We start from the raw sequence: 57,671 nt of genomic DNA, 5'->3' as shown, positions 1-57,671 counted from the left end.
TTTAGCTTCTCTAATGTCATCCAGTTGTTCTTTTTCTCGTTGATAACGTTCATTTAATTGTTCAAAGTCAGTTATCGATTCCAAATTAACGCTACCGATAGACTTTAATTCCTTAATCAATTTATTGATTTCGCGTTCTGTTGCTTCTTCATTGATTTCTATTGTCATAATTGAAAGTAAGGAATTCTCATCTAATTGATAAGCTTCTTGAGAACGCTTGAGAATTTGGGAAATGGAATTAAGCAAATTGTTTCGTTTTAGTTCTAGCTTATGAATTTCTTCGTTTAATGATTTTACTTTATGTCTTTCATTTATAACAGAGCTTTCTATTTGGTCCATTTCGAGTTGAATATTATTTTTTAATGACTGTTTATCAGATAATTGATCTTCGATAGATGAGAATTCTTTTTTCAAAACATCGAGGATAGCAATAATAGAATTATTCTCTTTTTTCAGTGATTCAACTTTTACCTCGTTCGAAAACTTTTTAGTTTGAAGGAATTCTAATCTTTTTTCATTAGAATCCTTACCGTTTTCTTGTTCAGAAATAAAATCTGTAAGGTTTCGCTTTTCCTCTTCCATTTTTTCGATGTCAATAACACATTGTGTTTCTTCTTCTTTTTTTGTTTCTAAACTTGATTCAATGACCTTTATTTTTTCCAATGTTTCACTCAAATCATTATTCTTTTTATTGTGCAGCTGTTCTTTTTCCTGGTGTCTAGAGTAGAGAGAAGAGGACATCCGCTTTGATTCATCATAACGATATTTCAAATCTTTTTCTGTTATTTCCTGTTCTTTTATGCCGTTTTTTAATGAAGAAAAATTTCTTTGAAAACTTTCCAAATCCAATTTTAAGTCGTTGTTAATTTCTTTCTCTTCTTCTAGAGAGGGGGATATAACAGATAATTCGTAATTCAGGGTAGAAATATCTTTTTCTAAACTGTTTTTGTGGTTATATAATTCCTGTAGATTAGAAGCAACAGCATTAACATTTACCTTGAGAGTATCCATCTCTTTCTTTTTGCTTATTAGGCCTTTTTTGTTCCTAGCTCCACCACTGATTACCCCAGGTTGAAGAATATCTCCATCTAATGTAACTATTTTGGTTTTAATTTTTGTTTTTCCATAGAGCTTGACTGCTGCGTCCATATCTTTTGCTATTAAATATCTACCTAATAAGTGTTTGAATAGGGGAGATAAGGCTGATTGGTAACTAATAACCGATAGGGCAGGTGTAATATCAGTAAAAGTATTGAGCACGGTCAGTTCTTCTTTAGACAAGCTTTTTTCTGTAACATCATCAAGAGGGATGAAAGTAGCCCTTCCTAATTTATTATTCTTTAGAAAGTTAACGGCTTCTTTAGCGTTTTCAATGGTATCCACTACGATGTTTTGAGAAATAGAATTCAATAGACTATCCAATGCAATTTCGTAACCATCGTTTGGTTCGAATAAATTACTTACAACGTCTAAAACACCGCTTAAACGGTGTTTATTTTTAAGCGTGTTTTTTACACCTTCGAAGTATCCTTCGAAGTTTTCTAAAGAGGTTTCTAAACTCTCGAGTGTTGCTTTGTCTTTGGCTAATTGTGTTTCGAGATTTATTATTTCTGAAGAAAGGCCATTTAAATCATTTTTCTTCAGTTCTAAACTTGTTTGTTTGTTTTGCAATTTTACAGTTAATGATGAAAGTTTAGCTTGATGATCCTTCAAAACACTTTCTTTTTCTGTAAGTTTATTTTGCGCATTGGTGATTTCTTTTAAGGAGTTTTCCTTTAAATTATTTATTTTATCTAGTTCCTTTAATATGGATTCTTCTTCTTTGTGGTGCTGCTCGAATTTTATTTTGGCTTCTTGGAAATCATTATACAAAGAGCTAATCTCTTGTCGTAATCTATCAGATTTATCTTTTAAAGAATTCAATTCCGTTTGATGATTAAACAACTCAATACCAAGCTTATCTTTTTGTTCCTTTTTGCTTTCTATTAAACGATCAAGGCTTTTATAACGTTCTTTTTTTGTATTGAATTCATCAATAGATACAGAAAATTTCTCTTCAATTTCTCTGATTTCGTTTTGAGACTCATCTATATCTAAATTTGATTGGTTTAGTTTTTCTTTGTTGATCTCAAGCTGGCTATGGTTAGAATCTATTTGTTCTTTCAATGTTGATTTTTCTTCTTGTACGAGGAATATATCTTCATTTGTAGTTTTAAGTTGTTCCTTTAATGATTTTAATTTTTCGTCCATTTTCGTAACAAGAGAGGAAGCAGAAGTAAGTTCATCCTTATTAGTTTTCAGTTCATTTGTGAGATATTCTTCATCTTTTTTTAGTCTTTTGAATTTATATGCAAGAAAGTCTGTCTCGGTTTCGTCTAGAACTTTCTTTATTGAAAGATATTGTTTAGCTTTTTCGCTTTGTTTTTGTAAAGGCTTTACTTGTCGTTCGAGTTCTTTCGAAATATCATTTAATCTAACAAAGTCTTGAGCAACTTGATCTAGTCTTTTTTCTGTATTTTCTTTCTGACTTTTCATTTTGACGATGCCAGCAGCTTCTTCAAATATTGCTCTACGTTCTTCTGTATTCTCTGATAAGAGTTTTTTTGTTTGTTCTTGACCTATCATCGAGTAGCTGCTACTACCAAGTCCGGTATCCAAGAAAATCTCTTGTATGTCTCTAAGGCGAGCTATTTGATGATTGATATAATATTCAGACTTACCGTTAATATTGACTTTACGAGTTATTATCACCGTATCATCATCAATTTTAGGTAGAATGCGTGTTGTATTGTCGAATTCTAAAGTGACTTCAGCTGAAGTGGAGGGTTTTCTTGTTAAACATCCAGAAAATATGACATCTTTCATCGAACCGCCGCGCAATGATTTGGCACTTGTTTCACCTAGAACCCAACGAATGCCATCGCCAATATTTGATTTACCAGAACCATTTGGACCCACAACAACTGTAATTCCTTTTGAGAATTCTATTTCAACTGGATCTGCAAATGCTTTAAAACCGTGTAGATAAGCTCTTCTAAGTATTAGGATAGGTCATCATCCTGATTATTGGCTAAAAACTGTTTATATGCATCGTAGGGGTAATTTTTGATCTTTACTGGGCGATTAATGATTTTCTTGATTGTTTGTTCTTCCTCTTCGACATTTTGTTTATCTTTCCATTCGTTTTCTTTTGCTATATCTGATATATCTAAAACCATTTCAAATGGATTAAGGTCTTTATTATTGGTCAACTTACATACTCCCTTTCTAACTTAAAGGCGAAATAAATTTAAAAATTTTCCAACTCTAATATTACTATTCTCTGATTGATATCCCTTTGACTGCGTAGGATTTGAATTCTTTTTTAAGTAATACTCTTTCACAGAATGAATATATTTTTGGCTATCTTCGGTTAGCTCTGTATAACCGCAAATTTTGCATCTTTTGTGTCTGACATTCTTGACTACAATCTGACGATATCCTGGTATCCTTGTTCTAATAATGTAATCCTCTATAATTAATTTTTTGTTTCCGCCACAAGCACATATATTCATTAATAATTGGGCTATTTAAAGCCCGACACCTCCCGCGTTTTCTTTGTTTTCGTCTTTAATATCATTGTTTTTGGTATTTTTGCTGCTAAAAATAAATGAGTGAAGTAAAAAAAATAATGTAGCAAACTGGTTTGCAAATAATTCGTTTTGTAAATATATTTGTCCGTTATCATCTATGGCTAAGGAAAAATATTCATTGCGAAGTGTAGAGTGGAACTTATCTTGAGGAACTTTTTTAACAGTGAAATGATCTTTTAATTTTTTTTCTGAAGAGTAAGATATTCTATCAGAAATTATCAATTTATCTTTTGTTTTAAGATAAGGGAAAACCCTTTTGGCAATTTCCTCTATTTCAACGTTTGAGACATTATTAGTACTTAACCTTTGGATATCTATTTTTGTTAAATCGGGTGAAGTAGTTATTCCATAATTAGTTGAAAAGTGATCCATCATCATTCTTGTAACATCCAATTGCTCTTGCATATCAATTTCAATTTTAATCTCATTTGCTAAAGAAGATTCAAAAGAATTAATGGAATAGGCATCGATGCTTTTTTTGTTAAACACATCAGTAAATAATTCTTCTAAGATAGGGGAGGAGGGACTAAACATAGCATTCCATACCAAAGAGTCAATTGGTATTGAATGAGATGGGATATCAAAGTTCGTTTCTATATAATGTTTCAAATTTAGATATGGATCAAACCACTCTAGTTGTGTTTTTTTTGTTACAGAGTTATCCTGAGAATCATTTAAGTTCCGGTCACTCAAGAATGTTCCCTCTGACGTGCTGGCTTTTAAACCAATGTAGGGGAATGGATAATCATCATTTACGAAAGAAAGTGATCCGCAACCAAACCTTTCTTTAGATATGACTTGGACCATCGAGGTTGATATAGGTCTATTTGATATAAAAACAGGTATTCCATATGTGCAAAAATAGTTTGCTGCTTCTAGTGCCATATATTTCGAAGTTTGGTTGTGATCAAAGCTTATAAAAAGTTTCTGACCGGGTGATGTTTCCTTTCTGAAAAAAGAAACCAATGAAGAGAAGAGTTTTTCTCTAACTTTTCTGCTCCAAGTTTCATCCATTTTTCCGATCCAACCATTAAAAAATGAAGAATACATTGACTGCCACCTCCTAATTAATCTTCTTGAAATTTTTCAATTAAAGTTGATGATTTTACGGGAGACAAAATAAGATAGCCGTTGTCCAGCAAAATAACACTCCTAGTTTTTCTTCCTCTTGTTGCATCCACTACTTTTTTTTCGTCTCTTTTATCAGATATTAATACTTTTATCGGGTTAGAATCCGTATAAAAAATTCCGATTATTCTTGAGCGGGGGATAAAGTTGTCACGACTAATTGAAATCACTTTGTTGTCCACTAATAAATTCCTCCATAAATTATAAAAACTCTTATATATATTAATGAAATCAACAAAATTCCCTTTTAAATGGACAAAAGACCTTACCTGGAATAGGTAAGGTCTATAGGCGTGAATAAGACTTTTTGTAATTTCTAATTTTAGTGTATTGAGAGAATGCTTTTAATAAACCGCCGGTCTTTTTTGTACAAGAAAGGTTTTTACATAGACCGCAATTTGCTGTTGTGGGGAGAGAAGGGGATAAACAAGAGTTTTCATAAGCAATATCATTTATATTTTTATTTATATCTAGTATTTGTTTGAGTGTCTCATTTTTATTTAATTCTTGCCTTAGATAGCTTTCCCCTTTTGAAGTAAGAGTGTACTCTTTGTTTATATAACCGAAAAAGTAAAGTGAATTTAAAATGCGATCTTTTTCTGGATCTACAATTTGAAATTCATAAGCAACAAATGATTTATCAATTCTCCAAGTAGTTTTAAACCTAAATGTTCTGTATATATGGACAAGGGTATCTAAAAAACTTGGATTATTAGGATTTAATTTTTGAAGTACAAATAAATAAACTAGATGATTTAATTTCAATTGATTTTTGATATCCATTTTATCACACCATTTTTTTCATTTACTCTATTATAAACACATAACCAGTGGGAAAAACAAACAAATAACCTCAAAAAAATCCAAGCAGGAGTGCTGCTTAGATTTTTTGTTTGTGTGCTTCTAATTTTTTTAATTCTTTTACCAAAACCGAAACATTTTCCATATCATTTTTTTCTAAAGAAGAATCAATTTTAATCTTTAATGTATTGATCAAAGATAAAATGTTCTTTTTCTCAAGTTCTTTGAGTAAAGAAAATGAATTCTCAAAAAGCGCAATTTCTTCACCGTATTCTGCCGTATACCAATCTGGATACTGATACATTCTCGTCATAATTTCAAATGGCTCTTTATCAGGATAATCCTTCATATGATGGAATACTTTCCACATATCATCGTTTGTTAGTTTAGTTTCTTTTACTGCTGCCTGTATAAATAAAGTTTTATTGGTGTTAGCAAAGAAATGAATCATCTTTCGTATTATTTCATCAACGTCAGTTATGGCGTTTTCATAAATAGATGAAATGTTCTTATGTTTATCTTCTTCGGTAAGAGTAGGTTGGCAATTCAAACTTAAGAAAAAGGGGAAATCATATATTTCTAATCCAATTTCCTCGAAATAAAAGATATCTTTTAAACCATAAAAACTCTTTACGAAACGAACACGATCTAAATTTTTTTCTAATATAGGAAAAATGCTTTTATAAAGTGCATTAGGAATATCTCGATTTTTTAATTCTTCTAATATAGTCTTTTCTGTGCTCAAAAAAATAAACCCCCAATATTAACCAAGAATTTTCTTGACATATTTCTGTGTTTCCTGAAAAGGTGGAATACCCTTGTATTTTGTCACGTTTCCAGGTCCAGCATTATAGGCTGCAACAGATAACTTCAAATTGTTATTGAATTTATCTAATAGATAACTTAAATATTTAGTGCCTCCTTCAATATTCTGTTTGGCATTATAAGCATTATCAACACCTAGCCATTTAGCTGTTGACGGCATAAGTTGCATCAAACCCATAGCTCCTGTTTTAGATGTTGAAGTGGGATCAAAGGATGATTCGGCATTAATTACTGACTTAATAAGGTCGAATGGAACGTCATACTTATTTGACATTTCTTTAATTATTGAATCGTATTTTGTATTCCTAACATTGTTCAAAGAAGGGTAATCGCTTGAGGCCAGTGAAGAAGCTGTTTTTTTTGAAGAACTTGTGTCAATGGATTTTGAGTCTGCATTTTTATTATCTTTTGGAGATTCGTTTTTAGCGACATCGCTTGTTTCGTTTTTCACTGAAGTATTGTTTGATGCATCAGGTTTTTCTACTTCTTGTATCGGATCCGTTGATGAGGAGGCTGATTCTATTTGTTCGTTTTGGATTTTTTCTAAAACATTTTCAATAGCAATTTTATTGAAATTGTGTTCTGGAAATATTCTATTATGTGAAGTATAATTTTTTTCTATTTCTTTTGATTCCTCCGAAATCTCTTTTAAAATTTGTTCAAATTTTTTCTGGTCTATGTTGCTAGAGGTTAAAATGCCTTCTAAATAAGAAATGTCACTGGATGAAAACGTTGACGATATACTACTAATATCGATCATAATTAAATACCTCCTTATAATGAATTTATTATAGTATTTAATTCAAATGAAAAAACGCCCTTTTTTTGAAAGGGCGTTTTTTATTAACCTTGTAATAATTGTACGATTTGTTGAGGTTGTTGGTTGGCTTTTTGTAGCATAGCCATACTAGATTGAGAAAGAATTTGAGATTTTGTAAGGGCGCTGGATTCAGATGCCATATCAGCATCTTTGATGCGGCTATTAGCTTGTTCTGTATTTTGAATAGATGTTGCTAAGTTGTCTGTAATGAAATCTAGACGGTTTTGAGAAGCCCCTAGGCTACCGCGAGCAGAAGAAAGTTGATCTAATGCACCATCGATTACATCAATAGCTCCCTGAGCATCAGTAGTAACATCAATTGTATTTACGAATGAAGTACCGTTACCAAGGTAAGTAGCACCTACTGGGCCTAAGTCAATACCTAAAGTATCGTTGTATTTATCAGAAATATGAAGTGTAACGGTTTGAGTTGAATTTAACAGATTAATTCCGTTGAAGGTGCTCGTCTCAGCAATATGGTTGATTTCAGAGACCAATTGATCCATTTCATCTTTAATTGAGGATTTGTCATTAGTAGAGTATGTTCCGTTATCTGCTTGTACAGCTAATTCTCTCATTCTTTGTAGAATGTCTGAAATTGTTCCCATAGCTCCTTCAGCTGTTTGAATTAAGCTGACGCCATCTTGCGCATTTCTTGTTGCTTGAGTCATACCTCTAGACTGTGAAGTCATTCTTTCTGAAATAGCTAATCCCGCAGCATCGTCAGCAGCAGAGTTGATTCTCAGACCTGAAGATAATCTTTCCATAGATTTAGATAATGATTTGTCGTTAATACGCATAGCGTTTTGAGCAATAGTAGAACTTGTATTAGTGTTAATGTACATAAGACATATCGCCTCCTGATTGGAAATCTTTTATAAATAACGGAGCGTTTTTCAATAACTTAAGAAAAAAATATCTTTTTTTAAGAATTGAAAAAAGACCCTCCGAAATAGAAGGGTCTTTAGTTGTTATTAACCCTGAAGAAGGCTAAGAACGGATTGAGGTTGTTGGTTTGCTTTTGCAAGCATACTGATTGTAGCTTGTTGAAGAACTTGATTTTTTGTTAATTCGCTCATCTCAGCACTCATATCAGTATCAGCAATACGAGATTTGGATGCTTCTGTGTTAGTTTTAGCAGAAGTAAGGTTATCAGAGATGAACCCTAAACGGTTTTGAGTAGCACCTAGATCACCGCGAGCAGAAGATAACTTATCTAATGCAGTGTCAATTGCTGAGATAGCACCTTGTGCATCTGTTGAAACATTTAGAGTAGCGCCTAATAATGAAGCGGAATCTACTTTTGTTAAAGAAACAGAAATTGTATCTGTCGCCTTATCGGAGATATGCAATTTAACTTCTGTTTTGCTGCCGTCTAACAGAGAAATTCCGTTAAAAGTGCTAGTTTGAGAAATGTGATCAATCTCTTTTACCAACTGGTCGATTTCTCCTTGAATAGAAGTTAAGTCAGTAGATGAGTTTGTTCCATTATCAGCTTGAACTGCTAATTCACGAGCACGTTGTAGAACATCAGAAATAGTGCCCATAGCTCCTTCAGCTGTTTGAATTAAACTAACGCCATCTTGAGCATTGCGGTAAGCCTGATCCATACCAGTTACTTGCGCTTGCATTCTAGTAGATATACTAAGTCCTGCCGCGTCATCTGAAGCGGAATTGATTCTCAAACCAGAAGACAATCTTTCCATAGATTTTGATAAACTACTACTTACGTTTGTCAAGTTATTACGAGCAATAGTAGAAGAAATATTTGTATTTACGTACATTTATATACACCTCCAAAAAAAGAGTTAACAGTTAAACTTAACTGTGTGAAAGGCAATCTAAGTCCATTTCAAAAGTGTTTATAAATCTTAGAGAGAAAAAGTCAAGAAAAAGATAGGACTTTAAAAGAAAAATAATCCACCAAATAGGTGGATTGAAATAATTAACCTTGAAGAAGACTAAGAACGGATTGAGGTTGTTGGTTTGCTTTTGCAAGCATACTAATTGTGGCTTGTTGAAGAACTTGATTCTTAGTAAGCTCGCTCATTTCTGCGCTCATATCTGTATCTTGAATACGAGATTGTGCCGCTTCTGTGTTTGTTTTTGCAGTTGTTAAGTTATCTGAAATAAATCCTAAACGGTTTTGAGTAGCGCCAAGTTCCCCGCGGTATCCGGAAATTTGATTTAGAGCTGCATCAACTATTTTAATTGCAGTTTGGGCCCCGCCAGTAGATTCAACATCAATTGCACTTACATAACCATCTGTAGCGTTACCGAGTGAAGCTGACTGAATGTCATAAAGTGATACGGAAATAGTGTCAGTTGCTTTGTCTGAAATATGAAGGGTTACTGTTTGCGTAGAAGCTAATAAACTTTTTCCATTGAAAGTAGAGTTTTTGGCAATGTGATCAATCTCTTTAACTAATTGGTCGATTTCTCCTTGAATAGAAGTTAAGTCAGTAGATGAGTTTGTTCCGTTATCAGCTTGAACTGATAATTCACGAACGCGTTGAAGAATGTCGGATACTGTTCCCATACTTCCTTCAGCAGTTTGAATTAAGCTAACTCCATCTTGGGCATTGCGGTAAGCTTGGTTCATACCGGTTACTTGGCTTTCCATTCTTGTTGCTATGCTTAATCCGGCAGCATCATCAGCAGCAGAGTTGATTCTTAAGCCAGAAGATAATCTTTCCATTGATTTATTTAGAGCATCACTAACATTTGATAAATTGTTACGAGCGATTGTAGACGAAATGTTTGTATTAACGTACATATATAACACCTCCTGAGAAAAGGGCGAGTTTTGTACAACTCGAATGTTTACAGAAGTGTTTATAAGTTTTTGACACTCGAAGTCAAGCAAACTTGATTTATTAAAAATGGCAAGAAACCGTCGTTTTAAAAGGATTACTATGTGTTCAATGTTTTTTTTAGATAAAAATTTGATTTTTTTTTAATAATGAACTAGCATCTTTCAAAATGAAAGGTGGTGGGAAAATGATTGTCACCGATTTCAAAGCAAATGAAGAAAAAGTGTATAAAATTGTCCGAGATTATTATACTTATTTTCATAAAAGAGAGGGTGTATTGTTCGTATTATCTAACGAAGACGTTCAACAAACGTTCTCTAAATTTTTGCCACGAAACCAAATGAACAGTAATTATGAGTGGAAGAAGGTAGCATCAGGTGATGTGCATTATGTGACGGCTGGTATTGAGAGTGGGGAAGAATCTAAATTAGTTATAGAGACAGGATTCATTAGAATTAAAAGTAGGTTCTCACAAAAGATAAAAACATATACATATAGAAGATTTCGGTTCATATTAAAAAAGTAACCCTTCGGTACTCAAGGGTTACTTTTTTATTAAGACAAGACTAGAGAAGATTTATGTTCAATGTATTTGTATTTTCTCAATCTTTTGGAAGACGAGTCGATAGGAATATTTAATTCGTTAAAAAACTCAACGTCTGAGTTACTTTCTAAACGAAAAATATAAGTATTATCAATTAATCTTTTCAAGGATTTAGGGAAGTTTTCTGTTTTATTGAAAGAAAAGATCATATTATTTTTTTCAAAATCAAATATTTGAGAGAACAAAAACAAATGGCCATCTCTCCAAAGGTAGTTTATATTGTCTGAAACAACAGTAATAGAAGGAAACTTTTGTTGGAGGCGATTTAAGAGGAGGAAGGATAAAACCCTAGTAGAAACACTATGTAATCCTTCTGTTTTAACCACTACAATATCATTGTGTTCAATTTTTTCAATTTCCTTTTCGAGGGTCTGAGTTTGCTTAGACTTTTTAAAACTCAAATATCTTCTAGATTCTTTTGCCTTCATATTTTCGTTTTGATCCCATCCATTAGTGGCTCTTTTAATAGATTCGTCAATTAAATTATGCATTTTGTAATTCGACCAATTATCGGAGCTAGAATAATCCTTCAATACTTCTTCGCTTCGAACTTTTAAAAATTGGCTATATTGAATTAAACCGGCATTTATTGCTATCGAATCTTTATAATCCATCAATGAAAGAAATGGATCTATAAGCCCTAGGTTAATAGATTTGGTTTTAATATCATCATAATCATTTTTAAAATCTAAGAGTATCACGGGTTCATTTTTGTTCTGAACTATTTCTTTTATAAATGTTGTTTTACCCATTTTAGTTTTGCCAACCAATAAATCTATCAATTCAGTACACCTCTTTTTAAATAACCTTCTTTTTTCTTCAGAATTATATTGTTATTTCAAATAAATAAACAATAGAAGAAAATATTTTTTTAGAGGTATCTAATATTTTTATCAAAAATATGTATAGATTAAAATTCCGATAAGTTCTGGTTCACAAATTTTAAAATGCGTGGTGATTGTTTTGATAACAGAAAGCAAGTTTCCTTAATTTTTTTATACCTGGAGGAATTGAATAAATGAGTATACGAAATACAATTAACAATGTATTTAAAGCATTGCTAATTTCGTTTATTGTCGCTTTTTTAGTGGCATTACTTACGGGATTAATTGTGAACCAAAGATTCGCTTCAATTAAATTAGATGAAGAAAAACTAAAAATTGAACCAAAACCAACAAGGATTTATGATGCATCTGGGAATAAGATGGCTGAGTTTGAAAGAGATAGAAAGGAAATGACACCATATAGTGAAATACCTACGGAAGTTGTTGAAGCAATTGTTTCAACTGAAGACAGAGAATTCTTTAATCATTCAGGAATGAATATTAGAGCTGTTTTTAGGGCTCTGCTAATTGATATACGTTCTGGTTCTTTTGAACAAGGCGGAAGTACAATTACGCAGCAATTAGTAAAAAGAATCTACTTGAATCCGGGGAAAACTCTAGATCGTAAATTACAAGAAGCTGTTTATTCAGCTGCTATTGAGAAGGAATATTCTAAGCAAGAAATTTTAGCTTATTATTTAAATCATATTTATTATGGTGAAAGAGCGTACGGAATTAAGAATGCCATTGAAACATACTTTGGGCAATCATTGGATGAATTTAAGAGCCAAGATAGAATTGATTTAATAGCCAAATCTGCTCTAATTGCTGGAATTCCTAACGCACCGAGTCTAATGGATCCTTATTTAAATAAAGATCAGGCTCTACAAAGAAGGAATACAGTTTTAACTAATATGTATGTGGAAGGTTATATCACAAGAGAAGAATATGAGGCGGCTAAGAAAAAAGACTTTTTAACACTTGGGAAACCAAAAGTAGCTGAATCCGAAAAAATAAATTATCCGGAATATGTAACATATGTTCTTTCAGAAGCAAGTGAAAAGTTAAATTTACCAGTTGAAGATGTAATGTATTCGGGTTTAACGCTATATACTAGTTTTGAGCCAGATATTTATAAATCAATGAGAAAACATATGTCAAACAGCAAACTTTATCCAAGCAATCCTGCTGGGGATAGAGCTAAAGTAGAAGGGGCTTCTGTTTTTCTAAACCCTCAAAACGGAGAAATTTATGCACTTTCTGGTTCTAGAGAAGAAGTGAAGACATTCCTAACATTCAATAGAGCATATCAAGCAAAACGCGGACCAGGTTCTGCTTTTAAACCTTTGATAGATTATGGACCGGCCTTAGAAACAGGAAAATACTCACCGTACTCAACTGTTCATTGTACAGGGAATTTTGGTTGGGTTGTAAAAGATCACGGCTGTGGAGGAAGTAAAACAATGGCTGAGGCGCTTCGCGTTTCGAATAACGGACCAGCTGTATGGATGCTACAAAAAGTAGGAATTCAGTATGCGAGAGATTATGTAGCTAAGCTTGGAATTGAATTGGATGATAGTGATGTTTATTTACCAATTGCTTTAGGTGGTTTAAAATACGGCGTCACACCTCTTGAATTGGCTGATGCTTATCAAGCTTTTGCAAATGGTGGTAAAAGGGCAGAGGCTCATACCATTAGACGGATTGTTAACCATATTGACGAAATCATTTATGAACCGGATAAGCCGGTCCAAGTAATATCGGAAAAGGCTGCTGGACAAATGAAAAGTATGTTAAGAAGTGTTGTGACTAACGGTACAGGTTCAAATGCAAATGTTCCTGGTTATTATATTGCTGGTAAAACGGGTACTAACGAGAATGCAAGCGGAAGAGGAAATAAAGATATTTGGTTTGTTGGATTCACATCCAACTTAGTGGGAGTTGTCTGGCAAGGTTTCGACAATACAGATTCTGGACATTATATTCCTAGTGGGCAAACATCTTATATTGCCGCAAAAATGTTTGGCAAGATAGCAAAGGATGCTTTGGGCATTTTACCAAAAGTTAGCCAAAGTGAAGAAAAGGTTAAAACTGAAACTAAGAAAATTTCTCTTGTGCTTTACAGAAATACAGAAGGAAATCAAGTAACAATTAAATGGGATGACAAATCGGGATTGAAATATGAAGTTTATCGAAACAACAAAATCATCGGAGATAGTTTAGACGGAGCTTATACTGATAATGATGTAGAACCAGAACAAACCTACACTTATAAAGTTATTGGATATGATGAAAAAACAGGAGAAAAAGTGGTTGAAAGCTCAGAATCATCTATTAAACTTCCAAAGGTTGTAAAAAAAGACGAAGAGAAAACAAATGATCCAAATGATACTGGAGAACCAAATGATTCCGGTGATAACACGGGAGATAACAAAGAAAAAACAACAGAGGATAATACAAACAAAGAAAAAAATAATAATGGAGAAAATAAGCAAAATCAAGATGATTCGCCACCAAACAGCGAAAAAGAAGAAACAAAAAACGATAACAAGAATACAGATAAAAACTCTTCGAGTACCAATAACGAACAAGATTCTGATGATGAAAAAAACAATCAATAAACATCATAGAATATCAATTTAAAAGGCCCAAGGCACAACCTTGGGTCTTTTTTTTGTGAGTTTGGAAGATAAATGAAAGGAATAACCAAGAAAAAATAAAGAAGGGTTCTTTTTTACGAAGTTTAAATAAAAAAATATGAGGAGGATAATATGAAAAAAAGTATTGATTTATTAAAACAATGGCACATTGAAGATGAAAAAACCGATTCCTTTCAATCAATTACCCCACTAAATGATGTAAATGGTCTTTTTAGTATTAAAAAAGTGAGCGTTGATTTAGAAAGAGATCAATCGGAGTTCATCGTAAATTTACAAAAAGAGTGTATAAATAATTTCCCTATAGATGAGAAGGGCTCTGGAAGGTATTTTTTTAAAGCGGGGAAAGCAATTTTAGAGTTGTTTATATACATAGAAAATAACAGAATGTCAATAGAGCCATACCTCTTATATAACGATGATGAAATCGGAAATGATTTGCAGAGAATATTACACAAGGAATATATCATTTTCTGTTTGTTAAAAAAATGGAGACTTCAATGAAATTTTCAACTAGAGGGTAGGTGTTTATATGAAAAGAACTGTTGCTGTCATTATATTAATCTATGCCATTATATACTCGGTTTATCCTAATCAAAGTAAGATTCAAATAAATGAACAATCAAAAGCAAAAGAATCTGTCGCAAACATAAAATTATCATATCAGAATGGAAAAGTTATATTGGATAACTTTAAAGAAGATGATGATGAAAGATTTTGGGGTACGTTAAATAACTTGAGATATATGGTTTACAAAAACATAAATGATTATATTTATGTTAATGGTGAATTTTATCCTGTAAATGGAGAATGGAACAACGGGAAATTTTATTTGCCAGAAAAGAGTGTTACCGAATTATTTAGTTTAGAAGGAAAAAGGGGACAATACCACTCAACAAACAAGATAGTGGTAAATGGCATTTGCCAGAATATAAATCAGAATGCAAATAAAAAAACTGTATTAAATGTCCTAAACAATCCGAGTATCCCAATTGAACACGCTAAAATAACAAAACAAGAAGGGCAATTACCTGGTGCAAGCAGAGAATATAGAAACGGAAAACACGAAGGTTTTGATTGGTATGCAGGAGCTATTGGAATTGAAATAACAAGAAAAACACTTGTTCACCCAATCTTTGATGGAAGAATAGTTAGAATAGATAAGGATTTTACTGAATTAAAACCTACATACAGACAAAAATTACTGAATCAAGCTTCCAAAGAAAAAAACACTTCACAAGAAACGCTAGATAAATTGAGAGGGAGACAAGTTTGGATTCAAAGTGATAATGGCATACTTGTACATTATGCTCATTTAAGTAGTGTTAATGAAGATTTAAATGTAGGCGATAAAGTGACTGAAACAGATTGGATTGCTCACGTAGGGAATTCGGGGACTAGTAATGGAGCATTAGGTACTGATGATGATCTTCATTTACATTCTGATATTCTTGTTTGTGGGAAGAATTTTTGGGAATACGGTGAACTTAATGATATGAATAACTCTGTAATTGCTATTTTTGATAAGGTGTCAAAAAATAAAACTTTGTCACAAGAAAGAATGAAAAATAACACAGAGTAAGTTTGATTGAACTACTCGGCACTAAAGTACCGAGATTCCTGAGAACACCAGACTTAGCCAATCGGTTTTCCTTTGGCCATAGGTTTTAGTTATTTTATCAGGCTACACCGTTGATTCCACCGGCAATAAGTCTTAAACCTTCGTTTTTTATATTCATTGCAGCGTTGATATCACGGTCGTGAGCACAGCCACAATTATTACAAGTCCAGGTCCTGATGTTAAGTGGTTTCGGTCCATCTTGATGGCCACAGTTGTTACAAATCTGGCTAGAAGGAAACCATCTGTCAATTTTGATGATTGTTTTCCCGTACCAGTCAGCTTTATAGGTAATCATTGAGACAAACTCACTCCAAGAGACATCAGAAATAGCTTTAGACAACTTTCGGTTCTTTAACATACCTTCGGTATGTAAATCTTCGATCACAATCACGTCGTGGTTTTTGACGAGATCAGTAGATAATTTATGTAAGAAGTCTTGGCGTTGGTTTTTTACTTTCTCGTGAAGACGAGCTACTTTTATTTTTTGCTTCTGATAATTCTTAGCATCGATTAACTTGATGTTCTTTTTCTTAGCTAATAGTGCTCGATTCTGCTTTTTAAAGAAGCGAGTAAAACTATCACTTAAAAAACGAACAGAGCTCTGAAGCGCGGTAGAATCAATTTCCTTTAACCAAATGTATGTATTTTTCAACTGAGGCAATTGATTCGCACAAGCATTATAAGAAAGTCCTTTCCCGGTTTTCTCATACGTTTGATTCCACTCGTGCAGAAAATGGTTAAAGAGAAAACGGCAAGAACCGAAGGTTTTATGTATTAAGATCTGTTGTTCTTTTGTGGGGTAGATTCGAAATTTGTAAGCAAGGTGTCTGAGCAAGTTCTTCACCTCCATTCATTTGTTTTTTAGAAACATACGTTCTGATTATAGCAAACGTTATTTCCTTTTCAAAGCAAAAGACCGTTCGGCATTCATCCCACGACTGAAGTCACGGGTGATCTGCCGAACTATCATAAATTATATGAATATAAATTTCATTTTATAAAAGATAAAAGCTGCGACTCTTTAATTAAAGTTGCGGCTTTTCTATATTAACTTTGTGGACGTCGTTGGTGATAATAATTCGAGTATATTCTGAAGTGTTAAGTTTTTAAGCCTTCTAATGAACTAACACAACTTGCATAGTTATAAGGGTCTAACAGAACAAAGGGTTAACCTAAAAAATTTATAAAATTATTATTAGACACTTGAGAGGGGCTGTATTTTTGGAGAATTATGTTCTAGATACTAACGTAATATTAAACGATGCAAGTTCGATTTATAAATTTGGTGAAGCAAATGTAATAATCCCTGCTGTCGTATTAGAAGAAGTAAATAACAAAAAGGGAAGACCGGATATAGTTGGGAAAAATGCTAGAGACTTTTCTCGTTTTTATATGAAGCTTAGAGAACAGTTTACAGAAAAAGGGCTATCTAATAGTGTAACTCTTCAAAATGGCGGAACTTTCAGAGTTGAACTTAATCATAATTTTAACAATGATATACAAAAAATTTTCGGTGAAATGAATAACGATAATAAAATTTTATCTGTTGCTATTAATTTGGCTTTAGAAGATCCAAACAATAATTATAAGTTGGTATCAAATGATTCATTAATGATTGCTAAAGCAGATTCCTTAAGATTAAAACTCAATGATGGGTTAAAGAACTTTGATGCCGATGTATATGATAATGATAGATTGGTTGAAAATATTGAATCAATTCACAAAGGTTATCACGAACTGTTTATTAATGATGTGTTGTTTAATGAACTTTATAGAAATAAAAACATTAGAATTGAAGATTTTGTTGAAGGTGTATATAAAGAAAATGATGAGAACATTTTAGATAAAATAGGTAAGGAAATTTTCATTGGTGATTTCATCGTGTGCAAACATCCTCTATCTAATCAAACTTTTATCGGACGTTTAGTCATTCAAGAAGGAAAACAAATAATAAGACAGATTAATATTGACGGGCCTACCTCAGTAAAAGGAATTGAACCAAAAAACTTAGGACAAAAAATGTTTTTGGACCTATTATTAGACAAAGAAACCAGTTTAATTTGTTGTATTGGAAAAGCAGGTACGGGTAAGACTCTTGAAGCTTTAGCTGCTGGTTTGCACCAAGTAGAAGAGCTATCTCGATACGATAATTTATTAGTGGCAAGACCAATCGTTGAAATGGGTAATGGGCTAGGGTTTCTTCCAGGAGAATTAGAAGATAAATTAAGACCTTGGATGCAACCGATTTATGACAATCTGGAATACATCTATACAAAAAACTCGAAAAATAAAGCGTCAGATAAAAAAGATAGAAAGAATACAATAGAAGATCGTAAAAATATTGATGCAATCGTTGCTGAATTACCGCACCTTCAAATTGAGGCTCTTACATATATCCGAGGTAGAAGTATTCCCAATCAATTTATTATTATTGATGAAGCGCAGAACTTAACAAGTCACGAGGTTAAAACAATTATTACTCGTGCAGCTGAGGGTACAAAAATTGTATTAGTAGGTGATCCAGAACAAATTGATAACAAATTTATTGATTCGGTGAGTAATGGATTGACATTTGTTACAGAAAGAATGAAAGCAGAACCTTATGTAGGTGTAATTAAATTAGAAAAATCCGAAAGATCCGCTCTAGCCGAAAGAGCCACTGAGTTGCTTAAATAAGGTTTGTATGGACAAGGCGATATCACAAATCGAAGTTTTAGTTGGCAATGTACTATCGGACTATTCTTTTGTGGACAAGAACAGAATTAGTTTTTGGATCAAAAAAGGGGATTATCTAAATAGTGAAGTGGAAATTATGTTCGAGGAAGCGGAAATTAATTATGATTTGAAATATTTCTTAGAAAAAGAAGATAATGAACTTTTAAAATTACACGAAATTTTTGTTTTTCTGCACGAAATCAGCCATATTATTATTTTGGAAAAGATTAGAACAAAAAAGGGATCTAAAGCTGTACAAAATTATATTGATGATTATAACAATAGTAATGAAAATTTAAATAAGATGATCAAGGAATCAAATTGGAATGACGAAAAGTCTCAAGAGGAATATGAAAAGATTAAGTTTGAAAAACAAACAAATGAGCTTGCTTTGAAATTATATAATCGTTATGTGCGTATCGCTTCTTCTTAAGAAGCGGTTCTTTTTTGTACTCTGGGAGTGAGATAAATATGCCAACAATTAAAAAGACTCTTGATGAACCTAAAAATATATTTGAAGAGCTGTTAAGAAGAATGATTGAATTGGGGGCTAGTGATTTACACTTAGTTCATAACAATCCAGTAACATACAGAATAGATAAAGAAATAGTAAAAACAAAAGAGTTTATTAAAGGTAATGATATTTTTAAAATGCTTAATGAAGCTAAAGCGATTGATGATTACCACATTAATAACTTCCACGAATTAAAATCGGCTAACTTTGCTGTATCATACTCAGGTATACGATTTAGAGGTAACTTGTCACAAGCAAGAGGGGAATATACCTGTGTTTTAAGAAGATTAAGTGATAAAGCTATACCATTAGGGGAAATTGGATTGCCTGAGCAAGTAATTAGAAGTATTCAGAAAGACACAGGATTAATACTTGTAACAGGGCCGACCGGTAGTGGTAAAACAACAACTCTTACATCGCTAATCGATTTTATCAATGAAACAAATCCTATTCATATAGCCACTGCTGAAGATCCAGTTGAGTTTGTGCACAAACCAAAAAAAGCTATAATTACACAAAGGGAAGTGGGATATGATACGCCAAGTTTTGCAGCGGCACTTAAAGATGTTTTGCGAAGAGACCCGGATGTAATTTTAATTGGTGAGATGCGAGATATAGAAACAATTGAAAATGCATTGATAGCTTCTGGAACAGGTCATTTAGTTTTTGGTACTTTACACACAAACACTTGCGCTGATTCTATTGATCGTTTTGTAAATGTTTTCCCTGTAATGCAACAACAAAATATAAGATCGCAATTAGCCTCGAATATACGGATGATTATCAATCAACGTCTTATTCCGAAAAAAGGTGGAGGAATAGTCCCCGCATATGAAGTTTTATTTCCTAATAAGGAAATTAAACAAGCTATTAAACAAAATCGAATAGATGAAATTGAAGACCTTATGAGGAAATATAAAGACGAAGGCAACATATTGTTGATTGATGCAGTGAATGAATTGAAGGAAAAAGATTTACTTGACGAAAGTATATATTATTAATGTAAGTTTACAAAACAACAAAATATTAGCACAGAATACTTTATAAAACCTCCGAAATCCATATAAGAGATACAGGAGGTGGTTGTATTGAGTTCAGAGTACATAAAAGAATTAGCTGAGATATACGAACAATTCGAGGAAAAAAGAACACAAATTAAGGCACTTCAAGATGAGGTAAAAGATCTAAAAAAACTGATGATGGATATAATGAAGGATAAAGGGGTAGACTCAGCAATTGTTTCCGGTTTGGATGATGACGCCGTTGAATTGCTTATAGCTGTTGTTGAAAGAGAAGTTATTGACAAAAAACTTATAGCTGAAAAACTGGGTATCAAACCGAGTGAACTTAGTAAAATTGAGAAGTGGGTAGAATATACTCGTGATGGAAAGATAACTCCTGAAATGCTGGAAGAAGCTAAGTTCATTGAAGAAAGGGAACAGTTTTCTGCCAAACCGGTAAGAGAAGAAGAGTAGAAATACTCTTCTTTTTGTGATGTTAATTTTCCTAACATCACAAAAAGGATTTCTCCAAAAAATGAAAAAATTATTAATAGAAAATTTCAAACAAATAACATAAGGGAGACTTCCAAATATGAAAAACATTCAAGAGCAACTCAAAAAAATAGACTTTATTCGATTAGTTTTTACTGATATTAACGGAAATATGAAAAATGTTGAATTATCAAGTTCTCAGGCAAGCAGGGTTTTAGAGGGAGAAGCAATGTTTGATGGTTCATCAATTAAAGGTTTCTCTAGAATTGAAGAAAGTGATATGTACTTAATGCCAGATCTAGAAACATTCAAGGTGATGCCTTGGAAATTAGAGAATGACAAAAAAGTGGGTGTTATTTTCTGCAATAGTTACACAACTGAAAGAAAGCCTTTTGCTGGAGATCCAAGAAATGTTCTGAAAAGAACTCTCGAAAAAGCGAAAAAAATGGGTTATGAAGTAAATGTGGGTCCAGAACCAGAATTTTTCTTGTTGAATGAAGATGGTTCTCCAAATGATAATGGTGGTTATTTTGATTTAGCTCCTGTTGATACAGGGAACAACACTAGAAGAGACATTGTTTTAACTTTAGAAGAGTTGGGTTTCACAGTTGAGGCAGCTCATCACGAAGTTGCTCAAGGTCAACACGAAGTTGACTTTAAATATGATGAAGCTTTAAAAACAGCTGATAATATTCAATTATTTAAATATGTTGTTCAAAATGTGGCAAAACAACACGGCTTAAAAGCAACGTTTATGCCGAAACCATTCCAAGGAATTAATGGTTCAGGGATGCATTGTAATATTTCCTTATTTAAGGACGGAAAAAATGTATTTGCTGGGGAAAATAGAGAACTATCTGAAGTTGCTAAACATTTTATTGCAGGAGTTTTAAAGAACGCTCGATCTATTGCAGCAATTACAAATCCAACGGTAAACTCATATAAAAGAATTGTTCCAGGATATGAAGCTCCAGTTTACGTAGCGTGGTCAGGGAGTAATCGAAGCTGTATGATTAGAATTCCAGCGGCTAGAGGAAATTCAACTAGAGTAGAAGTTCGAAATCCGGATCCGGCTGCAAATCCATACCTTGCTTTGGCAGTACTTATCGAAGCAGGACTTAGAGGCATTGAAGAAAAAGGCCAAGCTCCAGAAGAAGAAAAACATAATTTATTTGCTCTTGGATACGAGGAAGTAGAAAAACTAGGTATTCATTCACTTCCAGCAAACTTACACGAAGCAATTGAAGAAGTAAAGAAAAGTAATTTGGTAAGAGATGTTTTTGGTGAAGAACTATTCAACAACTTCGTTAATGAGAAAGAGAAAGAATGGGACGAATATAGACTTAGTATTTCTAATTGGGAAATTAAACGTTATCAATAAATTAAGGTCGCTGCTTTTTAGCGGCCTTTTTTTAAGGAAATTTTTTTTGAGTTTATAACTAAATAGGGGAGGGAGGGGATTGAAATAGAAACTTTAATGACAATAGGATTAATTGTGTTAGGTATCTTAGGTATTATATTTTTAGTTATCGGCTCTATAATGTTATCTGTGCTCACTGTTTTTGCAATTAAATTATATAAGTTTACTAAAAAACAAAAACACATTTTTGATGTTGTAGACAGAATAACATCTTTTAAACTCTTTAAAAAGTGAGGATTAAATTTGAAAAATTTAGATATTGAAAATTCATTGCGCATAAAGGGGTTCAAAAATATTGCTTGTATTGACGAGTGTGGAAGAGGACCTTTTGCTGGAGATGTGGTGGCGGCTGCTGTGATTATGCCAGGAGATGTACAAATTGAGTATTTAACAGATTCTAAAGCGTTATCGAAAGTTAAAATGGCCAAATTAGAACCTGAGATTAAAAACGTAGCAATTGATTATTCAATCGGGATAGCAACTGTTGAAGAAATAGACGTACTTAATATTAAACAAGCTACGAGATTAGCAATGAAAAGAGCAGTAGAAGGGTTAAATACTAAACCAGATTATTTATTAATTGATGGCCAAGAGGTTATAGATTTGCCGATCGAGCAGGAATCCATAATAAAAGGAGACTTAAAATGCCACGGTATTTCTGCTGCTTCAGTTCTAGGAAAAATGTTTAGAGACAATAAAATGAAAGAATTGGACAAGGAATACGACGGGGTTTATGGATGGGCCAGAAACGCTGGCTATATAAACAATAAGCATATAGAAGCGTGTGTCAAGTATGGTTTGACAAAGCACCATAGAAAATCTTGGTCTACATATCAGAAAGTACTAGATGAAATAAAAAATAAAGCTAACTAGTCTAGGTTAGCTTTATTTTTTATTAAGCGGATTTTTGTTAACAATAAATGAATCAACTATTAAAGAAAACTCATCCAACGAAACATTATTATTAGTTTCAAAATAGTAATAATAGTCTTTGCCTTGAATAATTGCTCGAGGTTGTAATGTATCTTCCTTCTTCATTATCCACTTGACTACTGTGAGATCATTTCTTTGATATTCATCCATTTCTCCGTCTAAAGTAAATCCTTGAGTTTCCTCAGTTTGAATTAATTTATTTGTTACATCTTCGTATAAATCTAAAGGAGATTTTTTTAATTTATACTTAAGGTTTTTGTCTTCATTTTGGAAGGTGATTTCTCCATCCTTTTCTATATTCCATTTAGAAGGATATAAATAAGAGTGAGTCCCGTCTTGAGAATAAAAAACGTTCGCTGGCTTATTGTAAATGCTGAGGGCTTCGTCGAAAACTTTATTATTCTCAATATCTGTGTTATTAAAATACGATTTATTCTCATCAGAATCGGCTTTTTCGTTTAAGACTGCCAAGGATACCTCTTTCTTCTTGTTTAGGTTTTCCACTAAAGATAAGACCTCTTGGGTAGTCATTTTTTTGTTTATTTTGATATGATAATTTTGAATGTCGGGCAATTTATCAATAATTTCTCCATCAAAATCAGAAATCACTTCTTTTACTTCCTTTTCAGAAACACCATCTTTAAAAACCACAATAAGTTCTTTGGTGTTGTACTGATTATTTAGATTTTCCAAAGCTTCTTTTGTTTGTTCAGATGATATATTTGATTTTTCAGGAATGTACCTTTTATACAAAAAATAAGATAAAGATAAGATAAAAATCAAAATCAAAACTATCCAAAAGTAAATTTGTTTTTTCATAAAAACCTCCTAAGAGTTGCTTGTTGTCTGGTTAACTATCTTGTTAATAAATTATTAGACAAAGATGCGAAAATTCTTTTATAAATAGGTGATTAATAATTGTTTGGGCTTTTAAAGTTTTTTTAAATGTTTTAAGATTGTTTTAGAGGGGAGAGCGAAAGAAATTCCTTCTGAGTCTTCTAACATTGAAGATACCACTCCGATAACCTCGCCTTTATTGTTCAATAAGGGGCCTCCGCTATTACCTGGATTTACATTAATGTTTGTTTGTATAAGCAACTCGTCAAAATCTCCGTCTACAAAGGCAACATTTCTATCGATATTGGAAATAACCCCGTCACTAAACGAAAATAAAAAATCATAAGGGTTACCAATGGTATAAACTGGCTGTCCAATTGAATTATTATCTATGTTATAGTTTAGGCTTAAAGGCTTAATATCGACATTGCGATTTAATTTAAGGAATGCAATATCATCATCTTTGTTAGAATAGATCAATTTCGACTTATATTTTGTTTGGTCTTTGCTGGACAAATAATAATATTCTTTTTTAGAAGATACAACGTGTTGATTGGTGACAATGTAAATGTCACCCTTATATTTTATGGCGAATCCAGTTCCGCTGACATTTGAAGCCGTTTTGTTTTCAAGGTATATGGCGAATATTGAAGGCATTATTTTTTCAGGTGAGAATTTTTCATTAGATGTGGTGATGATACTATTCGACGGAATTAGAGGCGTTATGTTCTCGCTTGTCAGGGTTAATCCGATGGATAAGACGGTTAAAATCCCAAATTTTAAATAAAAATGTTTCAAAAAAACACCACCTTTCGATAAACGAACATACTTATTTCAATAATGAAAATCAATGAAAAGAAATAAAAAAAGGGGATTTTATGAGAGTTATAGCATTGGTTATTGTAATTTTGATCACATATTTGTCTAACACGCCCCATCTATCGGTCTTGGATGTTAATACGTGGTTTAATTCTGGAAAATATGAAAACATTAGATTTAGTGATATTGTGAGTAAGAACACATTGTTTTTGGATCCTTGGGAAAAAACATATGATTTGGATTTTTATCTACATAAATTAGGGCATTTTTCTTTTTATGGTTTTTTAGCTATTTTTCTTTTTTGGAGAAGCAGCAGTTATAGAAAAGCTCTACTTAAATTATTATTAATCGTTGGTTTTGCTTTTACGGATGAGGTGCATCAGTATTTCGTAGTAGGAAGAAGCGGAAGGTTAATGGATGTATTGTTCGACTTATTTAGCGTTTCTATTTTTCTTTTAATATTAAGTATTAGTGGAAACCTAAAAACACAAAAAAATAAAATCGAGAATAACAAAAAAACAGAGGTATAAACTCTGTTTTTTTAGTTTTCGACTTTATCTGTTATATATTTGACTCGTTGATGGTGGGTTGCATAGATAGATGAAGTAAACTCTTCAATACATATTTCTATATCACCTGTGCTCAATTCACAGTCTTTAAGAGCGCCTTGCTTAACTTTTTTATATATGAATTCTCTAATTTCTTTTTCTAAGTCCTCGCTGTTATTGAAAGTAAGTGAACGAGAATAAGCTTCCGTGGAGTCGGCCAGTAACAATATACCTTGTTCTTTCGTTTTAGGAGTTGGCGTTTTATATTTAAAGTCTTCAATAGATGCTTCTGGGCCGGCCTTTTGAAAGAAATGATACAATACCGAATCACCGTGATGTGAATAAATAACGTCTATTACTTCTTCAGGGATATTATGTTTTCTACATAATTCTACACTCCTTTTAGGGTGCTCTAAAATTATTTTAGCACTCTCCAATGGAGGAATTTTATCGTGGATATTGTTATCCGGATGTGAGTTCTCAATGAAATATTCAGGATGATCTATTTTCCCTAAATCGTGATACAAAGCTGCCACTTTTAATAACAAGGTGTTTGTTCCGATTCTATTTGAGGCGGAAGAACATAAATGTCCTACATTCCTAGAGTGATCATATGTTCCTTTAGCCTTTCTGTATAACTCCTCAAGTATTGGATGATCATAACGATTTAATTCTGTTAATTTATATATTGTTGCCATACCTAACGCATTTTCAATTAAAGGAATTAAACCGTTGGCTATTATGCCGGATAAAATACCTGAAAAGACAATGACGATAGAATCATTTAAAGTAATACTTTGATCGTACGAATAAAACAAGATAATATGAGAAGCCCCGACAATTACTCCTAGAACTGTTCCTGTTTTAATTGCGTCGGTAAATTTTCTAAAATCGTGATATAAAAACGAAAGGCTTATACCAACTATAAGGCTAATAAGCATATACACATAGTCATCGCCATTAACTACAAACCCGACAAAAATAGAAGCAGCAATTACAAATTTTCTTCCCCAAAAAACAGCGAATACAATCAGAGATGTTATAAAGGGGATTAAGAACCAAAATGCTCCGTGTAAAAATTGAGAAGTAAGAGAGACAATAGCAATTAACAAAAAAGTAAAAATGTATTTCCTCATCGATTTCATTTGTTCGGTTAAGAATCTAGCACAATAAAGGTGGAACAAAATTGTAAATAATAAGATTATTGGATAATGACTAAGAAAATCTGACCATTTGAAAGTTTTATTAATTAAATCTAATGCTTCGAACTTTTGGATCTGTTCCTGGTTGATCTTATCGTCTTTACGAGCAATAATTTCTCCCTTGGTTATTTTCTTGTAAACCGGGGTTATTGCATCTAATGTTTTTTGTTTTTGTTTTTCTGTTTCATCTTTATTGAGAACTTCGTTAACTTTTAAACTTGTACTAATTTTGGGAACTAATTTTTCTCTAATTGTGGAACTGAATAAATAGAGGCTTGAATCTTTTGTAAATTCATCTTGAAATTGTTTAAGATTCCCGTCTCTAACTCCAGATTCGTAAATGTTTTTTATCTTGTTTTCCAAGTATTCCTCTGATCTGGTTAATTCATCTTCAGAAAGCCGCATTACGTTTTGCAATTCATCCTTTGATAAATTATAAGGATTAGATATTTTGCTAACAACATCGGTAGTCGAGTCTTTTTTGGATTGGGTTTTCGCATCAATTATTGTGTTAAAAAAATTTTTGAGACTAGATGTTTGTCTATCAGACACGGTTAAATCTCTATCATAAACGTTTTTGATATCCTTTAACGCCTCATCTTTTAGATCTTGAGTTGCTTCTTTATCTATATATGTTATTGATTTTGGCGCGACAATATCGTTCTGAACAATACTATCAAGTTTTACATTGGTGTAAAAAAAGTTTGCTGGTTGTGATGAAAATAGAATGACAAGAGAGAAAATAAAGAGTGCTATAATATGTGGAATAGTAAGCAGTTTTTTCAACTAAACACCGCCCTTAAAAAAAGTGAAGAGAGAGGAAAATACCTCTCTCATTTTTTGTAATATTTTATTATTTCTCCGTTACTTAGTGTATAAGAAAAATCTTTTATTTTCTTATCTAATTCTTTTATAGAATGTCCTTTTTTAGGGATAGAAATCGTTTCGCCTAGAGAGAGTGTAGAACCTGATTCAGATAAAAAGAAAGTATTTACTCCATTCCCAGTATTCTGCGTAACTGAACGAGTACCTACTAATTTCTTTAATTCTGAGTTATTAGGTGTAAACTCAATACTTAAATAAGAATCATCTTTTCTCTCGTTATTAATAGTGAATCCATAATACAAACCGTATGTGTCTCCTAAATCGTCTACCTTAGTATATGTTTTAATGTGTATTCCTGCTAAATCGTTTTTTTTTGATGTTGAGTTACATCCACTCATCGAAGAAAAAATAATGATTATAAGCAATAAAAAACTAATTTTTTTCACTTATTTTCCTCCTGAGTTTAGGAAACATTCCAATTTTCTTTGCGAAAATTTGGAACCCGGCGAGATAAACTAATAACAAAACGACACTTAGTTCAACAGCAATTTTTATAGAAACAAATGCTCCAATTGAAAAAAACAAACAAAAAGAATAAATAATCCACACCGTAGTTCTGTGACTAAAGCCCAAACTTAACAAACAGTGGTGAAGGTGGGACTTATCTGGCTGGAATATTGGTTGTTTGTTTAATTTTCTTCTAACGATCGCATAAATCGTATCCGAAATTGGAATAAAGAAAATCATTATCGGGGTAATAAAAGAGACGACTGCTACTTGTTTTAATTCTAGAACAGAAACAACTGCCATAAAGAATCCGATAAATAAAGAACCAGAATCGCCCAAAAATACTTTTGCGGGGTGTGAATTGAAAAATAGAAAGCCAAACAAGGTGCCACTTAGGATTAATGAAAGGAAAGCAACTATTACATTTCCTAAAGATAGTGCAACAAAAAAGAAAGTTAAAGATGAAATTCCTGCAACGCCACTTGCAAGACCATCAAGACCATCAATAAGATTGAAAGCATTAGTTATACCTACAATCCAAAGCACTGTTATTGGTATAGATAACAAACCTAATTGAATAGGGTGATCAAAGAAAGGGAGGTGAACGCTATGTATGGAATATACGAAGACAGAAAAATAGATGGCTATTAGAGTTTGGACCACAAATTTCAATTTGGCCGGAAGATTGAATTTGTCGTCAGTTATTCCTAATGAAAATATCAAAACACAACAAACTAAAAAGTGTATGAATACAGGGTTTGTAAATGGGTTGAAAATTAGTTCAGATAATATATATGATACAAAGAAGGCTATAAAGACACCAATACCGCCTGATCTAGGCATAATTTTTTTATGGACCTTACGTTTATCTGGGAAATCGACTATACCTAACTTCAAACCAATTTTGATTGCTAAAGGAGTAGTAATTAAGGCCAGGAAGAAAGAAACAATAAAAATTGTAATGAACGGCGTCATATTGATTGTTTTCAACGTTTCGATCATAATTAATTCCTCTTAAGCAAAAACATTAGGAGTTTAAAAATACGGCCAATCCTTTTGGGCTGCAAAAACACCCTATATAGCCATTCTAAGCCGATTTTTTGCATCCATAGTGGTGCTCTTTCTAAGTTTCCGGAAACGACATCAAAAGAACCACCGACACCCTGAAATATATGAGCATTCAATTGTTCCATATTTTGTTCAATCCATTTTTCTTGTCTTGGGCTACCCAAAGCCACAAATAGAAAATCTGGCTTTGCATTATTTATTGTTTTTTTTATATATTCCTGATCTTTCTCATAACCGTCAATAACCCCGACAATACGTAGACCTGGATTTCTTTTTTCTAATATTTCTTTTGTTTTTGCAGCAACCCCGGGTTTGGCACCATATAAGAATACAGATTTATTCTCTTTAGAAGCAGTTTCGCAAAGTTGTTGAAACAAATCGCAACCAGTAACGCGTTCTTTTATATTGCCATTTTGTTTTTTAGAAAGAATAACTACACCATAACCGTCTGGGATTTGATAAGTTGCGCTATTTAGTAATTCCTTTAATTTTGGATCTTGGGTTCCTTGCATTATTTTTTCAGGATTGATAGCAACAATGAATGACTTTTTCTCATTTTCTATGTCTTGTAATAATTGTTTTTTCAGATCTTCGTAACCTAAAGTGGTTACATCGAACCCTCTAATGTTTTCTTTCATATGATTCCTCCTGTTATGACTAATAGAAGCTTTAAATATATTTTTTTATAATTGCAAAAAGCCTTTAAAAACATAAAAAAAGAAGCGGAATACTCAATCCGCTTCTTTGTTAATAAATGAAGTTTTTCTTGTTGTTAATGAATAAATGAGCATAGCAATAAAGAAGATAAAGAATACAATATCTAACAAACCAGTATGAATTGAAATAATCATTAATGTTGTTAAAAAGGCATATGATATTTTATATCGGTTTTCATTAGTTGATTTCAAATTATTGTAAAGCGAAGAAAGTAATAATGAAACTAAGCCCACGCCTACAATTAGTAAAATATAACCTCCATCTAGGAATAACTGACCTAAGAAACTAGGGGTAGTGGTTCTACCTTCTCTGGTAACAAGAATGCTATTGTGTGAAAGCGAGTTTACTTTGTCGGTAACAATGGATCTAGGGGATTCGTTCGTTCCAGGCAATACTGTCCCTAACGCAGACAAATGAAGTTGACCTTTAAGTGTCCCGTTTTGTTCTGTATACTGGACTATTCTGCTTAGTACTACTTTTCCATTAACGAATTCAGCAGTTATTACTCTGAACCATTTTGGGGTTTTATTGATTTTAACAATATCTTTTTTAGTTTTATTGTCAAGATCAGCGTGTTCAGTAGGATTTTGATTAAATTTAATTGTTTTGTCTTCGGAAGCAACTCTAAAATATCCAAATGATGACAACCCAATAGAGAATAGCAATAATATTAATACGACAATTTTAAAGTCGAATTTTTTGAATTGATAGTGGAAAAACAGAATCAAAGTAAAAACAATCATAAATAAATTAGTTCTATAACCAATTAATAAAATCATAAATAATATGACCATTGCTGATATTAATATAATTGCAATACTTTTTTTCTTGCTAATTTCTTTCCTTGTGATGTATTCAGTTACCAATATTAGATAACCAAACCATAAGAAGGCTGAAAAGAAATTAAGTTTTGGATCTATATTTCTTCTGATTGATTCATCTAATATCCCGAGTTGACCGGTAATAACCATATATCCATAACTCATCAAACCTATCAAAGTTAACAAAATTATTCCGATGTAAAATAATTTTGAAAACCAAGAAACAGAAATCATAGGTAACATAATATTTTTCTTGTTAACAAAATAGTAAACCAGATAATAAGTTACAGCTGCGACAATGATCAAGGGATAAGTTGACTTTTCTAAATGGAATATATCCGATCTATGCTGATCGAATATATTGCCGAATAGGTTATAAATTATTAGAACAAAAGGGAAAAAGATAGCAGGAGAAAATAGATCGACTTTGGATAATTTGTTATTAAATTTTTTGAGTTTTTCGATCAAAATTTTCACCCTTTAATTTAGAAATAATAAACCTTTGTATTTCCTGTAGGAACCTTTTTAAAGAAATGCTTGGTGTCAAAAATAAAAGCATCATCATTCATTAGAGAAAGAAGTTTCTCATAATTGATATTTTTCATTTCTTCTTGTTCGCATAAAACAATTAAAGCATCCACTTCTTTTACGGCTTCATATGGATCTGATTCTTTGAAAGGGTAGAGGGTAGGAACTGCTGGATCATAAGCTTTTAATGATTTGACTTTTTTAAAAAGCGTTTCGGAGATATGAACCGGAGGGCTAATGCGGTCGTCATTTGAAAAATCTTTCATTGCGAGGCCAAAAACAGCTATTTTAGCATTTTTTAAAGATTTCCCTGATTCTTTGAGTTTTTCATCAATCATCGAAATAATATGCTCTGGGATTCGATCATTGTATTTTCTGGCTTCTTTGGAAATTGAAAGTTCGCTTAAGACTCCAAGTTCTTCAGCTTTAGGAACTAAGTAATGGAAAGCGTTAGGTAGGCAGTATCCGCCAACACCTGGACCTGGGATTAAAAGATTTACTCGCGAATGTGTATTTGCCATTTGTATTAATTCTCTAGGGTCAATGCCCATCTTTCTTGCCATCGTTGCATATTGTTGAACCATTGCAATATTCACATCTCGTTGAGCATTTTCAATTACCTTTGACATTTCGACTATTTCCATCGCAGAGGCAATATGTGTTTCGGCTTTGGTTACTATTGTAAGAATTTCTTGAGCTTTTAAGGCGCTTTTTCTATTAACTCCGCCAATCACTAAAGGCATTTCTACAAATTCTTTAAAAGCCTTACCTTCAGCGATACGTTCTGATGCGTAAGCTAAGTAAAAGTCTTCACCAGCTTTAAGACCTGACAGTTCTAACATAGGTTTAAAGTATTCGTTGGTGAATCCAGGTACAACTGTGCTTCTTAGAATTACCGTGTCGCCTTTTTTTATTTTTTTGGTTAGATCGAGAGCAACTTGTTCAATATGGCTTCTATTCAATTCGCCATCCTTAACTGGAATGCCAACGGTTATAATGTATGAATCAACAGTATCCGGAAGATCTAATATAGAAGTTTGAGCAGAATATCTTTCATTTCTAATTTCACTTCTTAATATTTCTTGAATACTAACATTATTAAAACTTTCTTTGTGATGGGTTAAACCCTTATTTATATCATTTACTAAATCCTTATTAACATCGACACCATAAACTTTAGTATTATTCATAGCGAAGCTTAAAGCCAACGGTAGACCAATAAATCCTTGTCCTATCACAGAAATTTCTTTCAAAAAAACCACTCCTATAATGTTTTATATAAATCTAAAATTTTCTCAATCTGCTTTTCTATAGTGTTTTCCTTTGATTTTTCATACCCTTTAATAGATAAAGAGTTTTTTATGCTTGGGGTATTATAAATTTCTAATATTTTTTCAGAGAATTCTTTATAGTCATTAAAAGAAACTAAGAATCCATTTTCTTTATTTTGTATTATTTCGGGAACCCCGCCGATTTGATGTGTGATTACAGGAGTCCCGCAAGCTATGCTTTCTAAAGCAACTAAACCAAATGCTTCTCTTTTAGTAGGGAAAATAAAAACATCAGCAGAGTTAAACCAGTCTGGAACTTCGTTTTTAGGTATGGAATCGTAAAAAGTTACATTAGAAAGATCTTTAAATTTTTGATGTATTTTATTTTTGTAATCTCCGTCTCCAACAATAGTGAAATGCAGGTTATCGTTATCTTTTAGTTCCTCGACAATTTTTTCAAAAACATCGATTCCTTTATCTTTTATTAATCTACCTAAATAAAGAATGTTGAATTTATCGGCGGGCAACCCTAATTTTTTTTTAATTAACTCTTTATCTTGCGGAAAGAAAAGAAGGTCATTAACACCGCAATTGATAGAATGGGTTTTAAATGATTGGGAAGGGAATTTTAAATTGAATTCCTTTTGGAGATAATCACTAACCAAAATGATTTTGTCAGAGGAAGGGAGGAGAAAAGACATTAATTTGTCCTTTTTTAAACCGCCTTTTAATAAGTCACTTCCGTGAAATGTAAGAACAATTTTTTTTCTGAAGAATTTCTTCAAAATAGGAACAATTAATGCAGTAGGAAAAACATAATGAAAGTGATATATTTTATTTTTGGGATTAAAGGCTGAAAAAAGAGTTCTACACCAAATAGAAATATATTTCATCAAGGCTCTTTTCCTATTACCTTCTGCTCTATCAAAAGATACTATCTTTTTAATAATAACGCCGTTTTTCTCTAGTTCTTCGGATTGTTCTTTTACGAACGAGCCATATGCAGGATCGTTTAGTGAAGGGTACATATTTGATACAATAACAACTTTATTTTTTTTCATTTGTTCACTCCACTTGACGAATGATGTATTAATTATTTGCAGTATTAAATATAATTATCTTCAACTCTTTTTTTCAATAGTTGAGATATGATTTATTAAACTAGCGGTTTAATCTCACTAATACAAATGAGTTTTTTTATTTTTTTTTAATTCCTTCAATAATTGCCTTAATTTCTGATAATGGATTAATGCGTTATTTCGGATTATGAAAAATCAGGCACCTATTGGGTGCCTGATTGAGTGAAGTGAACAAACAAAGTGTTTATCATTTGAATTTAGGATTACTCCATTTGTAACCTGAATTAATAAGGTTTGTTTGATAATAATATCTAAAGTTCTCGTTAGCTTTAAATTCAAATGTATACTTACCTGGATTCAAATACGGAATTTTTGTTCCGGATATTGGATAATTAATATTTGAAGAGTTATAAGATGAAGGTTTTTGGAATTTTGCTGCTGTATCAGCGTTTGGTAAGAAGAACAATATTTCGTCACAAGCATATTGGTGATCTATATCCAGATAATAATGATTATAACAAGTACTTGGAATATTATATGAAACAGTTCCTAAAGCAATTTGTTGTCCTTTTGAATCATCTGTGTTTTTCTTATAGACTTGAAAATTGAATGTTCCTCCAGTAGGCATATATCTTCCGCGCTCCTGGTAATAGCCGTTAGATAATTTATTTGGGATAAACATTGATTCAAAATCACCCATAACATTGTTATTTTCTAAGTTTGGAAGTTGAAAGAGTTGTGAAAAGTGATTTGGATTCGATACATTAGTTTCTGGAGTTGTTACAGAGTACTTAGGAATCGGTTGAGGGAAGAAGCGATAGAGAACATAATGATACGCTTGCATTCCACTTTCCACAGTAGTTGATGGATAAGTGGGATAATGACCTGCACACATTTTAATAGGATTGGAACCTCCTGATGTATTGAAGTAACTAACGATGCTATGTTCAACTTCATTACATTGTGTGGCTGCGATAGAAGGTCTAGGAGGGAAGTAGTTTATTGTACTTTCGTCCTTATTGTTTTCGTATGAAGGATCACCGTTATAATTCACCTCTACGGCATATTCAGGGATTTGAACGACTATTTTGAACTGAACCAACTGATAAGTGTCCGGATAATGATTTTTAACCCAATTTGTAAATACGTTTCTCCCTATATTATAATAGTTGTTTTCGCCATATTCTAGAGAATATGAAGGAGTATAACTAGCTACTAAAACATCGTCAGATGTAGTTGGAGTGAATTTTGTGTCGTATATAGAGATAGTGTATTTCTTTTTGTTGGTTCCAGAAAGACATTTTGCATTGGAAGTGCTACAATCTTGTGTGATTTTTGACCACATTCTACTTTCCACTTTCACTTTAACATCGCCAATTGTATTATCGGTGCTATCGTTATCACTAATGATATCCACAATAGCATCAGGGTTACGAATTGTTATAATTTTTGAATCAGTATTGTTAGAAGGGTTGATATCATCTTCGAATCCTCCTAAAGTAACTTTGTATGTTGATGTTCCAGTATAATCTTTAATTGTAGGCGTGGTGTGTGTTTTCGTATATGTTAAACATTCCCCAGAGTTCATATGAGAAATCGATTGTTTCTCGGTAGATTGTCCAGAAAACCCGTATTTAGCAAAAACATTGAAAACCTCAACATTACTGTTATTACACACCTTAAAAGTAACATCAATAGATTCTTTGGAGTGTGGGTAAGTTGGAGTATGGTTTGTAATTGTGACCGATCCATCTATTACTTTATTTTCAATAGTAAATGACTTGTTGTCCTTATTGTTATTCCAATTAGATTCATCCTTTGGATTTTTATGATTTTTATTAACTTCCATATAATAAGTTGCAGTAGTATCAGATGATACACTTTTTGCTGTTTCGCTGAGACTACTAGAGTAACAATCATTAACACCAAGTGTTGTTTTAATTGTCTTCGATTTACTCGCTGATCCTTCTCCGTAATGGATAACTGGGTTAGCAACTGAAGTTTCCCCATTATTACATATTTGATATGTTATAGTATAATTTTTTCCTTCGATTACAGTGGATGGATTAATGCTCTTTATCTTAATTGATAAATCTCTTTCTTCTTGAAGAAATAAACGATGTGGTGGAATTACAAAAGTTGCTGACCAATATGTGTTACTAATGTTGCTGTAATAGTAAGTATTAAACACTCCAGCAGAATAGGTGTCTGGCCATTCAGATACACTTGCATAATCCTTAAGGTTGCTACCAACTAATGTTTTTCCTAGTGCATCATTATATGAAGGGAAGTAACCTCTCGAGCCTTTTGAACAATTGCTACCACAGTTCATCAAATAAATTCTATCGATGGTTCTATTCAATTCATCTTCGGCGTTATATGTTTTGTCGGTGTGTTTGTCGTAATAACTAGTGTTTGTTGGTTTGTTAGTAAACGGCTTCGTTGGACTGTTCTTAATATTTGTATTTAGGTTGGTATTTGACCAAGGGTGGTAAGTAAATGGTTTTGTGGACACATAATTTGCAGTAGGAGCTACATCTGGATATTCCGGATTGGGGAATAGTTGTCCTTTGGTATTGTATCCATAAAATTTTGGTTGTCCGGCACTATATTCTTGTACTTTTCTGCCTTCATTCTTTACATCTGAGGGACTTCCGTAAACAATCAAGCACTTATTGATTGCGTAGTTTTTATTGATTGTTAAAGTCTTACCAGCCTTTGAAATATATTTGCTATAATCAACATCAATTGATTTTAGATAATCTTCAAATTTCTCCTGAGTATCTACCTCGGATAGTCTCTCGGAAGAGGGGTTACACCCATAAATATTAGCTGCTTTTACGTTATCTATATGAAAAGTAATAACACCTATAAAAGCTAGTCCTGTAACCAAAACAGGAATTAGCCAATTGGATTTTTTATTTTGTTTATTCATTTGATCACCTCCTTCTAAAAACAATGAATAAACCGCCTATTAATAAAATTACAATTCCACTAACGATATAAAAGATAGTGTTTTCATACCATTTTGTTTCTATGTCATCTGAAAATTTATGAGTGGCTTCGATCAATTTTTTTTGGGTTAGATAAGGCATATATTCTTTTTGGAATTTTTCGTTTGCATAAACAACTTTCAGTTCAGAGATCTGTTTATTGGTTAAATTAATATTTCCGCTAGAATCTATAGATTTTAAAGCCTCGTTTAAATTCGATGAGACAGGTTTACTTATGTTTTTGGATACATTTATTTTAGAATCAGGAAATTCCGGAACAAATTGATAAAATAGAACATTAAGTTTTTCAAGGTTGTTGACTTTTGAGTTGCTGTAGTATGTAGCTAATCTAGACATTATCTCACCAATAGCATCGTCGTCCTTAGTGCTAATCTTTTTTTGCAAAAAAGATGGAAGCTCTAGAAAATAAACTAAAGTTTTTTCGTCTTCATCCTGATAGTAACGTATAAGGTTGTAACCATCATATTTTTCTTTTACAAGTGTAAGGGTTGTTTCGTGATTTTGTTCTTTGTTTTTTGTATCTAGAGTATTTGCTGAGGCAGTTGATGGAAGAATTAAAGCTGATAAAACCAGCACAGATACTAATTTCTTCATTTAATTCACCCTTTCTTTGTTAATCAGTACTGTAAAAAATATAAACGTAATAGACTTAAAATCAAGAAGAAAAAGTAGAAAGGAAGCTAATATATCCTTATATGTGTTTGAATAAATCTGTTATTTGTAAGATCGATTCTACTTCCAGTTTATTTGCTATGTTGTAAAGGTCTTCGCTTATATGAGAAGTGAAAATGATTATTGGGATGTCTAACTCGCTTAATTTAGATAATAAAATTATTTCATCCTTATTGCCTTCAGAGAGTTCAATTATGATTTTTTCATATTTTTTAGTAATGCATTTTTCTAATATCTTTCCGATATTTCTTGGAGTTATCCTTAACCGGTTCGTATCAGAAATAACTTTGTTCTTGTATAAAACTCTTCTTTTGTTTTCTTGAAATTGAGTATAAAAATGTTCGGCTTGAGAATTAATGTCACGGTTTAAATAACGTAGAAGCAATGATTCTATAGAATATTCATTTTTATATAAGGAACAAAACGTAAAATGAAAAAACATACTATTAGACAACAACAGAACTGGTTTCATTTATAAGCTCCTTTCCAAAGTGGAGGTAAGGGAATGGCATACATATTATCAGTGGTTTTATTTATTGTTCAGATTTTATTTTCTATTTACATTTCGAGAATTTCTAAACCGTTAAGAGAAATTAATAAAAAAATAAAAGATGAAATTGAAGTTTATTTAGAAAAACAAGAAAAAAAATATGATCTAGCAAGTCCAAATTTGATAAGAATAAGATTGTTGAGTATTTTCTCATCTATAAAAAATGATAAAGAAAAAGATGAAATTAGAGAGTATTTAAAAAAGATAGTTAGGAGAAACAACGGAAAACCAAAAAAGTTGCTCTTGCTAAACCTGTCAACAATTTTCTTTTCTTTAATATGTTTATATACACTACTCTTGTTTGTGCATAGCGAACCTTTCATTTATTTATCATATCTCGTAGACATTCTAGTAATCTTAATATGGATTTCAAGAAAAAGATGGATATTTTCGATTTTATTTGGAGTCTTTGGATTCTTCGCTTATCGCTTTATTCCAGCACATATAATGCTTTGGGTAGGTTTAAATCTTGTGGTTGGAATTATAGCTTTGCACAAAAAAAAGTAGAGTGAATAACTCCACTCTACTTTTTTATTCCCTTGTGAGATACGCTTCTAAAGCTGCACAATATTCTTCTAATTTTCCTTCGTCGTCTTCTCCTAAAAGTTGGTTGCTCTTTCTGATTTCGAAATAAGGGTAGGAAAATTCATTAACAGTTAAGAGTTTTAAAGTTGGATCTGGCTCAAACTCTCCGATTGCCAAGATCTCCAAATCCATTTGTTGAGCTAGTTGTTTAAAATCATTTATGCGCTCCCCAATTTCAATGTACTGTATATCACTGAACATAAATTCACTGTAATAATAAACATATTCTTTTTTTGCTATTAAAGCTTTCATTTAAGCACACCTCCTATAACTTACTTTTAATCTTTATAAAAGTATTGGTTTGTCCCTTTAATATTTAAGTTAGTTGAGTCATTGAAAAAATAATAACCATAAAAATAGAATTAAAAAGAAATTTTTTAAGTTAATAGAAGGGAAGGGTAACGTGAAAAATTCGTTTCTGCGAGGAACATTTTTATTAACAGCTGCAACTTTTATTGTGAAAATATTCGGGTTCATATATGTTATTCCGTTCGTTGCAATGGTAGGAAATCAAAAATATATATTGTTTGAGTATGCATACAAACCTTATATAATTTTGTTATCTATTGCTACGCTTGGTATACCAAGTGCTGTTTCAAAGTTCGTTTCAAAATATAGAGAGAAGGGTGATATGCATATTATTAAAGCTTTGCTGCGATCCGGAACTATTATCGTTACTTTAATGGGTATTATCGCGTTTCTAGCTTTGTATTTCGGGGCAGATACGGTGGCATCTTGGCTGGTTGATCCAAAAGATAAAACAGGGAATTCAGTACAAGATGTTGCTTATGTGATTAAAATGGTTAGTTATGCATTAATCATTGTTCCTCTATTAGCTATGACAAGAGGTTTTATCCAAGGATATCAGGAAATGAAACCAACTGCCTACTCTCAAATAATTGAACAGATAGTTAGGATAGTAATAATTATCATTGGAACTTTTGTCATTGTTAAAGTGCTTAATGGTTCACCCGTAAAAGCAGTAGGATTGGCGACATTTTCTGCATTTATTTCAGCCCTCGTCGCATTGATAGTTGTTTTCTGGTATTTAATAAAAAAAGACTATGGATTAAAAAATATAAAGGGGAAAGTTTCTTATACCAAGTTATATAAAGAGCTCATTAAATACGCTATTCCATTTGTTTTTGTTGGCCTAACCATTCCGTTATTCCAAAGTATTGATACCTTTATGATTAATTCTGTGTTGATGAATAAAGGTTTCAATCTGGGAGAAGCAGAAACTATAAATTCATTAGTTTCCCTAATACAAAAGATTGTTGTAATTCCAGTAGCATTGGCAACAGCATTTAGTGTGTCGCTTGTAGCCTATATTACAAATGCTCACCAAGGAAAAAGAGTTGAAGAGGTACGGCAGCATATTAATCAATCTTTTAAAATTGTAATGTTTTTTGTTCTTCCTTCTATTTTCGGTATGCTTATTTTAAGTAGAGCAATTTTCGGAAGTGTTTATGGAACAGAACTATTAGATGACGGAGGACATTTAATGGCCTGGTACTCTGCAAGTGCACTTTTTTATTCGTTGTTTTCGATTACTTCGGCAATATTGCAGGGGATGGATCAACAAAAATGGGTCATATATAGCTTGATAATAGGGCTAATTCTTAAAGTTGTTACAAACTTCCCTTTAATATTAATTTTCAATGGAGAGGGGACTGCTTTATCAACATATTTAGGTTTTGGGGCGGCAATTGGTATACAGATGTACTTCATTCAGAAAGTTGGAAGGTACAAATGGACTGAAAACTTGAATTCTATAAGAAATATCTTTAAACAAACTTTAATAATGTCTATAGCTTTGATGCCTTTCGGTATTATCTCGTTGTTTTTCAGCAGTTTTATGTCGCAATTCATAATATTAGTTGTCGGAATGGTGGTAGCTGGTTTTATTTATTTTAATCAAGCATACAAAAACAAATCTTTGTTTGATGTCTTTCCTAAAAATAAAGTGGATAAATTATTAAAAAAACAATAAATTTTCAAAACAAAAAGAGCAATGAATTTGTCATTGCTCTTTTAATTTTGAAGTAAAGCTAAACCAAAATTAACAAAGTTGGGTTTTAATAGATCGACAATATAATATTCTCCTTCTTCGGTGTATTTGAAATCTATTATAATTTCGTTTAAATACATTGAATGATTTCCTGCGGGAACATTTATATTTTTCATAGCTATAAGATGGGGCTGGATTCTAAGTTTTGAAAGTTTCGAAGGCAATCCTTCATTCAAAAATATTTTCCTTCCATCTTCATAAGATTTAAGAAATATGGGTTTATTTATGCCAGTTATTGCTTCATTTAAAGGAAACAGGTATCTGGTATCAAATATATTCAATCTTTTTAGGTCAACAAAAATTACTTCCTTGTCTTTTCTGTTGATTTCAATAGTTAATAAAATGTTATGTTCGGAATTAAAATAAGTGTTAATTGATGAGTTACTATTATTTAAAGTTTTAGTTGCTGCGCTTAAAAATACTCCATTGTGTAGGCCTGAATTCAATGTGGTTTTGTATGTTTTTTCGCTAAGAAGTACTTTGTATTTTTTATTTTCAAACATACAGTCTTGTATACGTATCATTTTTACACCTTCCGATAATTGTTTGGTTAATTATATATAACTTGAATACATACTTAGAAGAGGGAGAATATATTTAATCGTCAAAACTCAAAAATAAAACGGAATATTGATATTTTTGAATAATTAGTTATAAAAGTAAAAAGGGGGCGGTGAAAATGCAATATTTAAGCGATAAAGTATTTCATTTTCTTGAGAAATCACCATACTTTTACAAGAAAGAAAAAATAATTGGCGGGCAAAATAGTGGCGATATTATTAAAGGGGATATTGAGCACCTTAACTATATATTTTTTGAACAGCAAAATAGTGATCGCATAATTGCTGAAATTTCCATTCCTGTCAAAAACCCTCACGGGGAAATCAAGTGGAAATTCATTCAGTTAAACGATAAAGTCTCTAGACCGACTTATCAATCAGTGAATACCAACTTAGATATTATGCCAGTATGGTTTAAATCTTTAATTTTAGAGGTTAAACATTTGTATGAAAATAAAGTATTTTTATTTAGATGTTTTTCTTCAATTAATAAAAACTGATGTTAATCATCAGTTTTTATCTCTAAGCAATTTCATATAATTAGCTAAACGGAATTCGTCGTTTGTTATTTGATCTTTGAATATAATTCGATAAGATTCTTTTTCAGTCTTCATTTCTTTAGTTAAGAGCAAGTTCAGTCTAAATTGTAATAAGCGATCGTTTTCTATTTGTTGTTTTACTACATCTTCGTTGTATAAAATTGATATTTCCAATATTATCTCTCCAATTTTAATTTTAATTTGTATTACATTATATGCTTATTTGAGAATAGAAAGAAGGGGGGAGAAAATAAAAAAATAAGGTTTAGAACACCTTATTTTTTATTTAACCCTAAAATTCGTTTGAAGTGAAATAAATACTTCAACGATCTGTTTAAATAATGTCTGTTTGTTTCGCCGTATTCTAATATAAACAAAAAGCGTTTTTTATCTTTCTTGGTTATAAGATTTCCTGACCAATAACTTATCATACTTAGGCGTAGTACTTCTATGTAGTAATAAGGAAAAACGACCGAATCAAAAGAAAGAAAATCTTCTTCATAAACATTTCCTGTGTAACCCTTAATCTGATAATGTAATGAAATTTGTTGATTTTTTATCTGGATATTTTTAAAGATTGCTTTGACTGGTTCTCCTGCTAAAGAAGATCTTTCTTTGACTGAATTTGATGCTTCTTTGAAACAACAATCTATAAAAGATGAAAGTTCATTATTGATGATTGACATAAAATAATCCTCCCAGAACAATTTTCATATTAATTTATATATTATTCTGGTTATAATAAGCAATGACATAATACCGACAAATGAAATCCAGACTATAGGTTTACAAACTATATCGATTGTTTTACTAAAAAAGGTATCATCATCTTGCCCATTATTGGTAAGCATTTTGGTGTTTAAAAAATCAATTGAACCTTCTTTTATATTAGAACTTGAAACATCGCTTGAAATTGTAAATGAGTTATTTATTTGCGATGCTTCTGACAATAAAGTTGAATTGTTTTCGAAATGATAAAATTCTAATTCTATTAAGGTTCCTTTGTATTCTTTCCAAAAAAGAGTGGTATATATTTCTCCGAACTGAGGTGAAGTTTGAGTTAATTGTAGTTCTATGGTTTCGTTTAATTCATCAACCTTGTAGCCTGTTATAGTTCTTCCAAGGGTAACTGAAATTGGGTTAAGAACTCTATTCATATTTTGTTTATCATCAGAAGTTTTTTGAGCATAATCAATTACGTTTTTATATAGTTTGTATTTTTCTGTGCTGCTTGATAAATGGCGTATAAACATTTGCGAAAGACCATCTTTTCTAATAAATATCGCTGGAGAGTTTTCTCTTTCTTCTGGTGATAAGTTTTGTTTCATCTCATCCGAGAATATGTACCAATCATTCGGAAAAGAAATTGAGTATTTGAATTCAGGATTATAATAAGTACTATTCTGACTGGCTGATATGTGATGTTGGGGGAAAAATAAAGCGATAAATGAAAAAGCCAAAATAAATCGTTTAAACACGCCACAACCCCTCCTTACTAAAAATGTCTTATATATAAAATCCTCAGAAAAGTAAAGTAAAAAGGTAAAAAAATAAGGGTTTTTTCAACCCTTATTTAAGTTGCAAGAAATACAAACAATGGTTCCAAAAGAAGATGCAAATTTAAAAACATTATAAGGTGGTATTCATATATCGTATTTTGTTTCTATGTCATAGATTTTATAATCTCCATTGTTATTTTTCTTGATTGTAAATACTTGAACTTCTTTGAAAGAATCATATTTGTCATTTTCGTCTACTCCGGATATAACAAGAGATACACTAACAACAATTCTGTTTTTTGTGATTTCATTAAAACTAATTTCATTTAAATCATATGAGTACTTATATTTTTCAAAAGTTAGACGATATTCATCATAAAGTTCGTAATATTCTTCGCTATCTTTGGAGATGTAAGACATAGACCCATCTAAGTTTTCTAGTAATAATTCGTCGTAAAACATTTTTATAGTTTTAGTTATTTCGGATTTTATTTCTTCTTCATTTGAAGAGCAAGCTGTTAAGAGAAGGGAACATAAAAATAGTATATTTAATATTTTCTTCATTTTTTGGTCTCTCCCGAAATTAAAGAAACAATCATTGTTTGGTTGCGGAAGTAGAAGACGCAGGTGTAGAATCTGTGACGTTTGCTTTGGTTGCATTTTGTTTTGCAGTCTCTTCGGCTGCTTTTTTGAGGGCTTCTTGATTTTCTTTATAGGCTTTAGTGAAATTCAAAGTGTTTTTTATATGTCTAATAGATTTACCTTCATTGTTAGTTTCAGACACATAGTCGGCCATTTGATTTTGCAATGATAAGAATGTTGAATTAAATGATTCTGGAGTAACTCCGTTAGTCAATGCATCAATGTCAGACAAAGCCTCGGCATTTTTATCTTCGATTGTTTCGGAAAGTTGGCTCTCTATGGAGTAAACATATTCAAAAAGATCTGAATTAATCTGTCTTAATATATCTTGTTTTTGGCCAGAAATGTTAAACGACTCATCATTTACACTTTGTCGAACTTCTGTAACTCTTGAGAAAAGAGACTTTGATAAAGATTTCATATATGCCAAGTTAGTTCCTCCTGATGTTTGTACTCTTCTTTTTCCTGTGTCCCAAGCATCGATAATATTTTTTGTTTCAATATATTTGCCTTCTAAATAATTTGCGAACTCGTCATAGGTTTTCTGTTCTTTGTATGCTTTATTTACTAAATCATAAGCCTTTGTTACATTTTCATCGTCTGGTGCAAGTTCTTTTGCTACTTTTGCATATTTCATAGCTTTGTAGTTATCCTTGCTATTGTAATACGAATTTGCAAGTTCTTTTGCTGTTGTGAGCAGTGCCTCATCAACTTGTTTTGAGTAGTCAGAGACTTTGTTGTCATCTGGATTTTTTTTCGCATAATCACTGAAAAACTTTTTTGCTTTAACCAAGCTTTCGTAATCACCTTTCTCTAATAGAGATATACCTTTTGAATATTCTTCTTTGGGACCGCCGCAAGCTGTGAGCAAAAGGATAGTAGATGCTATTCCGAGTGTAACTTTGATATTCATACAATCACCTCATTTTTAAAATTATTTACCGGTTGGAAGTAAATATTGATATATAAATTTTTCAAATGCTTTAATATCTTCTAAAGATAATGTGAATGTAATGTCCGATTCTTTAGGATATTCTATTTTAAAATGGCGACAATAATCTTCTAAAGCTTCGTTTAATTGAGGTTCAAATTGTTTTTTCATTTTAATAAATAATTCAAGTTGTCTTTCATTAAAATCGCTATAAATAATATTGATTTCTGTGCTCTTTCTATACACCAATCCTTGAAGATCGCCATTCTTTAATTCTTGTTTAACGGCTCTCCAATCTCCTAGATTGTTTTCTGGATCTTTGAGGCTGTTATAAGCTAAAAACTCGCTCATTTCTCTTAAGCAGCGAATAAAGCGTTCTTTTTCCAATTAAAACACCCTTTCAAAATTTAAACTTTATTAAAAACCCATATTAAAGTTTAAACATAATAATGGGGGAGGGGTTATAAATCAATCAAAAACCACAAAAATTAAGATAAACTAGTTTTCCTCAAATGTGGGGATAATAAGGATTTTAAATAATTATTGCTGCAATACTCTACTCCGTATTTGTAACCTCTTTTTTTCAAAACTTTTGCTTGATTGGGGTCAACTTCAATCCTATTGATTTCTGGAAATGTTTTCGAAATTAACTTTGCAACTTTATTTCCAGCATCGTCTGGATCAGTTAATATGTAAACTTTTTCACATATATTGACTGCCTTTTTTATCTGCTTAATTTGATTTTCTTTAAAATTGATGCCATTTAAAACGACGTAATAAACACATCTTTCTTTTAAAACCATCTCCAATTTTTCAACATCACTTTTACCTTCAACTATAAAACCGATCATAGGATATTACCTCCGGACGACTTGCTTTTTTAAACCTTTTTCTGCTTTTTGATATTCATTCCTTTAAAACGACAAGATAGGGAGAAAAAGAGTGGTTTTTTTAAAAATGAATGTAATATAATAATTCAAACTAAAAATAAAAATATAGTTTTTTTAAAAAAACATAGAATTATAAATAATAAGAGGTGATTAATATGGCCGTGTGCACAGTAGAAGTTATTGCAAATGAAAAGTATATCGGGGATGAAATTATAGAAGGAAAAGAAATATTGACACAATCTGTCTTTAAAGATATTGAACAGAGATTTAGGGACCATAAATTTGTTGAAATTAAAGAATACATCGATGTAAAAAATGAAATTGCAATGATTACATATGTTGGTCCTAGATTCGCCAATGTGAAATTAAAAAATGGTTATCAAGTTTCGATTAATTATGGTGGAATACTTGATAATCAAAATCAAAAAGAAGAAATCGTCTCGAGAATAAGATTTGTTTGAAACTCTACTTTTCTAAGTAGAGTTTTTTTGTTCACCAATGGTGAGTCATTAAAAATTGTTTTGAGAAAAAAAGAGTGAATTTAAAAGAAACTTCAGAAAGTGTAATGATTTGTTGATTTTTTTAATGCAAAAAAAGAAAAATGGATTAAAGACATAAGAATTAAACATAATTCATAAAGAAAATTAATGTAGAAAGTTAATAAAGTTCGTATCAGAAAAAAACATTAAAATTGAGAGGGAATGACTAAAAAATAAGTAATCTAAATCTATCTAAAATATAAGGAGTAAGGAAATATGTCAATTTTATATGGCGATTATATATGTCCTAAATGTTATAAAGAAGAAAAGATAATGCACGAACTAGACGATAGTAATAACGTAATTATCTTTCCTGGACAACCGTTGTCCAAAGGGCTAAATATATCAGTTGAATGTGAGTTTTGTAATTATTTATCAGATGTGATTATCAAAGTAGAGAATGGGGTATTTTTGGGTTTTTGTGAACAAAAAAAGGCCGAGAAATTTATAGGAATAAACAATACAAAGGATCTTTTAGAAAAGTGGAAAGCGGAAAAAACAATTAGTATAGAAAAAACTTTAGATTTTAATAATCAACCATTCAAAAAAGGAAAAGAAATTACTTTCGGGAATACAAAGTTAAAAATTCTAAAAGTCTTTAGAATTGAATGGATAGAAAAAGATATAGATCAGAGAATTGAAAATCCGAGACCAGATGTTTACTGGTATGAGGTTATAGGAAAAGAAGGCAAAAAAAAATGGTTAAAAGTCGAAAATATAGATGGTGAAAACACATTTTTAAGTGATTCTGGTTTGGTTATAAGAGATGAAAAGGAAATAATAGAAGATATCACGGATAATCCGGAAGGTATAAATCAAGTATATAAAACAGAGTGGTTCGGAAATCGGACAATAGAAGCGTACCAATATAATAACGGTATTCGAATTTTAGTGTTTAATTATAAAGATCAGACTGAAATGGATATTTTTGAAGATACTTTTGAAGAAGCGATGAAAAGAGTAGAGGAGAATATGGAATTAGGATTTATAAATGAATAGAAAATAATAAAACCTAAACCTAAAACAAAGTTGCTCATTCTTCTGTAGCAGCTTTGTTTTTTTTGAATTTATTTATATTTTTTCGCAAAAAAGCAAAAAAACAAAATTCGCGTGTAAAATTTAAAAGAATAAGGAGGCGATCGTTTTGTTTTTTTTTGAAGAAAAAGCTGATAAAAAGCCTAAAGAAATTGCCGAATACTTAAATACAACCTCTGAAAAAGTAAGTGAGTGGGCCAAAGATTTAGAGAGATACGGAATACTTAAATTCACTAAAACTGCTTATGGTGCGCTGTTATTCAAAGAGAGTGAAATAAAAATCCTTCGAGAATATGGGATGTTGAAAACTGCTTTGGGGAACCCGAAAGACGCTATAGATATCATAAAAGAATCTGAAATCATTCCAAAAGATACAGAGGATATGAGTTGGACAAAAAAATTAAATAATGCTATATGGAGAAGGCATTGACTTGAATTTGAATGTTTTTTTAAATTTTTATTTTTTATCAAAAAAACAATTGATCCTTAAAATTTTAAATGATATTATAAATTGTGGAAAGAAGATATAGGGGGAGAGAAGCAATTGATTAAAAATGAAGTTGCTGTTGAAAAACCACAAGGTCTTGTCTTATTCTTTGGAGAATTATGTCCGGTAACTTGGGAAAGAGAAACTAAAAGATATGTATATAAAGTAAGAAGACTAGAAAAGGGACAAAAAAAGTGGATAGCCAACAAAAAGTATTTCGAGGAAAAGATGGATAAAGAAGAAATATACTTGTTTAACGGAAAAACATATAGATAATCATACATACATAAGAGATATAAAAAGACGTGTATTGGATTTACACACGTCTTTTTCATTTGTGATCTAATTATTCTTTTGAGAAATTTGTTTGAAAAGTTCAGTAAAAGAATTAGAATTCAATTCGTTTTGATCCAAAGTTGCAGAAACAAAAACCGGTATTAATTCTTTGTTAAGTGTTGTTATACCGTATGCTTGAAATTTCAAAGGAACAGTAGATTGTATCGGGACAACGGGTATTTCTCTATTAAAGAAAAAGACAACTTTTTCAGCTGAGATATCATCGCCAAAAAAGATTACAGTATCACCTGATTTAACAAGTTTTTTTATTTTTTCTTTATACATATCTTTTAAATAATCTTTTGGTATTAAAATTATATCTTTATTTTTTGATTTTTCCAGTTGATCCAATGTGGAAAGTTTATAAACAATGTTTTCACCGTTTGGAAAGGGTATTTTATTTAAACTATAAACAGTTATTTTGGAATTAATAGATGACTTGACTGTTTTAACTTTTGTCTCGTCTTTTTTTTGAGTGTTAGCCGAATTATTAGCTGCGATTTGAAAGTGCCAAAGAAGAGATAGGAAGACTGTGCTTACTAACAATAACATTATTTTAATAATCAATTTTTTACGATCTAAATTTGTTTTCTCCAAAAATGATCACCTCCATTTTAAGATTAAAGTTTGAACGATTCATCTATTCTTTTTTGAAAAATATTATTGTCTATTTGGCAATCGAGGCATACTATTTTGTGGTAAAGAGGGCTATTTATACTGAAATCCCAATTCCCTTCACCACGGCCCCAGGCGTTTATTTTTTGAGATAGACTAAAATGGATCGGTTGATTACATAAATCGCATTGATTTTTCTTGGAATTATTTTGAGTTTTGGGTTTTTTTTGAGACTTTCGTTCGTTATCGAATTTTTGCTCTTGCTTGATAGCATTTAATAGAGCTTCTTCTATTTTTTCTTTACGAATGTAACCTTTCGATTTCATTTCGTAGAACTTTTTGTATGCTAACTTCCTTGCATTAGAATACGAATTGCTGCCATTAAATCGATAAATTTTATTGGTTCCTTTATTATGAAATTTTCCGTAATGGAATATGACCTGGAAGTTATTAAAACCTATCTTAATTAATTCTATATTGTAAAACTCAAAAAGAACTCTATTTAAATCGATATAAACTAATTCTTTTGGCCATTCTTTTTGCTTTTTCAAAGGAAAGCACCTCCTATGCGTTTATACTACATAACGAATTAGAAAAAACAAGAAAAAACTGATGAAAACATTAGAAGGTATTAAGAAAATATTTATAATCCGAGTAAATAAGGAGGGTGAGATATGAATAACAATAGAAGAGAATTTTATCGATTAGAAATGTTTGGTGAGGAAGATATTTTAGTTATCCACTCAGGAGGAATCGAAAGGGGTTCGCTAATTGATATTAGTGCGACAGGTATAAGCTTTGAATGCAATTACGAATTTGAGTTTGAAAGAGGAGAAACTGAATTTAATTTAGCAGGAAAAACGTTCAAGAGAAAAATTGAGTGTATAAGAAAGAAAAACTTAGATAGTGGCAAGACATTATATGCAGTTAAGTTCTATGATTTCACCGAAAAAGAAAGACAAATTCTTTTTCAAACGCTGCTGAAGATTGAAGCTAAAAAGAGATTAGGTAGGGGTGAGTATTAACCTCTTCCCTTTTTTCTTTTTTTGCCCCAAAACAAAAAAATAATGATATACATTAAATGTGTGTTAACACTGAAAGGATGAATAAAATGGATGTGATCGAAAAAATCTATGAAGATAAAATTGTCATTAAACAAAAAATCCATTTTGGTCAACAACTATTATTTCGATTTGATAACTCTTATGGTCTCTCTGTAATTGAAGAATTAGAAGGAGCTGGACCTAAATACAACATAGCAATAGTTAAGTTTGGCGTAGCTGATAATGATTATAAAATTGATTATTCAACTGGAATTACTAATTCTGATGTGAAAAGTGACAATGATGAAGTCTTAATTCACTTGATTTCATTGGTTGAAAAACTATGACTACATATTATGAAACAAATAATATACTCAAAATAATTAAGGGAGTGTTAATTTGTTATGAAAGAAATAAAATTCGAAGAAAAAGGTACTTGGGTTGAGTTAAAAGTGGAGGATCTACAATGTATTTGGGATTCAAATCAAATAGATTATAGGAAATGGCCAGATAAGATATCTAAATCTTATGCAGAAACATTAAAGGATCTCTCTAATAAGGTTGAAGATAAAAAACAGAAATTAGAGTTGTATTTTCAGGCAAAGGGGATTTTAGAGAAGAAAAGTTTCTTTAAACTTTTCTTCAAAGGAATCGATTTTGCTTTCAGTCAAAATTCTTTAGAGTACATCGCTGAAACTCTAGAAGAAGCGGAGAGTTATTATGGAATTTCTTTTGACGAATTTAGGCAAAGAATTAACTAATTATTCTGAATAAACAACAAAGGAGTTTTAATATATGGCAAACAACTCAATTTATCAATTGTTTCAAGGTGCAAATACGAACGAAGAACTAAATACGAGATTGGATGAATTAATATCTGTTATTCATAAAAGCAATGTTCTTAATGAAAGATTGTTATATTTAAAAGAAGAAGAACTAAGAATGAAAAAAAGAGAGATGGCTTGTAAATAATTTGTTTTGATAAATAGATAAAGATCTAACCGAAAGGGGTGGATCTTTTTTTACAAAAAAACCCGCTAAAAATCAGCGAGTTTTGCTTTTTTATATTTCATAAACAATTTTTGCTTTTTGAATTTTATTTTGAATATCATTCATTTCACTTTCATCAATTTCATTAGGAAACCATTCTTCCAAAAAGTCGATAAATTGTTTAATGGCCTTAATATATTCTATATCGTTTTCAGGTTGTAAATTTATAAGTACTTCGATTTCTTCGGAAATTTCAGGATAATCGTTAAGAAAGTCTTCTTCATCTGGCTTGTAAATATAGAAAAGATCTTGCAGCTCCCCCAAAATTTTTTTCAGATTTAATTGCATACTCATATATTCAGCCTCCGTTAATTTTTAAAAATACTAACACATAAATTAAAATGCATATTAAAAAAACAAAAAAATGGTGTACTTTCTTGTGTGCTTTTTTACCTTTTTTAAAATAAAGCTTCAATGCACTCATTTAAATTTTTCACAGGAATAACTTTGAAGTCTTCAGTTCTGATTTCTTTTAATTGATCGTATGAACCTAGGGGAACTATAACTTTCTTATAACCAACCCTAAATACTTCTTTAACGAGTTGTTCCATTTTTGATACTGGCCTAACTTCTCCGGCCAATCCAACTTCACCGACCATTACAGTTGAAGGATCAATAGGTAGGTTTTTATTAGAGGAGTAAATTGTCATTGCTATTCCCAAGTCGGCTCCGGGTTCGTCAACCTTCATACCACCAACAACATTTATGTAAATATCTTTAGCAGATAATTCTCTAACGCCGCATTTTCTTTCTAAAACTGCTGTAAGAAGGCTTAATCGGCCTCTAGAAAAACCTTCCGCCGATCTTCTTGGGTTAGTTCCAGGAACGACCGGAGGGGATACTAAAGCTTGGACTTCGATTAATAAAGGTCTTGTATCACTAATACATACGATTCCTGAACCGCTTTCGTTTAGTGGGCGATTTGCTAACAAATATTCAGAAGGATTTGGAACTTCGATCAATCCTGTAGACTGCATAGAAAACACGCCTAATTCAGAATCGCTTCCAAATCGGTTCTTAAGAGATCTTAACAAACGTAGATCGCTGTATTTTTCGCCTTCTAAAAACAAAACAGTGTCTACCATATGTTCCAGTTCTCTAGGGCCTTTGATGTCGCCGCCTTTTGTAACTTGAGCGACAATGAAGAAAGTTGTGCCAGTTTCTTTGGCTAAACTCATTAATCGGTTTATGCAGTGACTAACCTGAGAAATGTTTCCAGGATTTCCTTTTAGGCTAGGATCGCCGACAGTATTAATAGAATCTAAAATCACTAATGTAGGAACGAATTCTCTTGTTTCTTCTTCGACGTGATCAATATTACGCGTGAACATTATTTTAAGATTTTTGTTTGATTTAATTCCCAATCTTGTTTTTCGTTTTTTCATCTGTGCTTCAGATTCTTCACCTGAAGCATACAGAACCTTGAATTTTTCTGAAACATTTTCCGATACCTTGGAAAGTAATGTTGATTTTCCTTTTCCTGGTTCTCCGCTTATCAATACTAAAGAACCTTCCGTTGCTTGGCCTCCTAAAACGCGATCTAATTCTCCGATTTTAGTAGAAAAACCAAGTTCCATATATCCTTCATCTACTTCATCTAAAAATACTGCTTTTTTGGTTGAAGAATTGATTGTAGCAGAAGACTTTGTGTTTTTGATTCCTGTTAAGTACTCTTCTTCTTTTAAAGTTCCGAAACTACCGCAACCAAAACACTTTCCGGCATATTTAAATTCTTCGTGGCCACATTCTGTACATATAAATTTCGTTTTCTTGGGCAAATTAAAACTCCTTTTATATTTTTTGTTGTTTTTAAAATATATAATAAAATAAATGTTTTTCAATGGTTTTATGATAATATTGTTTTTATTAAAAAATTAAAAGTTGAAGGGGTTGAAAATATGGCCAATGTTACAATTCTTGAAATTATGTCTGGGAAAACTCCCAACAAAAATTTAATTATTAGCGGTGAATTATTTGATTTAAATTACAGAAAAATACCTAGCGGATCAATTCTAGTCGAAGGTTCTATATACGATGGAACATCCTCGATGTATTTTTCGTATTTTGATGAAAACGAGCCAAACTTTAAAAACGGGGATATATTGCAATTAATAGGGGGAGTTGCACCAAATAGATATAAGCAGGGGGAATTAACGTTTAATCCTAAGAAAAACGAGATTAAAAAGATTGGGAAAAAAGAAAGTACGATTTATGATGATGGTTCAGATGAGCATAGAGTTGAACTTCAGACCTTTTCATTTATGACCGAAAAAAGAGGAGCTGTTCCTGTTTCTAAATACTTTGAAGTAGCCAAAGCTTTGGGACATAAGGCGGTAGCTGTTACTGATACGAGTGTAGCACAGGCATTCCCAGAGGCATATTCAGCTTATAAGAAAACTGGTGTTAAACCGATTTTTGGAATGACCGCATTAGTAGTTCCTGATACTGTAATGGTATACAACAATGAAGAAAGATCTTTGAGCTCGGATATTGTTGTATATGACGTTGAAACTACAGGTTTTTCTGCTCGGAATGATCATATTATTGAATTGGGTGCGGCGAAAATTTCAAAGGGGAAAGTAGTTTCTAGATTCCAAAAATTTGTGAAGTCTCCTAAAAAGATTAGTGAAAAAATCACTAATTTGACTGGAATAACAAATGAAATGATTGAGGCAGAGGGTGAAGAATTAGAGGATGTATTGTTAGAGTTCAATAAATTTGTTGGAGATGCGATGTTGGCCGCTCACAATGCTTGGTTTGATTTGCATCAACTTGAAAGTGGTTATATGAAGGCTTTAATAGATGTTCCAAAATTCATCGTTATTGACACATTGAAGATATCTAGAAAGGTTAATACAGAGGGATTTAAAAATCATCGTTTAGAGACTTTAGCAAAAAAGTTTGGAGTAAATTTAGATAATGCCCATAGAGCTTGTGATGATGCTGAAGCAACAGCTTGGGTGTTGCTTCGAATGATAGAAAGGCTAGAAGCAGAAGGGATACATACAACGCTGGAATTAGAGAATTTTAAAAAGGAAATGAATATCACAATAGAGTTTCCTGATGAAATAACGATATGGGTGAAAAACCAAAAGGGGTTGAAAAATCTATATAACATAATCACCGAATCACATATACATAATTTATCTTCTTTGGGTAGTCCAACGGGTTCCGGTGATCGTCCTTTAGTGAATTGGGAATTGATCAACAGATTTAGAGATGGGTTAATAATCGGTTCTGGTTCACACGCGGGGAGAGTATTTGCCAATGCACTAGACAAACCGGATTATGTTGTAGCTGATGAAATAGACAAATATGATGTAATAGAGATTCAACCTGTTGAAATAGCTAAACATCTTTGGAATAATGAAAGACCTTCAACAGATAATGAAGAAATGATTCGAAAAGCGTGGGAAACAGTATATCGTGTCGCTAAAGAAAAGAATAAATTTATTGTTGCAACTGGACACGCTCATTACGTTGATAAAGAAGACGCATTGTTACATAACATCTTAGTTTATTCTCAGTTGCCACCTAGCAGACCTCACGAACATCGTAAGGGGAAAATGGAGTATCCTTTTGGACCGTCACACTTCCGAACAACGAAAGAAATGTTAGAGAGTTTTATGTATTTAACAGAAGAAGAAGCTAAAAAAATTGTTATTCATAATCCTAACTTACTTGCTGATAAGATCGAAATTATATCTCCAATTCCTTTAGACAAAAATGGTTATCCTGAATTGTTCACACCGAGCATTGAAGGGATCGACGATAAGTTCAGAAGCCTTGCAATGGAAAATGCTTATGAAAAATATGGGAAACCATTACCTGAATTGGTTGAATCCAGACTTACTAGAGAATTGGACTCAATCATAAAAAATGGTTATGCAGTTATTTATATGATTTCAAGAGATTTGGTAAAGAAATCATTAGAAGATGGTTACCTGGTAGGTTCAAGGGGGTCTGTAGGTTCTTCGTTTGCGGCTACGATGACTGAAATTACAGAAGTTAATCCGCTTCCTCCGCATTATGTTTGCAAGAACTGTAACTGGAGTTTATTTTTCACGAAAACGGAAGAAATATTATCTGGTTATGATTTACCTCCATCTTTTGCGAGTTTGTTAGATGAAGATAAATATAGTGAAGATGGTATCGCTTATTTTATAAGAGCATTTATGGATAACCTACAGGTGGAAAGTAAAGAGGAAATGATAGATTATCTAAAAAATCATAGTCGAAAAGAATGTCCAAAGTGTAAGGAGAAAGATCTGTTTGCTGATGGACAAAATATTCAGTTCGAAACTTTTTTGGGTTTTGATGGTGATAAAGTTCCTGATATTGATCTGAATTTCAGCTCTGTTTATCAATCAAGGGCGCACGCATATACTAAAGTGTTATTTGGTGAGGAGTATGTTCTACGAGCAGGAACAATTGGTACAGTAGCTGATAAAACTGCTTTTGGATCTGTACGGAATTATTTTGAAAATCATAAAGTAAAAGTGTCTAAAGCTGAGATTAATCGTATAGCAGCTAAAATTACGGGATCAAAAAACTCAACTGGTCAACATCCAGGTGGAATTATTGTTATTCCAGATTATATGGAAGTAACCGATGTTGTTCCGGCTCAGTTCCCAGCGAACAAAAGAGAATCTGAATGGAAGACAACTCATTTTGATTTCCATTCTATTCACGATAACTTACTAAAATTAGATATCTTAGGACACGATGCTCCAACACTGCTTAGATATGTAAAAGATTATACGGGCATAGATCCTCAAAGCGTTCCTTCTGCTGATCCAGATGTAATGAAATTGTTCTACGATCCGAAAGAAGTATTGGGTTTTGAACCTGCTGAAATAGGTGTTAAAACAGGTACTTTGGGTTTGCCAGAGATGTGGACTCGAGTAGTTCAAGATGTAATTAGCGAAACAAAACCGAAAACATTTGGAGATTTGATTACCTTATCGGGACTAACCCACGGAACAGATGTTTACTATGGTAATGCTCAAGCATTAATTAAAGATGGAACTTGTACAATACGAGAAGTTATTGGGTGTCGTGATGATATTATGCGTTTCTTAATGTCAAAGAACTTAATACCATCGAATGCTTTTAAAATAATGGAATCTGTGCGAAAAGGGAAGGGTCTAACTGAAGATTGGGAAAAGGAAATGAAAGAACATAATGTGCCAGATTGGTATATTTGGTCCTGTAAACTGATTAAGTATATGTTTCCGCGAGCGCACGCTGTAGCATATGTTTTAGATGCAACAAGAATGGGTTATTATAAATTGAATTTTCCTGTAGAGTTCTATGCTTCTATTATGTCATCAAGGTATAACGATGAAAATGTATCGGAATTTCAAATGGATATTCCTCAAACTAAAAAGAGAATGGAAGATATAGAAAAGGAAATAACTGATCTAACTAAAAAAGGCGAAAATAATGCTGCAAACAAAGCGAAAAGAACAAAAGCTGCGTTGAACGTCGTTTTAGAGGCAAAAATGAGAGGCGTTAAATTCGGAAAAGTAGATATCTATAAATCTCATTCATATCGTTATCTAATTGATCCGGAAACAAAAGAATTGATTCCGCCCTTTATATCTATTCCTGATTTAGGTGATACGGTAGCAATAAAGCTTTACGAAGAAAGAAAAAATGGAGTGTTTAAAGGTGTCAAAGATTTGCAAGCTCGTACCAAAGCTAAAGCTAAAAACATTGATGCGTTGAGAGCACAAGGATGTCTAGAAGAAATAGAAGAAATCCAACCAAGATTATTTTGATGAAACAGATAAAGAGACAGATTGTATGAGATATATTCCAACGAACTCTTGTTTTTCGTTGATTTAGATGTTATACTATTGAAGTTGATGAATAAGAGTTGATAATATTAAGTCCACAGCAATTCTTTGCACACAAGTCCTATGAAATCCCATAGGGCTTGTGTGTTTTTGTATGTCCTTTTTTATATCTGATGGCCCGATAAAAGCAAAGGAGGTATGATAGCAAAGAAACATCGTTTTTCAATTTTTTTTTCATATGTTTTTTTTCTCTGTTTTATAATTAAAGTAGAAAAAATAATGGAGAGTGAAACTTATGGAAGCTACTTTAATAAAGGAACAAATAGAGCAAGAAAAAAGGGATATAGAAAATCCGGAGTTGTTTCAAAAACAGGTGAAAATGGGCAAATTACAAGAAACATTATTAGAACTTTATCATATGCAACAACACCAAAGTGAATTAGCAGAAAGAGTAAAAGAAAAAAGAGAAGAAATTCGAGATTTATACATAGAAGCTGATATTCCTGCTGTAGTAGCACAAGCTGCTGATGGAAGATACATATGTGTACAAGAAAAGATAATTAAAAAGGAAGTTTTGGATAAAGATGCTTTGGCATTAGAACTTAAAATCGATAAAAAAGAACTTAAAACACCTTGGGATTTCTCTAAATTAACTCAACAGAAAAAATTAACTCCAGAGATGATAACAAAGTACACTTTTGAAGAGACCACAAAAGATATTAAAATTTCTAAAACAAAAAGAAACCCAATCGATAAAGAAGAAAAGAAAAAACACTACAAGAAAAAATAGTGATTTAATAAAAACCACTTCAAAAAAGAAGTGGTTTTTATTATGAATTATAAAGAATCCTTCTTAATCAGTGTAAGCCAGTTGATTTCTTAGGAGTATTGTGAACCTCCCCGCCTAAATGGGTATGAGCCCATTATAGATGGGGCATCTTCTCGGGTAATCGAACCTAACGGTTCGAAATGGACCGAGCTATAACCTGGGTTCCGACGGCTTATGATATATATAAAATTAGGCTGCTACAATGTTTTGTAGGAGTCTTTTTCCTTCTTCTTGTATATTGATTGCTGCATTATGATCTCGATCCATAATGTTTCCGCAGACGCATTCAAATAAACGTTCAGAAAGGGGAAGGTTTTCTTTAACCTCGCCGCATTTAGAACATTTTTTAGATGATGGAAACCATTTATCGATTTTGATAAGCAGTTTTCCTTGGTCCTCGAGTTTGTAGGCTAAGAATGTAGTAAACATACCCCAACTGTTGTCGGCAACACTTTTGCCAAAGTTGAGAGTTTTAGACATTGATTGCATATTGAGATCTTCGATCACAATGCAATCGAATGTATTGGCAAGCTCTCTAGATTTTTTATGTAAATAATCTCGTCTTTGGTTTGCGATCTTTTCTTGAAGTTTGCTTACTTTAAGGCGTTGTTTCTCCCAACGGGAGCTATCTTTTTTGCGACGAGATAATTTACGTTGTTCTTTTTTTAGTTTTTCTAGCGATTTTCGATAAAAGCGAGGGTAATTGGCTTTTTCACCTTCGCTTGTTACGAATAGGTTTGTCATTGAGAAATCTAAACCAAGAACATTTTGAATAGACACCTCCGGTGTCTCTGTAACGTATTCCGTCAAAATAGAAATATAAAATTTACCTGCGGCTGTTTTTGAAACAGTCACAGACTTAATGGTATGATCTTTCGGAATTTGTCTGTGCTGTCTTAATTTAATCATTGTTTTGATTTTNGGTAACTTGATATGGCCGTTTTCTAAGAAAATATTTCCG

62 protein-coding genes and 2 pseudogenes (1 of these 64 running past the window's edge) are annotated in these 57,671 nt (G+C 32.0%); 26 read left to right on the top strand and 38 right to left on the bottom strand.

The window, feature by feature from the left end:
* From smc to AAGG74_RS14720, 10 genes are all read right to left on the bottom strand, one after another.
* Nucleotides 1-3,042, bottom strand: partial view of a chromosome segregation protein SMC gene (gene smc / locus AAGG74_RS14765; RefSeq protein ID WP_429676848.1) — the 5' portion only. It extends 540 nt beyond the left edge of the window; only the first 3,042 of its 3,582 coding nucleotides appear in the window; it begins with the start codon at nt 3,040-3,042; its stop codon lies beyond the left edge, outside the window.
* Nucleotides 3,042-3,251: a hypothetical protein gene (locus AAGG74_RS14760; RefSeq protein ID WP_429675977.1), complete on the bottom strand. Its 210-nt coding sequence runs from the start codon at nt 3,249-3,251 to the stop codon at nt 3,042-3,044. The genes smc and AAGG74_RS14760 overlap by 1 nt, the downstream gene beginning before the upstream one ends.
* 318 nt (nt 3,252-3,569) lie before the next feature.
* Nucleotides 3,570-4,682, bottom strand: coding sequence for a hypothetical protein (locus AAGG74_RS14755; RefSeq protein WP_429675976.1), 1,113 nt, complete (start codon nt 4,680-4,682; stop codon nt 3,570-3,572).
* A gap of 17 nt (nt 4,683-4,699) precedes the next feature.
* Nucleotides 4,700-4,942 (bottom strand): extracellular matrix/biofilm biosynthesis regulator RemA family protein, encoded by a 243-nt coding sequence (locus AAGG74_RS14750; protein WP_429675975.1) that lies wholly within the window; start codon nt 4,940-4,942, stop codon nt 4,700-4,702.
* 103 nt (nt 4,943-5,045) lie between these two features.
* A complete protein-coding gene (locus tag AAGG74_RS14745; protein ID WP_429675974.1) occupies nt 5,046-5,543 on the bottom strand; it encodes a hypothetical protein in 498 nt (165 codons plus the stop codon).
* Nucleotides 5,544-5,640: 97 nt separating this feature from the next.
* A complete protein-coding gene (locus AAGG74_RS14740) occupies nt 5,641-6,306 on the bottom strand; it encodes a hypothetical protein (RefSeq protein ID WP_429675973.1) in 666 nt (221 codons plus the stop codon).
* Nucleotides 6,307-6,324: 18 nt separating this feature from the next.
* Nucleotides 6,325-7,146 carry a lytic transglycosylase domain-containing protein gene (locus AAGG74_RS14735; RefSeq protein ID WP_429675972.1) on the bottom strand — a complete coding sequence of 274 codons (822 nt, stop codon included), beginning with the start codon at nt 7,144-7,146 and terminating at the stop codon, nt 6,325-6,327.
* Between the two features lie 83 nt (nt 7,147-7,229).
* On the bottom strand, nt 7,230-8,051 hold the full coding sequence (locus AAGG74_RS14730) for a flagellin N-terminal helical domain-containing protein (protein WP_429675971.1): 822 nt from the start codon (nt 8,049-8,051) through the stop codon (nt 7,230-7,232).
* A gap of 129 nt (nt 8,052-8,180) precedes the next feature.
* Complete coding sequence (locus AAGG74_RS14725; protein ID WP_429675970.1) at nt 8,181-8,990, bottom strand: flagellin N-terminal helical domain-containing protein; 810 nt, start codon at nt 8,988-8,990, stop codon at nt 8,181-8,183.
* Between the two features lie 161 nt (nt 8,991-9,151).
* A complete protein-coding gene (locus tag AAGG74_RS14720) occupies nt 9,152-9,982 on the bottom strand; it encodes a flagellin N-terminal helical domain-containing protein (RefSeq protein WP_429675969.1) in 831 nt (276 codons plus the stop codon).
* Between the two features lie 224 nt (nt 9,983-10,206).
* Between AAGG74_RS14720 and AAGG74_RS14715 the strand changes: the two genes are divergently transcribed.
* Complete coding sequence (locus AAGG74_RS14715; RefSeq protein ID WP_429675968.1) at nt 10,207-10,545, top strand: hypothetical protein; 339 nt, start codon at nt 10,207-10,209, stop codon at nt 10,543-10,545.
* A gap of 29 nt (nt 10,546-10,574) precedes the next feature.
* On the opposite strand, the gene AAGG74_RS14710 is transcribed toward AAGG74_RS14715, so the two are convergent.
* A complete protein-coding gene (locus AAGG74_RS14710; RefSeq protein WP_429675967.1) occupies nt 10,575-11,405 on the bottom strand; it encodes a hypothetical protein in 831 nt (276 codons plus the stop codon).
* Nucleotides 11,406-11,641: 236 nt separating this feature from the next.
* On the opposite strand from AAGG74_RS14710, the gene AAGG74_RS14705 reads away from it, so the two are divergent.
* The 3 genes from AAGG74_RS14705 to AAGG74_RS14695 all read left to right on the top strand — a co-directional run bounded on the left by AAGG74_RS14705 (nt 11,642) and on the right by AAGG74_RS14695 (nt 15,686).
* Nucleotides 11,642-14,068, top strand: a complete 2,427-nt coding sequence (locus tag AAGG74_RS14705; RefSeq protein ID WP_429675966.1) for a transglycosylase domain-containing protein — start codon at nt 11,642-11,644, stop codon at nt 14,066-14,068.
* Between the two features lie 150 nt (nt 14,069-14,218).
* Nucleotides 14,219-14,608, top strand: a complete 390-nt coding sequence (locus AAGG74_RS14700) for a hypothetical protein (RefSeq protein ID WP_429675965.1) — start codon at nt 14,219-14,221, stop codon at nt 14,606-14,608.
* 28 nt (nt 14,609-14,636) lie between these two features.
* On the top strand, nt 14,637-15,686 hold the full coding sequence (locus AAGG74_RS14695; RefSeq protein ID WP_429675964.1) for a M23 family metallopeptidase: 1,050 nt from the start codon (nt 14,637-14,639) through the stop codon (nt 15,684-15,686).
* 97 nt (nt 15,687-15,783) lie between these two features.
* Here the strand turns inward: AAGG74_RS14695 and AAGG74_RS14690 are convergent, their stop codons facing one another.
* Nucleotides 15,784-16,560 carry an RNA-guided endonuclease TnpB family protein gene (locus tag AAGG74_RS14690; RefSeq protein ID WP_429675963.1) on the bottom strand — a complete coding sequence of 259 codons (777 nt, stop codon included), beginning with the start codon at nt 16,558-16,560 and terminating at the stop codon, nt 15,784-15,786.
* 386 nt (nt 16,561-16,946) lie between these two features.
* On the opposite strand from AAGG74_RS14690, the gene AAGG74_RS14685 reads away from it, so the two are divergent.
* The 6 genes from AAGG74_RS14685 (at nt 16,947) to rnhB (ending at nt 22,740) form a co-directional block, all read left to right on the top strand.
* Nucleotides 16,947-18,401, top strand: coding sequence for a PhoH family protein (locus AAGG74_RS14685; RefSeq protein ID WP_429675962.1), 1,455 nt, complete (start codon nt 16,947-16,949; stop codon nt 18,399-18,401).
* Nucleotides 18,402-18,408: 7 nt separating this feature from the next.
* On the top strand, nt 18,409-18,873 hold the full coding sequence (locus tag AAGG74_RS14680) for a hypothetical protein (protein ID WP_429675961.1): 465 nt from the start codon (nt 18,409-18,411) through the stop codon (nt 18,871-18,873).
* A gap of 38 nt (nt 18,874-18,911) precedes the next feature.
* A complete protein-coding gene (locus AAGG74_RS14675; protein WP_429675960.1) occupies nt 18,912-19,955 on the top strand; it encodes a type IV pilus twitching motility protein PilT in 1,044 nt (347 codons plus the stop codon).
* A gap of 87 nt (nt 19,956-20,042) precedes the next feature.
* Nucleotides 20,043-20,429 (top strand): hypothetical protein, encoded by a 387-nt coding sequence (locus AAGG74_RS14670; protein WP_429675959.1) that lies wholly within the window; start codon nt 20,043-20,045, stop codon nt 20,427-20,429.
* A 118-nt stretch (nt 20,430-20,547) separates the two neighbouring features.
* Nucleotides 20,548-21,828 carry a type I glutamate--ammonia ligase gene (gene glnA, locus AAGG74_RS14665; protein ID WP_429675958.1) on the top strand — a complete coding sequence of 427 codons (1,281 nt, stop codon included), beginning with the start codon at nt 20,548-20,550 and terminating at the stop codon, nt 21,826-21,828.
* A 282-nt stretch (nt 21,829-22,110) separates the two neighbouring features.
* A complete protein-coding gene (gene rnhB / locus AAGG74_RS14660) occupies nt 22,111-22,740 on the top strand; it encodes a ribonuclease HII (protein ID WP_429675957.1) in 630 nt (209 codons plus the stop codon).
* 12 nt (nt 22,741-22,752) lie between these two features.
* Here rnhB and AAGG74_RS14655 read toward each other — a convergent pair whose 3' ends face one another.
* Entirely contained in the window at nt 22,753-23,619 is an 867-nt protein-coding gene (locus tag AAGG74_RS14655) for a S8 family serine peptidase (RefSeq protein WP_429675956.1), read from the bottom strand.
* Nucleotides 23,620-23,730: 111 nt separating this feature from the next.
* The gene (locus tag AAGG74_RS14650; protein WP_429675955.1) at nt 23,731-24,435 is read right to left on the bottom strand and encodes a S1C family serine protease; all 705 of its coding nucleotides are present in this window, start codon (nt 24,433-24,435) and stop codon (nt 23,731-23,733) included.
* 80 nt (nt 24,436-24,515) lie between these two features.
* Here AAGG74_RS14650 and AAGG74_RS14645 point away from each other — a divergent pair, with 80 nt between their 5' ends.
* Nucleotides 24,516-24,986, top strand: coding sequence for a VanZ family protein (locus tag AAGG74_RS14645; RefSeq protein ID WP_429675954.1), 471 nt, complete (start codon nt 24,516-24,518; stop codon nt 24,984-24,986).
* A gap of 11 nt (nt 24,987-24,997) precedes the next feature.
* Here the strand turns inward: AAGG74_RS14645 and AAGG74_RS14640 are convergent, their stop codons facing one another.
* The 10 genes from AAGG74_RS14640 to AAGG74_RS14595 form a co-directional block, all read right to left on the bottom strand.
* Entirely contained in the window at nt 24,998-26,992 is a 1,995-nt protein-coding gene (locus tag AAGG74_RS14640) for an HD family phosphohydrolase (RefSeq protein WP_429675953.1), read from the bottom strand.
* Nucleotides 26,993-27,039: 47 nt separating this feature from the next.
* On the bottom strand, nt 27,040-27,477 hold the full coding sequence (locus AAGG74_RS14635; protein WP_429675952.1) for a hypothetical protein: 438 nt from the start codon (nt 27,475-27,477) through the stop codon (nt 27,040-27,042).
* A complete protein-coding gene (locus AAGG74_RS14630; RefSeq protein ID WP_429675951.1) occupies nt 27,464-28,540 on the bottom strand; it encodes a glycosyltransferase family 4 protein in 1,077 nt (358 codons plus the stop codon). The genes AAGG74_RS14635 and AAGG74_RS14630 overlap by 14 nt, the downstream gene beginning before the upstream one ends.
* A 2-nt stretch (nt 28,541-28,542) precedes the next feature.
* Nucleotides 28,543-29,244 (bottom strand): WecB/TagA/CpsF family glycosyltransferase, encoded by a 702-nt coding sequence (locus AAGG74_RS14625; protein ID WP_429675950.1) that lies wholly within the window; start codon nt 29,242-29,244, stop codon nt 28,543-28,545.
* 93 nt (nt 29,245-29,337) lie between these two features.
* Nucleotides 29,338-30,612: an oligosaccharide repeat unit polymerase gene (locus tag AAGG74_RS14620; protein ID WP_429675949.1), complete on the bottom strand. Its 1,275-nt coding sequence runs from the start codon at nt 30,610-30,612 to the stop codon at nt 29,338-29,340.
* Nucleotides 30,613-30,629: 17 nt separating this feature from the next.
* On the bottom strand, nt 30,630-31,925 hold the full coding sequence (locus AAGG74_RS14615) for a nucleotide sugar dehydrogenase (protein ID WP_429675948.1): 1,296 nt from the start codon (nt 31,923-31,925) through the stop codon (nt 30,630-30,632).
* An 11-nt stretch (nt 31,926-31,936) separates the two neighbouring features.
* Nucleotides 31,937-33,004, bottom strand: coding sequence for a glycosyltransferase family 4 protein (locus AAGG74_RS14610; RefSeq protein ID WP_429675947.1), 1,068 nt, complete (start codon nt 33,002-33,004; stop codon nt 31,937-31,939).
* Nucleotides 33,005-33,269: 265 nt separating this feature from the next.
* Entirely contained in the window at nt 33,270-35,957 is a 2,688-nt protein-coding gene (locus AAGG74_RS14605) for an Athe_2463 domain-containing protein (RefSeq protein WP_429675946.1), read from the bottom strand.
* A 4-nt stretch (nt 35,958-35,961) separates the two neighbouring features.
* On the bottom strand, nt 35,962-36,630 hold the full coding sequence (locus AAGG74_RS14600) for a hypothetical protein (protein WP_429675945.1): 669 nt from the start codon (nt 36,628-36,630) through the stop codon (nt 35,962-35,964).
* A gap of 97 nt (nt 36,631-36,727) precedes the next feature.
* Nucleotides 36,728-37,180, bottom strand: a complete 453-nt coding sequence (locus AAGG74_RS14595) for a hypothetical protein (protein WP_429675944.1) — start codon at nt 37,178-37,180, stop codon at nt 36,728-36,730.
* A 33-nt stretch (nt 37,181-37,213) separates the two neighbouring features.
* Between AAGG74_RS14595 and AAGG74_RS14590 the strand changes: the two genes are divergently transcribed.
* Complete coding sequence (locus AAGG74_RS14590) at nt 37,214-37,765, top strand: hypothetical protein (RefSeq protein ID WP_429675943.1); 552 nt, start codon at nt 37,214-37,216, stop codon at nt 37,763-37,765.
* A gap of 24 nt (nt 37,766-37,789) precedes the next feature.
* On the opposite strand, the gene AAGG74_RS14585 is transcribed toward AAGG74_RS14590, so the two are convergent.
* Entirely contained in the window at nt 37,790-38,095 is a 306-nt protein-coding gene (locus tag AAGG74_RS14585) for a hypothetical protein (protein ID WP_429675942.1), read from the bottom strand.
* A 151-nt stretch (nt 38,096-38,246) separates the two neighbouring features.
* On the opposite strand from AAGG74_RS14585, the gene AAGG74_RS14580 reads away from it, so the two are divergent.
* Nucleotides 38,247-39,836 carry a putative polysaccharide biosynthesis protein gene (locus tag AAGG74_RS14580; protein WP_429675941.1) on the top strand — a complete coding sequence of 530 codons (1,590 nt, stop codon included), beginning with the start codon at nt 38,247-38,249 and terminating at the stop codon, nt 39,834-39,836.
* A gap of 41 nt (nt 39,837-39,877) precedes the next feature.
* Here the strand turns inward: AAGG74_RS14580 and AAGG74_RS14575 are convergent, their stop codons facing one another.
* Nucleotides 39,878-40,438, bottom strand: a complete 561-nt coding sequence (locus AAGG74_RS14575; protein WP_429675940.1) for a hypothetical protein — start codon at nt 40,436-40,438, stop codon at nt 39,878-39,880.
* 155 nt (nt 40,439-40,593) lie between these two features.
* Between AAGG74_RS14575 and AAGG74_RS14570 the strand changes: the two genes are divergently transcribed.
* On the top strand, nt 40,594-40,974 hold the full coding sequence (locus tag AAGG74_RS14570; protein ID WP_429675939.1) for a hypothetical protein: 381 nt from the start codon (nt 40,594-40,596) through the stop codon (nt 40,972-40,974).
* A 9-nt stretch (nt 40,975-40,983) separates the two neighbouring features.
* Here the strand turns inward: AAGG74_RS14570 and AAGG74_RS14565 are convergent, their stop codons facing one another.
* The 7 genes from AAGG74_RS14565 to AAGG74_RS14535 all read right to left on the bottom strand — a co-directional run bounded on the left by AAGG74_RS14565 (nt 40,984) and on the right by AAGG74_RS14535 (nt 44,936).
* Nucleotides 40,984-41,187 (bottom strand): hypothetical protein, encoded by a 204-nt coding sequence (locus tag AAGG74_RS14565; protein WP_429675938.1) that lies wholly within the window; start codon nt 41,185-41,187, stop codon nt 40,984-40,986.
* 101 nt (nt 41,188-41,288) lie between these two features.
* Nucleotides 41,289-41,699, bottom strand: coding sequence for a hypothetical protein (locus AAGG74_RS14560; protein ID WP_429675937.1), 411 nt, complete (start codon nt 41,697-41,699; stop codon nt 41,289-41,291).
* 24 nt (nt 41,700-41,723) lie between these two features.
* Nucleotides 41,724-42,491, bottom strand: a complete 768-nt coding sequence (locus AAGG74_RS14555) for a hypothetical protein (protein WP_429675936.1) — start codon at nt 42,489-42,491, stop codon at nt 41,724-41,726.
* Between the two features lie 165 nt (nt 42,492-42,656).
* Nucleotides 42,657-43,076 carry a putative periplasmic lipoprotein gene (locus AAGG74_RS14550; RefSeq protein ID WP_429675935.1) on the bottom strand — a complete coding sequence of 140 codons (420 nt, stop codon included), beginning with the start codon at nt 43,074-43,076 and terminating at the stop codon, nt 42,657-42,659.
* Between the two features lie 31 nt (nt 43,077-43,107).
* Nucleotides 43,108-44,067, bottom strand: coding sequence for an outer membrane protein assembly factor BamD (locus tag AAGG74_RS14545; RefSeq protein ID WP_429675934.1), 960 nt, complete (start codon nt 44,065-44,067; stop codon nt 43,108-43,110).
* 21 nt (nt 44,068-44,088) lie between these two features.
* Nucleotides 44,089-44,472 (bottom strand): hypothetical protein, encoded by a 384-nt coding sequence (locus AAGG74_RS14540; protein ID WP_429675933.1) that lies wholly within the window; start codon nt 44,470-44,472, stop codon nt 44,089-44,091.
* 101 nt (nt 44,473-44,573) lie between these two features.
* Nucleotides 44,574-44,936 (bottom strand): toprim domain-containing protein, encoded by a 363-nt coding sequence (locus tag AAGG74_RS14535; RefSeq protein ID WP_429675932.1) that lies wholly within the window; start codon nt 44,934-44,936, stop codon nt 44,574-44,576.
* A gap of 194 nt (nt 44,937-45,130) precedes the next feature.
* Between AAGG74_RS14535 and AAGG74_RS14530 the strand changes: the two genes are divergently transcribed.
* From AAGG74_RS14530 to AAGG74_RS14515, 4 genes are all read left to right on the top strand, one after another.
* Nucleotides 45,131-45,436, top strand: a complete 306-nt coding sequence (locus tag AAGG74_RS14530) for a hypothetical protein (protein WP_429675931.1) — start codon at nt 45,131-45,133, stop codon at nt 45,434-45,436.
* Between the two features lie 294 nt (nt 45,437-45,730).
* Nucleotides 45,731-46,513 carry a hypothetical protein gene (locus AAGG74_RS14525; protein ID WP_429675930.1) on the top strand — a complete coding sequence of 261 codons (783 nt, stop codon included), beginning with the start codon at nt 45,731-45,733 and terminating at the stop codon, nt 46,511-46,513.
* 145 nt (nt 46,514-46,658) lie between these two features.
* Nucleotides 46,659-46,979, top strand: a complete 321-nt coding sequence (locus AAGG74_RS14520; protein WP_429675929.1) for a hypothetical protein — start codon at nt 46,659-46,661, stop codon at nt 46,977-46,979.
* A gap of 114 nt (nt 46,980-47,093) precedes the next feature.
* Entirely contained in the window at nt 47,094-47,312 is a 219-nt protein-coding gene (locus tag AAGG74_RS14515) for a hypothetical protein (RefSeq protein ID WP_429675928.1), read from the top strand.
* Nucleotides 47,313-47,378: 66 nt separating this feature from the next.
* Here AAGG74_RS14515 and AAGG74_RS14510 read toward each other — a convergent pair whose 3' ends face one another.
* Entirely contained in the window at nt 47,379-47,969 is a 591-nt protein-coding gene (locus AAGG74_RS14510) for a hypothetical protein (RefSeq protein ID WP_429675927.1), read from the bottom strand.
* A 23-nt stretch (nt 47,970-47,992) separates the two neighbouring features.
* On the bottom strand, nt 47,993-48,538 hold the full coding sequence (locus AAGG74_RS14505) for a WGR domain-containing protein (RefSeq protein WP_429675926.1): 546 nt from the start codon (nt 48,536-48,538) through the stop codon (nt 47,993-47,995).
* A 123-nt stretch (nt 48,539-48,661) separates the two neighbouring features.
* Between AAGG74_RS14505 and AAGG74_RS14500 the strand changes: the two genes are divergently transcribed.
* The 4 genes from AAGG74_RS14500 (at nt 48,662) to AAGG74_RS14485 (ending at nt 50,002) form a co-directional block, all read left to right on the top strand.
* The gene (locus tag AAGG74_RS14500) at nt 48,662-49,012 is read left to right on the top strand and encodes a PilZ domain-containing protein (protein ID WP_429675925.1); all 351 of its coding nucleotides are present in this window, start codon (nt 48,662-48,664) and stop codon (nt 49,010-49,012) included.
* Nucleotides 49,013-49,098: 86 nt separating this feature from the next.
* Nucleotides 49,099-49,377, top strand: a complete 279-nt coding sequence (locus AAGG74_RS14495; protein WP_429675924.1) for a hypothetical protein — start codon at nt 49,099-49,101, stop codon at nt 49,375-49,377.
* Between the two features lie 57 nt (nt 49,378-49,434).
* Complete coding sequence (locus AAGG74_RS14490) at nt 49,435-49,791, top strand: hypothetical protein (protein ID WP_429675923.1); 357 nt, start codon at nt 49,435-49,437, stop codon at nt 49,789-49,791.
* A 34-nt stretch (nt 49,792-49,825) separates the two neighbouring features.
* On the top strand, nt 49,826-50,002 hold the full coding sequence (locus AAGG74_RS14485; protein ID WP_429675922.1) for a hypothetical protein: 177 nt from the start codon (nt 49,826-49,828) through the stop codon (nt 50,000-50,002).
* A gap of 90 nt (nt 50,003-50,092) precedes the next feature.
* Here the strand turns inward: AAGG74_RS14485 and AAGG74_RS14480 are convergent, their stop codons facing one another.
* Both AAGG74_RS14480 and radA read right to left on the bottom strand, forming a co-directional pair.
* Nucleotides 50,093-50,374, bottom strand: coding sequence for a hypothetical protein (locus AAGG74_RS14480; RefSeq protein WP_429675921.1), 282 nt, complete (start codon nt 50,372-50,374; stop codon nt 50,093-50,095).
* A gap of 104 nt (nt 50,375-50,478) precedes the next feature.
* A complete protein-coding gene (gene radA / locus AAGG74_RS14475; RefSeq protein ID WP_429675920.1) occupies nt 50,479-51,858 on the bottom strand; it encodes a DNA repair protein RadA in 1,380 nt (459 codons plus the stop codon).
* Between the two features lie 120 nt (nt 51,859-51,978).
* Here radA and AAGG74_RS14470 point away from each other — a divergent pair.
* The 4 genes and pseudogenes from AAGG74_RS14470 to AAGG74_RS14455 form a co-directional block, all read left to right on the top strand.
* A pseudogene (locus AAGG74_RS14470) lies at nt 51,979-53,379 on the top strand (exonuclease domain-containing protein); the annotation flags it as partial.
* A gap of 486 nt (nt 53,380-53,865) precedes the next feature.
* Nucleotides 53,866-55,437 (top strand): annotated as a pseudogene (gene polC / locus AAGG74_RS14465) (PolC-type DNA polymerase III); the annotation flags it as partial.
* A 9-nt stretch (nt 55,438-55,446) separates the two neighbouring features.
* Nucleotides 55,447-55,863: a helix-hairpin-helix domain-containing protein gene (locus AAGG74_RS14460; RefSeq protein ID WP_429676847.1), complete on the top strand. Its 417-nt coding sequence runs from the start codon at nt 55,447-55,449 to the stop codon at nt 55,861-55,863.
* 313 nt (nt 55,864-56,176) lie between these two features.
* Nucleotides 56,177-56,671: a hypothetical protein gene (locus tag AAGG74_RS14455; protein ID WP_429675919.1), complete on the top strand. Its 495-nt coding sequence runs from the start codon at nt 56,177-56,179 to the stop codon at nt 56,669-56,671.
* Between the two features lie 228 nt (nt 56,672-56,899).
* Here the strand turns inward: AAGG74_RS14455 and AAGG74_RS14450 are convergent.
* Nucleotides 56,900-57,671, bottom strand: a 772-nt coding sequence (locus AAGG74_RS14450) for an RNA-guided endonuclease InsQ/TnpB family protein (protein ID WP_429675918.1), incomplete at its 5' end; no start/stop codon positions are given.

Source organism: Bacillus mexicanus (genome assembly GCF_050445615.1).
GTDB lineage: Bacteria > Bacillota > Bacilli > Bacillales > Bacillaceae > Bacillus > Bacillus mexicanus.
Note: the sequence above shows the minus strand (reverse complement) of the source record. Positions and strands in the feature narration are given on the sequence as shown.

Excerpts from the sequence above, each read along its gene's own strand:
- AAGG74_RS14755 (WP_429675976.1), bottom strand. The coding sequence starts at position 4,682 with ATGTATTCTTCATTTTTTAATGGTTGGATCGGAAAAATGGATGAAACT.
- AAGG74_RS14745 (WP_429675974.1), bottom strand. The coding sequence starts at position 5,543 with ATGGATATCAAAAATCAATTGAAATTAAATCATCTAGTTTATTTATTT.
- AAGG74_RS14735 (WP_429675972.1), bottom strand. The coding sequence starts at position 7,146 with ATGATCGATATTAGTAGTATATCGTCAACGTTTTCATCCAGTGACATT.
- AAGG74_RS14730 (WP_429675971.1), bottom strand. The coding sequence starts at position 8,051 with ATGTACATTAACACTAATACAAGTTCTACTATTGCTCAAAACGCTATG.
- AAGG74_RS14725 (WP_429675970.1), bottom strand. The coding sequence starts at position 8,990 with ATGTACGTAAATACAAATATTTCTTCTACTATTGCTCGTAATAACTTG.
- AAGG74_RS14720 (WP_429675969.1), bottom strand. The coding sequence starts at position 9,982 with ATGTACGTTAATACAAACATTTCGTCTACAATCGCTCGTAACAATTTA.
- AAGG74_RS14715 (WP_429675968.1), top strand. The coding sequence starts at position 10,207 with ATGATTGTCACCGATTTCAAAGCAAATGAAGAAAAAGTGTATAAAATT.
- AAGG74_RS14705 (WP_429675966.1), top strand. The coding sequence starts at position 11,642 with ATGAGTATACGAAATACAATTAACAATGTATTTAAAGCATTGCTAATT.
- AAGG74_RS14700 (WP_429675965.1), top strand. The coding sequence starts at position 14,219 with ATGAAAAAAAGTATTGATTTATTAAAACAATGGCACATTGAAGATGAA.
- AAGG74_RS14695 (WP_429675964.1), top strand. The coding sequence starts at position 14,637 with ATGAAAAGAACTGTTGCTGTCATTATATTAATCTATGCCATTATATAC.
- AAGG74_RS14680 (WP_429675961.1), top strand. The coding sequence starts at position 18,409 with ATGGACAAGGCGATATCACAAATCGAAGTTTTAGTTGGCAATGTACTA.
- AAGG74_RS14675 (WP_429675960.1), top strand. The coding sequence starts at position 18,912 with ATGCCAACAATTAAAAAGACTCTTGATGAACCTAAAAATATATTTGAA.
- glnA (WP_429675958.1), top strand. The coding sequence starts at position 20,548 with ATGAAAAACATTCAAGAGCAACTCAAAAAAATAGACTTTATTCGATTA.
- AAGG74_RS14655 (WP_429675956.1), bottom strand. The coding sequence starts at position 23,619 with ATGAAAAAACAAATTTACTTTTGGATAGTTTTGATTTTGATTTTTATC.
- AAGG74_RS14645 (WP_429675954.1), top strand. The coding sequence starts at position 24,516 with ATGAGAGTTATAGCATTGGTTATTGTAATTTTGATCACATATTTGTCT.
- AAGG74_RS14630 (WP_429675951.1), bottom strand. The coding sequence starts at position 28,540 with ATGATCGAAACGTTGAAAACAATCAATATGACGCCGTTCATTACAATT.
- AAGG74_RS14625 (WP_429675950.1), bottom strand. The coding sequence starts at position 29,244 with ATGAAAGAAAACATTAGAGGGTTCGATGTAACCACTTTAGGTTACGAA.
- AAGG74_RS14610 (WP_429675947.1), bottom strand. The coding sequence starts at position 33,004 with ATGAAAAAAAATAAAGTTGTTATTGTATCAAATATGTACCCTTCACTA.
- AAGG74_RS14605 (WP_429675946.1), bottom strand. The coding sequence starts at position 35,957 with ATGAATAAACAAAATAAAAAATCCAATTGGCTAATTCCTGTTTTGGTT.
- AAGG74_RS14600 (WP_429675945.1), bottom strand. The coding sequence starts at position 36,630 with ATGAAGAAATTAGTATCTGTGCTGGTTTTATCAGCTTTAATTCTTCCA.
- AAGG74_RS14595 (WP_429675944.1), bottom strand. The coding sequence starts at position 37,180 with ATGAAACCAGTTCTGTTGTTGTCTAATAGTATGTTTTTTCATTTTACG.
- AAGG74_RS14590 (WP_429675943.1), top strand. The coding sequence starts at position 37,214 with ATGGCATACATATTATCAGTGGTTTTATTTATTGTTCAGATTTTATTT.
- AAGG74_RS14585 (WP_429675942.1), bottom strand. The coding sequence starts at position 38,095 with ATGAAAGCTTTAATAGCAAAAAAAGAATATGTTTATTATTACAGTGAA.
- AAGG74_RS14575 (WP_429675940.1), bottom strand. The coding sequence starts at position 40,438 with ATGATACGTATACAAGACTGTATGTTTGAAAATAAAAAATACAAAGTA.
- AAGG74_RS14570 (WP_429675939.1), top strand. The coding sequence starts at position 40,594 with ATGCAATATTTAAGCGATAAAGTATTTCATTTTCTTGAGAAATCACCA.
- AAGG74_RS14560 (WP_429675937.1), bottom strand. The coding sequence starts at position 41,699 with ATGTCAATCATCAATAATGAACTTTCATCTTTTATAGATTGTTGTTTC.
- AAGG74_RS14550 (WP_429675935.1), bottom strand. The coding sequence starts at position 43,076 with ATGAAGAAAATATTAAATATACTATTTTTATGTTCCCTTCTCTTAACA.
- AAGG74_RS14545 (WP_429675934.1), bottom strand. The coding sequence starts at position 44,067 with ATGAATATCAAAGTTACACTCGGAATAGCATCTACTATCCTTTTGCTC.
- AAGG74_RS14535 (WP_429675932.1), bottom strand. The coding sequence starts at position 44,936 with ATGATCGGTTTTATAGTTGAAGGTAAAAGTGATGTTGAAAAATTGGAG.
- AAGG74_RS14530 (WP_429675931.1), top strand. The coding sequence starts at position 45,131 with ATGGCCGTGTGCACAGTAGAAGTTATTGCAAATGAAAAGTATATCGGG.
- AAGG74_RS14525 (WP_429675930.1), top strand. The coding sequence starts at position 45,731 with ATGTCAATTTTATATGGCGATTATATATGTCCTAAATGTTATAAAGAA.
- AAGG74_RS14500 (WP_429675925.1), top strand. The coding sequence starts at position 48,662 with ATGAATAACAATAGAAGAGAATTTTATCGATTAGAAATGTTTGGTGAG.
- AAGG74_RS14495 (WP_429675924.1), top strand. The coding sequence starts at position 49,099 with ATGGATGTGATCGAAAAAATCTATGAAGATAAAATTGTCATTAAACAA.
- AAGG74_RS14490 (WP_429675923.1), top strand. The coding sequence starts at position 49,435 with ATGAAAGAAATAAAATTCGAAGAAAAAGGTACTTGGGTTGAGTTAAAA.
- AAGG74_RS14485 (WP_429675922.1), top strand. The coding sequence starts at position 49,826 with ATGGCAAACAACTCAATTTATCAATTGTTTCAAGGTGCAAATACGAAC.
- AAGG74_RS14480 (WP_429675921.1), bottom strand. The coding sequence starts at position 50,374 with ATGAGTATGCAATTAAATCTGAAAAAAATTTTGGGGGAGCTGCAAGAT.
- AAGG74_RS14460 (WP_429676847.1), top strand. The coding sequence starts at position 55,447 with ATGGATATTCCTCAAACTAAAAAGAGAATGGAAGATATAGAAAAGGAA.
- AAGG74_RS14455 (WP_429675919.1), top strand. The coding sequence starts at position 56,177 with ATGGAAGCTACTTTAATAAAGGAACAAATAGAGCAAGAAAAAAGGGAT.